Annotated in this window: 55 protein-coding genes (2 of these 55 running past the window's edge); 34 read left to right on the top strand and 21 right to left on the bottom strand. The window is 44.3% G+C overall.

Annotation, left to right across the window (positions count from 1 at the left end; translation table 11 throughout):
* From LIX84_RS15420 to LIX84_RS15395, 6 genes are all read left to right on the top strand, one after another.
* Positions 1 to 414, top strand: the 3' portion of a protein-coding gene (locus tag LIX84_RS15420; protein WP_054867071.1) for a substrate-binding domain-containing protein. It extends 405 nt beyond the left edge of the window; only the last 414 of its 819 coding nucleotides appear in the window; its start codon lies off the left edge, out of view; the stop codon is at positions 412 to 414.
* A gap of 6 nt (positions 415 to 420) precedes the next feature.
* Positions 421 to 1,119 carry an ABC transporter permease gene (locus tag LIX84_RS15415; RefSeq protein ID WP_005396188.1) on the top strand — a complete coding sequence of 233 codons (699 nt, stop codon included), beginning with the start codon at positions 421 to 423 and terminating at the stop codon, positions 1,117 to 1,119.
* A 50-nt stretch (positions 1,120 to 1,169) separates the two neighbouring features.
* Positions 1,170 to 1,889, top strand: a complete 720-nt coding sequence (locus LIX84_RS15410) for an energy-coupling factor ABC transporter ATP-binding protein (protein WP_005396189.1) — start codon at positions 1,170 to 1,172, stop codon at positions 1,887 to 1,889.
* Positions 1,867 to 2,454: a molybdenum cofactor guanylyltransferase MobA gene (mobA, locus tag LIX84_RS15405; RefSeq protein ID WP_226421678.1), complete on the top strand. Its 588-nt coding sequence runs from the start codon at positions 1,867 to 1,869 to the stop codon at positions 2,452 to 2,454. Before LIX84_RS15410 ends, mobA begins: the two co-directional genes overlap by 23 nt.
* Positions 2,451 to 4,229 (top strand): bifunctional molybdopterin-guanine dinucleotide biosynthesis adaptor protein MobB/molybdopterin molybdotransferase MoeA, encoded by a 1,779-nt coding sequence (locus LIX84_RS15400; RefSeq protein ID WP_226421677.1) that lies wholly within the window; start codon positions 2,451 to 2,453, stop codon positions 4,227 to 4,229. The genes mobA and LIX84_RS15400 overlap by 4 nt, the downstream gene beginning before the upstream one ends.
* 74 nt (positions 4,230 to 4,303) lie before the next feature.
* Entirely contained in the window at positions 4,304 to 4,570 is a 267-nt protein-coding gene (locus LIX84_RS15395) for a DUF2960 domain-containing protein (protein ID WP_138954071.1), read from the top strand.
* A gap of 204 nt (positions 4,571 to 4,774) precedes the next feature.
* Here LIX84_RS15395 and nagK read toward each other — a convergent pair whose 3' ends face one another.
* On the bottom strand, positions 4,775 to 5,683 hold the full coding sequence (gene nagK, locus LIX84_RS15390; RefSeq protein ID WP_226421676.1) for an N-acetylglucosamine kinase: 909 nt from the start codon (positions 5,681 to 5,683) through the stop codon (positions 4,775 to 4,777).
* Between the two features lie 174 nt (positions 5,684 to 5,857).
* Entirely contained in the window at positions 5,858 to 6,607 is a 750-nt protein-coding gene (locus tag LIX84_RS15385) for a tRNA-uridine aminocarboxypropyltransferase (protein WP_170902312.1), read from the bottom strand.
* A gap of 149 nt (positions 6,608 to 6,756) precedes the next feature.
* Here LIX84_RS15385 and LIX84_RS15380 point away from each other — a divergent pair, with 149 nt between their 5' ends.
* Positions 6,757 to 7,578, top strand: a complete 822-nt coding sequence (locus LIX84_RS15380; RefSeq protein WP_226421675.1) for a sterol desaturase family protein — start codon at positions 6,757 to 6,759, stop codon at positions 7,576 to 7,578.
* A 90-nt stretch (positions 7,579 to 7,668) separates the two neighbouring features.
* On the opposite strand, the gene LIX84_RS15375 is transcribed toward LIX84_RS15380, so the two are convergent.
* The 5 genes from LIX84_RS15375 to LIX84_RS15355 all read right to left on the bottom strand — a co-directional run bounded on the left by LIX84_RS15375 (position 7,669) and on the right by LIX84_RS15355 (position 11,561).
* Entirely contained in the window at positions 7,669 to 7,899 is a 231-nt protein-coding gene (locus LIX84_RS15375) for a hypothetical protein (RefSeq protein WP_170902029.1), read from the bottom strand.
* Between the two features lie 47 nt (positions 7,900 to 7,946).
* Positions 7,947 to 8,327: a hypothetical protein gene (locus LIX84_RS15370; RefSeq protein WP_226421674.1), complete on the bottom strand. Its 381-nt coding sequence runs from the start codon at positions 8,325 to 8,327 to the stop codon at positions 7,947 to 7,949.
* A 167-nt stretch (positions 8,328 to 8,494) separates the two neighbouring features.
* Positions 8,495 to 8,926 (bottom strand): NUDIX hydrolase, encoded by a 432-nt coding sequence (locus LIX84_RS15365; protein WP_226421673.1) that lies wholly within the window; start codon positions 8,924 to 8,926, stop codon positions 8,495 to 8,497.
* Complete coding sequence (locus LIX84_RS15360) at positions 8,916 to 9,335, bottom strand: NUDIX domain-containing protein (RefSeq protein ID WP_226421672.1); 420 nt, start codon at positions 9,333 to 9,335, stop codon at positions 8,916 to 8,918. The genes LIX84_RS15365 and LIX84_RS15360 overlap by 11 nt, the downstream gene beginning before the upstream one ends.
* Before the next feature lie 207 nt (positions 9,336 to 9,542).
* Complete coding sequence (locus LIX84_RS15355; RefSeq protein WP_226421671.1) at positions 9,543 to 11,561, bottom strand: methyl-accepting chemotaxis protein; 2,019 nt, start codon at positions 11,559 to 11,561, stop codon at positions 9,543 to 9,545.
* 134 nt (positions 11,562 to 11,695) lie between these two features.
* Here LIX84_RS15355 and LIX84_RS15350 point away from each other — a divergent pair, with 134 nt between their 5' ends.
* The gene (locus tag LIX84_RS15350; RefSeq protein ID WP_005396208.1) at positions 11,696 to 12,190 is read left to right on the top strand and encodes an NlpC/P60 family protein; all 495 of its coding nucleotides are present in this window, start codon (positions 11,696 to 11,698) and stop codon (positions 12,188 to 12,190) included.
* A gap of 50 nt (positions 12,191 to 12,240) precedes the next feature.
* On the opposite strand, the gene LIX84_RS15345 is transcribed toward LIX84_RS15350, so the two are convergent.
* The 3 genes from LIX84_RS15345 to LIX84_RS15335 form a co-directional block, all read right to left on the bottom strand.
* Positions 12,241 to 12,585 carry a DUF3802 family protein gene (locus LIX84_RS15345; protein ID WP_005396212.1) on the bottom strand — a complete coding sequence of 115 codons (345 nt, stop codon included), beginning with the start codon at positions 12,583 to 12,585 and terminating at the stop codon, positions 12,241 to 12,243.
* Positions 12,586 to 12,775: 190 nt separating this feature from the next.
* Positions 12,776 to 13,738 carry a GGDEF domain-containing protein gene (locus tag LIX84_RS15340; protein WP_226421670.1) on the bottom strand — a complete coding sequence of 321 codons (963 nt, stop codon included), beginning with the start codon at positions 13,736 to 13,738 and terminating at the stop codon, positions 12,776 to 12,778.
* A complete protein-coding gene (locus tag LIX84_RS15335; protein WP_046875314.1) occupies positions 13,738 to 14,712 on the bottom strand; it encodes a response regulator in 975 nt (324 codons plus the stop codon). Before LIX84_RS15335 ends, LIX84_RS15340 begins: the two co-directional genes overlap by 1 nt.
* Before the next feature lie 224 nt (positions 14,713 to 14,936).
* Here LIX84_RS15335 and LIX84_RS15330 point away from each other — a divergent pair, with 224 nt between their 5' ends.
* Together LIX84_RS15330 and LIX84_RS15325 are read left to right on the top strand one after the other, a co-directional pair.
* Positions 14,937 to 15,803 carry a fructosamine kinase family protein gene (locus LIX84_RS15330; RefSeq protein WP_005396217.1) on the top strand — a complete coding sequence of 289 codons (867 nt, stop codon included), beginning with the start codon at positions 14,937 to 14,939 and terminating at the stop codon, positions 15,801 to 15,803.
* Positions 15,804 to 16,056: 253 nt separating this feature from the next.
* Positions 16,057 to 16,251, top strand: a complete 195-nt coding sequence (locus tag LIX84_RS15325) for a CPXCG motif-containing cysteine-rich protein (RefSeq protein WP_005396219.1) — start codon at positions 16,057 to 16,059, stop codon at positions 16,249 to 16,251.
* 75 nt (positions 16,252 to 16,326) lie between these two features.
* Here the strand turns inward: LIX84_RS15325 and LIX84_RS15320 are convergent, their stop codons facing one another.
* Positions 16,327 to 16,938 (bottom strand): riboflavin synthase, encoded by a 612-nt coding sequence (locus tag LIX84_RS15320; protein WP_054867079.1) that lies wholly within the window; start codon positions 16,936 to 16,938, stop codon positions 16,327 to 16,329.
* 394 nt (positions 16,939 to 17,332) lie between these two features.
* On the opposite strand from LIX84_RS15320, the gene LIX84_RS15315 reads away from it, so the two are divergent.
* Together LIX84_RS15315 and LIX84_RS15310 are read left to right on the top strand one after the other, a co-directional pair.
* Complete coding sequence (locus tag LIX84_RS15315) at positions 17,333 to 18,703, top strand: MATE family efflux transporter (protein WP_226421669.1); 1,371 nt, start codon at positions 17,333 to 17,335, stop codon at positions 18,701 to 18,703.
* Positions 18,704 to 18,836: 133 nt separating this feature from the next.
* On the top strand, positions 18,837 to 19,835 hold the full coding sequence (locus LIX84_RS15310) for a DUF3080 domain-containing protein (protein WP_226421668.1): 999 nt from the start codon (positions 18,837 to 18,839) through the stop codon (positions 19,833 to 19,835).
* Positions 19,836 to 19,850: 15 nt separating this feature from the next.
* Here LIX84_RS15310 and LIX84_RS15305 read toward each other — a convergent pair whose 3' ends face one another.
* Complete coding sequence (locus LIX84_RS15305) at positions 19,851 to 20,696, bottom strand: DNA ligase (protein ID WP_104974120.1); 846 nt, start codon at positions 20,694 to 20,696, stop codon at positions 19,851 to 19,853.
* Positions 20,697 to 21,119: 423 nt separating this feature from the next.
* Between LIX84_RS15305 and LIX84_RS15300 the strand changes: the two genes are divergently transcribed.
* From LIX84_RS15300 to LIX84_RS15225, 16 genes are all read left to right on the top strand, one after another.
* Positions 21,120 to 21,440 (top strand): STAS domain-containing protein, encoded by a 321-nt coding sequence (locus tag LIX84_RS15300; protein WP_124008851.1) that lies wholly within the window; start codon positions 21,120 to 21,122, stop codon positions 21,438 to 21,440.
* Between the two features lie 26 nt (positions 21,441 to 21,466).
* A complete protein-coding gene (locus tag LIX84_RS15295; RefSeq protein ID WP_046875254.1) occupies positions 21,467 to 22,333 on the top strand; it encodes an OmpA family protein in 867 nt (288 codons plus the stop codon).
* Positions 22,330 to 24,432, top strand: coding sequence for an SLBB domain-containing protein (locus LIX84_RS15290; protein ID WP_114322354.1), 2,103 nt, complete (start codon positions 22,330 to 22,332; stop codon positions 24,430 to 24,432). Before LIX84_RS15295 ends, LIX84_RS15290 begins: the two co-directional genes overlap by 4 nt.
* A complete protein-coding gene (locus tag LIX84_RS15285) occupies positions 24,432 to 25,118 on the top strand; it encodes an AAA family ATPase (protein WP_226421667.1) in 687 nt (228 codons plus the stop codon). The genes LIX84_RS15290 and LIX84_RS15285 overlap by 1 nt, the downstream gene beginning before the upstream one ends.
* Before the next feature lie 11 nt (positions 25,119 to 25,129).
* Positions 25,130 to 25,510 carry an Hpt domain-containing protein gene (locus tag LIX84_RS15280; protein ID WP_012841848.1) on the top strand — a complete coding sequence of 127 codons (381 nt, stop codon included), beginning with the start codon at positions 25,130 to 25,132 and terminating at the stop codon, positions 25,508 to 25,510.
* A gap of 276 nt (positions 25,511 to 25,786) precedes the next feature.
* A complete protein-coding gene (locus LIX84_RS15275; protein WP_226421666.1) occupies positions 25,787 to 27,310 on the top strand; it encodes a sigma-54-dependent transcriptional regulator in 1,524 nt (507 codons plus the stop codon).
* Positions 27,285 to 28,355 (top strand): glycosyltransferase family 4 protein, encoded by a 1,071-nt coding sequence (locus LIX84_RS15270; RefSeq protein WP_226421665.1) that lies wholly within the window; start codon positions 27,285 to 27,287, stop codon positions 28,353 to 28,355. The genes LIX84_RS15275 and LIX84_RS15270 overlap by 26 nt, the downstream gene beginning before the upstream one ends.
* Before the next feature lie 155 nt (positions 28,356 to 28,510).
* Positions 28,511 to 29,695, top strand: coding sequence for a glycosyltransferase (locus LIX84_RS15265; protein WP_226421664.1), 1,185 nt, complete (start codon positions 28,511 to 28,513; stop codon positions 29,693 to 29,695).
* Between the two features lie 11 nt (positions 29,696 to 29,706).
* Positions 29,707 to 30,879: a glycosyltransferase family 4 protein gene (locus LIX84_RS15260; RefSeq protein WP_226421663.1), complete on the top strand. Its 1,173-nt coding sequence runs from the start codon at positions 29,707 to 29,709 to the stop codon at positions 30,877 to 30,879.
* Entirely contained in the window at positions 30,872 to 32,302 is a 1,431-nt protein-coding gene (locus LIX84_RS15255; protein ID WP_226421662.1) for a lipopolysaccharide biosynthesis protein, read from the top strand. The genes LIX84_RS15260 and LIX84_RS15255 overlap by 8 nt, the downstream gene beginning before the upstream one ends.
* Positions 32,299 to 33,663 (top strand): O-antigen ligase family protein, encoded by a 1,365-nt coding sequence (locus LIX84_RS15250; protein ID WP_006742945.1) that lies wholly within the window; start codon positions 32,299 to 32,301, stop codon positions 33,661 to 33,663. Before LIX84_RS15255 ends, LIX84_RS15250 begins: the two co-directional genes overlap by 4 nt.
* Positions 33,664 to 33,778: 115 nt before the next feature.
* Positions 33,779 to 34,903 (top strand): glycosyltransferase, encoded by a 1,125-nt coding sequence (locus LIX84_RS15245; protein ID WP_074191434.1) that lies wholly within the window; start codon positions 33,779 to 33,781, stop codon positions 34,901 to 34,903.
* Positions 34,900 to 36,333 (top strand): GumC family protein, encoded by a 1,434-nt coding sequence (locus tag LIX84_RS15240; RefSeq protein ID WP_006742947.1) that lies wholly within the window; start codon positions 34,900 to 34,902, stop codon positions 36,331 to 36,333. The genes LIX84_RS15245 and LIX84_RS15240 overlap by 4 nt, the downstream gene beginning before the upstream one ends.
* A gap of 220 nt (positions 36,334 to 36,553) precedes the next feature.
* Positions 36,554 to 37,672: a glycosyltransferase gene (locus LIX84_RS15235; RefSeq protein WP_226421661.1), complete on the top strand. Its 1,119-nt coding sequence runs from the start codon at positions 36,554 to 36,556 to the stop codon at positions 37,670 to 37,672.
* Positions 37,665 to 38,852 (top strand): glycosyltransferase family 2 protein, encoded by a 1,188-nt coding sequence (locus LIX84_RS15230; protein ID WP_226421660.1) that lies wholly within the window; start codon positions 37,665 to 37,667, stop codon positions 38,850 to 38,852. The genes LIX84_RS15235 and LIX84_RS15230 overlap by 8 nt, the downstream gene beginning before the upstream one ends.
* Before the next feature lie 10 nt (positions 38,853 to 38,862).
* Positions 38,863 to 39,501, top strand: a complete 639-nt coding sequence (locus LIX84_RS15225; RefSeq protein ID WP_226421659.1) for a sugar transferase — start codon at positions 38,863 to 38,865, stop codon at positions 39,499 to 39,501.
* 20 nt (positions 39,502 to 39,521) lie between these two features.
* Here LIX84_RS15225 and LIX84_RS15220 read toward each other — a convergent pair whose 3' ends face one another.
* The 5 genes from LIX84_RS15220 to hrpA form a co-directional block, all read right to left on the bottom strand.
* A complete protein-coding gene (locus tag LIX84_RS15220) occupies positions 39,522 to 39,911 on the bottom strand; it encodes an ATP-binding protein (protein ID WP_005394226.1) in 390 nt (129 codons plus the stop codon).
* A gap of 121 nt (positions 39,912 to 40,032) precedes the next feature.
* Positions 40,033 to 41,613 (bottom strand): BCCT family transporter, encoded by a 1,581-nt coding sequence (locus LIX84_RS15215; protein WP_005394224.1) that lies wholly within the window; start codon positions 41,611 to 41,613, stop codon positions 40,033 to 40,035.
* A 372-nt stretch (positions 41,614 to 41,985) separates the two neighbouring features.
* The gene (locus LIX84_RS15210) at positions 41,986 to 42,501 is read right to left on the bottom strand and encodes an outer membrane beta-barrel protein (RefSeq protein WP_005394222.1); all 516 of its coding nucleotides are present in this window, start codon (positions 42,499 to 42,501) and stop codon (positions 41,986 to 41,988) included.
* A 199-nt stretch (positions 42,502 to 42,700) separates the two neighbouring features.
* A complete protein-coding gene (locus LIX84_RS15205; protein ID WP_226421757.1) occupies positions 42,701 to 43,180 on the bottom strand; it encodes an outer membrane beta-barrel protein in 480 nt (159 codons plus the stop codon).
* Between the two features lie 182 nt (positions 43,181 to 43,362).
* On the bottom strand, positions 43,363 to 47,349 hold the full coding sequence (gene hrpA / locus LIX84_RS15200; protein WP_226421658.1) for an ATP-dependent RNA helicase HrpA: 3,987 nt from the start codon (positions 47,347 to 47,349) through the stop codon (positions 43,363 to 43,365).
* 185 nt (positions 47,350 to 47,534) lie between these two features.
* Between hrpA and LIX84_RS15195 the strand changes: the two genes are divergently transcribed.
* Positions 47,535 to 48,119 carry an FMN-dependent NADH-azoreductase gene (locus LIX84_RS15195; protein WP_046875241.1) on the top strand — a complete coding sequence of 195 codons (585 nt, stop codon included), beginning with the start codon at positions 47,535 to 47,537 and terminating at the stop codon, positions 48,117 to 48,119.
* A gap of 79 nt (positions 48,120 to 48,198) precedes the next feature.
* Here LIX84_RS15195 and LIX84_RS15190 read toward each other — a convergent pair whose 3' ends face one another.
* Together LIX84_RS15190 and LIX84_RS15185 are read right to left on the bottom strand one after the other, a co-directional pair.
* Positions 48,199 to 48,618 carry a hypothetical protein gene (locus LIX84_RS15190; RefSeq protein ID WP_225480717.1) on the bottom strand — a complete coding sequence of 140 codons (420 nt, stop codon included), beginning with the start codon at positions 48,616 to 48,618 and terminating at the stop codon, positions 48,199 to 48,201.
* A 62-nt stretch (positions 48,619 to 48,680) separates the two neighbouring features.
* Positions 48,681 to 49,985, bottom strand: coding sequence for a MipA/OmpV family protein (locus LIX84_RS15185; RefSeq protein WP_226421657.1), 1,305 nt, complete (start codon positions 49,983 to 49,985; stop codon positions 48,681 to 48,683).
* Positions 49,986 to 50,222: 237 nt separating this feature from the next.
* Here LIX84_RS15185 and LIX84_RS15180 point away from each other — a divergent pair, with 237 nt between their 5' ends.
* The 3 genes from LIX84_RS15180 to LIX84_RS15170 all read left to right on the top strand — a co-directional run bounded on the left by LIX84_RS15180 (position 50,223) and on the right by LIX84_RS15170 (position 53,153).
* Positions 50,223 to 50,573 carry a hypothetical protein gene (locus LIX84_RS15180; RefSeq protein WP_041852963.1) on the top strand — a complete coding sequence of 117 codons (351 nt, stop codon included), beginning with the start codon at positions 50,223 to 50,225 and terminating at the stop codon, positions 50,571 to 50,573.
* Between the two features lie 9 nt (positions 50,574 to 50,582).
* The gene (locus tag LIX84_RS15175; protein WP_226421656.1) at positions 50,583 to 52,523 is read left to right on the top strand and encodes an alkaline phosphatase D family protein; all 1,941 of its coding nucleotides are present in this window, start codon (positions 50,583 to 50,585) and stop codon (positions 52,521 to 52,523) included.
* A 189-nt stretch (positions 52,524 to 52,712) separates the two neighbouring features.
* On the top strand, positions 52,713 to 53,153 hold the full coding sequence (locus LIX84_RS15170) for a tellurite resistance TerB family protein (RefSeq protein ID WP_005394215.1): 441 nt from the start codon (positions 52,713 to 52,715) through the stop codon (positions 53,151 to 53,153).
* Between the two features lie 252 nt (positions 53,154 to 53,405).
* Here the strand turns inward: LIX84_RS15170 and LIX84_RS15165 are convergent, their stop codons facing one another.
* Entirely contained in the window at positions 53,406 to 53,936 is a 531-nt protein-coding gene (locus LIX84_RS15165; RefSeq protein WP_005394213.1) for a 3'-5' exonuclease, read from the bottom strand.
* Positions 53,937 to 54,019: 83 nt separating this feature from the next.
* The gene (locus tag LIX84_RS15160) at positions 54,020 to 55,561 is read right to left on the bottom strand and encodes a sensor domain-containing diguanylate cyclase (protein WP_226421655.1); all 1,542 of its coding nucleotides are present in this window, start codon (positions 55,559 to 55,561) and stop codon (positions 54,020 to 54,022) included.
* 289 nt (positions 55,562 to 55,850) lie between these two features.
* Here LIX84_RS15160 and LIX84_RS15155 point away from each other — a divergent pair, with 289 nt between their 5' ends.
* Together LIX84_RS15155 and LIX84_RS15150 are read left to right on the top strand one after the other, a co-directional pair.
* On the top strand, positions 55,851 to 56,483 hold the full coding sequence (locus LIX84_RS15155; RefSeq protein WP_005394205.1) for a DUF2760 domain-containing protein: 633 nt from the start codon (positions 55,851 to 55,853) through the stop codon (positions 56,481 to 56,483).
* Positions 56,483 to 57,671: the 5' portion of an Hsp70 family protein gene (locus LIX84_RS15150; RefSeq protein WP_226421654.1), read on the top strand. The gene runs 767 nt beyond the window's last position; only the first 1,189 of its 1,956 coding nucleotides appear in the window; the start codon lies at positions 56,483 to 56,485; its stop codon lies beyond the right edge, outside the window. The genes LIX84_RS15155 and LIX84_RS15150 overlap by 1 nt, the downstream gene beginning before the upstream one ends.

Below are 57,671 nucleotides of genomic sequence, written 5' to 3'. Positions count from 1 at the left end.
AAAAACGCAACGTTCATCTCTCGCGGCGATGATTCTGGTACGCACAAAAAAGAAATGGGCTTCTGGGCTCAAACTAAAATCGAACCAAACTTTGGCGGTTACCGCAGCGTAGGTCAAGGTATGGGCCCAACTCTGAACATGGCGTCTGAAATGCAAGGCTACACCATGACAGACCGCGGCACATGGTTGGCTTATCAAAACAAATTGGATCTAGAAATTCTGTTCCAAGGCGATGAAAAACTGTTTAACCCGTACCAAGTTATTCTTGTTAATCCTGAGCGTTACCCAACAATCAACTACCAAGGCGCGAAAGCATTCAGTGATTGGTTGGTGAACCCTCGCGGACAGGAACTTATCAATGGTTTCCGCCTAAACGGTAAACAACTGTTTGTTGCGAATGCTGAGAGCAAATAACGCAATATGAATCTTGCTGATACAACACTGGAAGCGCTTCGCTTACTGGTGAATTTTGATGCAGACCTATGGGAGATCGTTGCGGTCTCCTTTAGTGTTTCTATCACGGCAATATCTTTAGTGGTATTGCCGGCTATTTTGATGTCCTTTGTACTGGCGTATACCGACTTTCGCGGTAAATGGTTTTTGTTGTCGATCGTGAATACGCTGCAAGCGGTCCCTACCGTCGTGATTGGCCTGTTGCTGTACATGTTGCTGTCGCGCGCTGGCCCTTGGGGAGACTGGCAAATGCTGTTCACTCAGAAGGCGATGATTTTCGGCCAAATGGTGATCTGTTTCCCTGTTTTGGTATCGATGATGCATGGTGCATTGCAATCTAGCGACCGTCGCGCTGTGGAAACTGCCATCACGCTAGGCGTCTCCATTCCGCGCGTGGCCGCTACAATGATTTGGGAAACCCGCTTTCCTCTACTCGCAGCTATCATTGCAGGGTTCTCACGTATCGTAACCGAGGTGGGCTGCTCAATGATGGTAGGCGGAAACATTATGGGCGTAACGCGCAATATTCCGACCGCTATCGCAATGGAAAGCAGCAAAGGTGCTTTTGCGCAAGGAGTTGCATTAGGAATTGTATTACTATCTTTAGCGTTGGCACTAAACTTCTTCTTATCAAGCATGAGAGGCAAAGGCTACCTCAGAACATAGAACATGAAGCAAACAAACGACTCACCATTAACCCCATGTAGAGGCGCATTATGACTATAAAAATCACCGCCGAGCAGTTATCCATGCGCTTTAAAGAGCGTGTGCTTTTCCACATCCCTGAGTTAGCCATCGGCCCAAATGATGCCATTTATCTCAAGGGTGACAATGGTGTGGGCAAAACTACCCTACTCAAAATCCTTGCTGGCTTGCTCAAACCCTCTACTGGCGACGTTGTTGCGCCAAAAGATACGTGGCTGAAAAGACTGACGCGTCGCAATGGTCGTGTCGATGTGATTTATCTCCATCAATCTCCTTACCTTTTTGACGGCACTGTATATGAGAACGTAGTTTATGGAGTTAAATATCAACAAGACACACCAAAAGATAAGCGAGCTCAAGTTATTCACGCGCTGCGCATGGTAGGTTTAGAAACCTTAGCGGACGAACATATTTCCGTGTTGTCCGGCGGTGAAAAACAGCGCGTTGCCATGGCAAGGGCTTGGATCTTAAAACCGTCGATTTTATTGATGGATGAGCCAAGTGCGTCTTTAGACCAAGAATCCATTGAACGATTGGTGGTGATGGCGAAAGATCTTTTGGATCGTGGTTCCAGTATTGTGGTGACAAGCCATCAAACCAACGCACTGACCGACTTATGTAAAAAACAGTGGTGGATTAAAGACAAGACTTTGATAGAGTCTCCTCTGTTGTATGTCATACCAAAAGAAACATCCCAAGAGAATGCATATGCTTCAACCAACACAAACTAGTTGGGTTATTTTGGCTGGTGGCCAAGCCAGTCGTATGGGTGGAAAAGATAAAGGTCTGATTGAATTAAATCAGAAGCCACTCATCGAACACGTTATTGAACGTTTATCTCCACAAACACCACGCATTTTAATTAATGCCAACCGAAACCAAGATGCGTACAGCAAATTTGGTTTCGTATTTAGTGATCAATTCAAAGATTTCCCTGGACCTATGGGCGGTATTCACGCAGGTTTGATGCATGCTGATACTGACTGGGTTGGATTTGTACCTTGCGATAGCCCACAAATTAACACCGACCTTGTCGAGCGTTTCTGCCAAGCCGCCAAAGAAGACAGCGATATTTTGGTCGCGCATGATGGTGACCATCAGCAACCTGTTTTCACGCTCTACCACAAACGCGTACTGCCAAAACTCACCGCATTTTTAGAACGTGGCGACCGCAAAATCATTCTGCTCTACAAAGAGTGCAACACCAGTTACGTTGACTTTAGCGACTCACCAAACTGTTTCGTCAACTTGAACACTCCGGAAGAACTGGCGCAATTTGGACAATTAGAATCATGAAACACACGCTAAACATCCCTATTCTTGGTTTTGCTGCCTACTCTGGCACGGGCAAAACTACGCTACTTGAAGCATTGCTACCAAAGTTGACCGAAGCAGGTTTACGCATCGGTATGCTAAAGCACGCGCACCACAACTTCGATGTCGATAAGCCGGGTAAAGACAGCCACCGTTTACGCAAAGCTGGCGCCTCTCAAATGCTGATTGCTTCTCGCAACCGTTTTGCGTTGATGACAGAAACACGAGAAGCCGAAGCAGAGTTTGAATACCTATTAACACGTTTTGATGAAGACAATCTTGATGTAGTTTTGGTCGAAGGCTGTAAAAACATCGCGTTTCCTAAAATTGAATTGCACCGTGAAGAAGTGGGTAAACCTTGGCTTTACCCTCACGATGACAACATCATTGCTATCGCTTCCGACAGTGCGGAGTTAGATTCTGAGCTCCCTCAAATGAACATCAATGATTTGGATGCCATCGCTCAATTTGTTCTTCAATACGTTCAAGAAGCAAAAGCACCAAAATCTAAAGAGAAAGACGCCGCATGTTGCGACACTCTTTCTCCGGCTTTCCTTTCTGTGGTTCAAGGCCAAGAAAAAATCCTTTCTTTGGTGAACACGGTTTCGGAAATAGAAGCATGCAAGATTGAAAACGCCTATGGCCGCGTTCTCGCGGAAGATATCATTTCACCAGTAAACGTGCCGCAATACACCAACTCCGCGATGGACGGTTACGCCATCCGCAGTGATGATGTAGACCGCGATAGCTACCAAGTGGTTGCTGAAGTGATGGCGGGCCATGCTTACGATCAGCCTCTGGAAGTTGGTCAAGCGGTGAAGATCATGACTGGCGCACCAACACCACGTAACGGCGACACAGTGGTCATGCGTGAGCAAGCCTCTCAAGAAGGTGACAAGGTCACCTTTAACGGTTCGAATATCAAAGCAGGCCAAAACGTTCGTCAAGCAGGTGAAGATCTCGCTATCGGCAGTGACGTCTTTACCGCAGGCACTCGCCTAGCCTCTCCAGAAATGGGCATGATCGCTTCGCTTGGTTTTGGTGAAGCGAATGTGTTCCGCAAATTGAAAGTTGCCGTGTTCTCCACCGGTGACGAAGTACAAGCGCCGGGAACAGAGCAAAAAGCGAATTCTATCTACGATTCCAACCGTTTTACCATCATGGGCATGCTTGAAAAGCTCGGCTGCGAGATCTTGGATTTCGGTATTCTGGAAGACAACGAACAGTTAATGATTGAAGCGTTGGAAAACGCATCGGCGCAAGCGGACGTGGTTATGACTTCTGGTGGCGTATCTGTTGGTGATGCGGATTACATCAAACTTGCCTTGGATAAACTTGGTCAAATCGATTTTTGGCGAATCAACATGCGTCCGGGACGTCCACTAGCGTTTGGTCAAATCAACAACAAGCCGTTCTTTGGTCTGCCGGGCAACCCTGTTGCCGTGATGGTTTCTTTCATTAACTTTGTCGAGCCTGCACTGCGTAAGATGCAAGGCGAACAAGGCTGGAAGCCTCTGAAAGTGAATGCCATCGCGACTGAGAATCTTCGCTCTCGCCAAGGTCGTACCGAGTTTAGTCGAGGAATCTATGAACTGGATGACACTGGCCGTTTAACCGTTCGTACAACAGGCAAGCAAGGCTCTGGTATTTTGCGCTCAATGAGTGAGGCGAACTGTTTGATCGAAATCTCCCCAGCTATTGATACAGTAAAAGCGGGAGAAAGCGTGACAATTATCCCACTTCAAGGCAGAATCTAGCCCAAACTAGAAATTCAAAGGTCAGCGAGTCTGGCCTTTTTGTTTAATACAGAAACCTTTTCAGAGAGACAGCTATGGCTCGCACCATTCTTTACACTTACAAAGACCAAAACAAAGAACTGACGTTCTCATACCAGCAGCACCGCAACATTCAAGAAGCGGTTGCAGAAGCAGAAGGTATCGATATCACTGAGTTCCTAAAGATGGAGCAACAAATCGAAGCAGTGTCTGACACTAAAGCGGTGCGCAACTACCGCGATAACTACTTCAGAAAATTAGGCTTTAGCAAAATTACCCTAGCTCAAAAAGAAAACCTAGGCGTAGGCAAAAAGAACAAATAAGCTTAGCTGTAAACAGAAAACTCGCGATTCGTCGCGAGTTTTTTTATGCATGCTATTTTTGTTCGTGCTCTATACCCAAGCATATAGAAGTTACTTGGGTATATGAGTTACTTCTATATATAAGTAAAAAGCCCCGTTTTTACCTTGATGGTCTAAACGGGGCGTAGATTTCTTCTTACTTTATATCGAGTAACGTTTCAGTCACTACTTGATGTTTAGGAACGCAGCACCGCGTACACCGCCTGAATCACCGTGTTTTGCTTTGATGATCTTAGGACACTTAGCCACAGACAATAAGTGTTTAGGGATGCGTTTTGGCATCTCTTCATAAATCAATTCGAAGTTTGAAAGACCACCACCTAGCACAACAACATGTGGGTCAGTCGCTGTAAAGATGTTTGCAAAACAGATAGCCAGCAACTCCATAAAACGCTCAACGTGCTCGACGGCTTTCGCTTCACCTTCTGCGTGCGCTTTAATGATGTCGATCGCTTTCTTCTCTTCGCCGTAGTAATGCGCGTAAAGAAGCTCGAAACCACGACCAGATAGGTAACTATCTAAACAGCCTTTGTTGCCACAGCCACAGCCCAACAGAGGTGCGTTTTCGCCTAAGTGGAACCAAGCATCGATAGGTAAACGAGTATGGCCCACCTCACCTGCTACGTGGTTGCGGCCAGAGAAAACTTTACCATCGTAGATAAAACCGCCACCAAAACCAGTACCTAGGATCAAACCAAGTACGGAAGGCTCATCTTGAAGCTCTTCGTCCCATGCTTCTGATAGCGCAAAACAGTTCGCATCGTTTTCAATCTTTACGCTGCGACCGATTTTCGCTTCAAGGTCCGCGCGCAGTGGTTTGCCTTTCGCCGCAGGAACGTTAACCGTTAATACCGTTGCATCATCGGCGTCTTCCATACCTGGTAAGCCAAGACCAATGGTGCCTTCGCAACCAAACTCTGCATCGTATTTGTTAACCAATTCCGCAATGGTATCAACCAGCAGCTCGTAGTTGTCTGTTGGTGTAGGTACACGTTCCGTCGCTACACGCTCAAGCTTCTCGTTAAATGCACCAAATTCAATTTTAGTGCCACCGACATCAAAGCCGTAATACATGTATTTCTCTCCTAAAAAATGCTTAAACGACTCCAAAAATGGCTGGAGTCAAAAAGTATAAACTAGTGGCATTATCCATATCTGTACGCCTGCAAACCGTGACCGAATGCAGATTTATCCCCTCACCGCAGCCAGTTGAACAACATGCCATCAACAAAAGTTCATTCCTTAGAGTCAGCTCTCGGTTTTCACCCACTCTTTGAAACGTTTTAAATGCGGTCGGTTGGGATCGTTTTTGACTCGGGTCTTGGTCAACATGTAGGTTTCTCTAAAGGCTTCAAACCACAACTGCAGGCATTCCGATGCTTTATTCTCACCGGCTTGTTTCAAAACTAACGTCGCGACTTCGGCGGTTGAAAGATGCTGCTCATTCTCAGAACGGCGCATGATGTATTCAGACAGAGATTCTGGCTCAATAGAAAGCACAGGCAAAGATTTAAGAAAGTCAGAACGACGGAATATCTTTCGTGCCTCACGCCAGCTACCATCAATAAAGATCAGCAACCATTTTTTGTTCTGAGCCTCTTCGTTTATTAATCGCGCAGGCTCCAGATCTTCAATTAAACGAGATGGTTCATCCACATAGTCTGCAGGAAATACAATCACTGGTTGGTAGTTGTCATCCTGTAGTAGCTCCAGCATCTCCTCAGACGGTTCTGTTCGGTTCCATTGATATACGTAAGTCTCTTGAATCGTATCAGCAATTAGACGACCGGTATTACTTGGCTTAAATACTTCGTTTTCAGAAACAATCAACATACATGCAATATTAGCCTTGATGTTTGGCTGAAGATCGCACAAACAGTGTTGCTCAGAAACCTGGCAATATTGGCAACGAACCACTTTACATCCACGCGCGTTGAAAGGCTTGGTTGAGATAGATTGTCGGTACTGATATAAACGGTGGAAAGCGTGAATTCTCATGGTAAGTAATGCCAAGTAAAAAGTAGAGCGCGATTCTACTGACATTATGGTTTCGCCTCAAGATAAGCCCTTCAACACACCCTACTGTTTGTTGAAATAATTTCCCCCTTACCTCGGTCATAGATAAAGTAATAAATAAGGAAATGACAGTGACAGAAACGACGTTTCAAGATCCCTCGTGGATAAGATTAGGCTTTTTTCTCGGCGTATTATTACTTTGTGCCCTTTGGGAAAACAAACTGCCGAGAAAAACACTTACCGCTTCACGCGGGTTTCGCTGGATCAATAACTTATCACTGGTTGCTGTGAATAGCTTGATTGTTGTGTTAGTCATGCCTATCGCCGCCTTTCAAGCTGCAATTATCGCTCAGGAGCAACAATGGGGACTATTTAATTTGCTCTCCCTGCCCGCTTGGTTAAACGTGCTTCTAGCGGTTATTCTGCTTGATTTCGTCATTTACGTTCAGCATGTGGTCTTTCACTATGTAAAGCCACTGTGGAAGCTTCATCGAATGCACCATGCCGATCTCGACATTGATGTCACTACTGGCGCACGTTTTCATCCCATCGAAATCATCATCTCGATGGGTGTCAAAATTGCCACTGTATTTATCTTAGGCGTTTCTCCTATCGCTATCGTGGTATTCGAAATAGTGCTCAATGCCAGTGCGATGTTTAATCACAGTAATGCAAAACTGGCTTTATCAGCGGATCAGAAACTGCGAAACGTCATAGTGACGCCAGACATGCATCGCGTTCATCATTCCGTGATAGCAAAAGAAACCAACTCGAATTTCGGTTTCTTCCTTTCTGTTTGGGACCGACTTTTTGGGACATATCGAGCTCAGCCTGAACTTGGCCATGATGATGTCGTAATTGGTATACCGGAAATTAGGAATGAAACAGAACAACGATTAGACAAGCTGTTAACGCAACCTTTTCGCTATAACCGAAGAAGACGCAACAGTTGAAGAAAAGTTTTTGTGGATGAAGTGCGTAAACAAAGCGAATAGACTAAACCTAAACACCAACCAGTTAAACACCACTTCATCCTTGCGATGCTAGCTAGTGGATTCACTCTCCGTTAGTTGACGTTTTTTGTTTAACTGAGTAATACCAACAAATAAACCAACCACACCAAGCACCGTGCACACCAAAGCATTAGTATTCATTGCTTGTTGTGCTTCTATTGAGCTGTATAGAAAAGCCAGACTGAAGAAAGTGGTACCAAAGCTTAAACCTGTCAGTACGCTGAAACCAGCGAAACTGGCCAAGTCTTTAAAATCGTTCATAACGAATCCCTGTTTACTATCCTTAATTGAGTGATGAAAAGTGAAAGTTAACGAAATATCTGGCGTGATTGTCGATGTTTACGCGCGTTCCATAACCAGATAGATACGCCGAATGAAAAACCTAAAAAGAGTGTTTTCATTTGAAGTGCGGCATTGTTGTCCAATATTTCTAATGTATAGTGAGCGTGCGAGCTAAAAATAACATTGGTCGTCAGAATCAATAGCATAAGTACTAATCCGGAGCGACGGTGCTTCACCAACAGATACACCGTTAGTAAGTCTAACAGCCCCAATGAGCTCCAATAAATATTCAACCAGCGTGGCGCAAAATCATAAGGCAAAAAACCGTTAGCAATGTTGTCATAAAGATGAACCACACCGCCAACTGTCATAAAAAGGCATAAGAGAAACACGACGAATTTATCCATTATCGTTTCCTTATCTGAATGAATGCGCAAAGCATATAGAAGTCAGTTAAACATTTGTAATCTCATAGCCATTTTTGAGATCGACAGTGCCTTTAAACAGTACGTGAGGCGTGCGAAAGAAATTTATTCGCTCCTGATAGAAGCATAGTGTTAGCTTTGGCATTTCGCTAAAATACACCAATGTTAGAACAGAAGTCTTGGTCTATCAGTTTTCGAACTTTTTCCAGTGCGTTCTGAAAAACGGTATGCGCTTGTGAGGAAATATCGCTCCCTATATCGTGCCAAAAGAACGCAAAATCATGTCCGCCATCGTCTTGCGTATGAAACGTCCATGAATCCGCTAGGTCAGCACACTCGCACGAAACAAAGTGCCATACTTGATTTTGAAAGCCACTGTCCCATGAGCATAAATACCGAGCGGAGATAACGTGCGTAATTCCAGATTCTTCAGCAAGCTCCCGCTTTGCAGCCGTGATGTAACTTTCATCAAACGTCTCAATAGTGCCCTTGACGAGCTGAATACCCGCCAACGGATGTTTAAAAAGTAGGAGCTCTTGGTTTTGCTTACGCAGAACGACGGGACAAACTTTATCGATCACAAAACCACTCCTCGTTGTTTAAGCAGAAAGCTTTGGCTTGTTCTGGATATAAAGGAATCGCATGAAGTTGCTCTACTCGCTCCCACTTTAAATGGTACTGATTAGCATCTGATTTTCTGACTTGCTCTGGCCCAGCCCCCAGTTTCACTTTTGAGTTCCCGACATAAGAGAGAAAATAGGTTTCTAAGCGCCCTTGATTTTCGAGTTCAAAAACCTTCTCAACCCAATTGAGTTTCAATGAGGTTTCTGCCAGCGCTTCTCTTTTCGCGGCTTCAACAGGCTGCTCTCCTACCTCAACACTGCCACCGGGGAAAACCCAATAGTGTCTATCGTTTTGAAAACGCTGAATAAGCAAAAGTTCTTGCTGATGATTAACCAGTATAAGGCTAGCTCTTTGTAATAATTGCATGATTCATTCCTTTGAATTCGGACGACATTCTAGCCATCTTGTTTCACCGAGATAGCATTAACACCACGTAGTGATAACTCAGCCCTTAAGAAATGAGCAAGATGCGATATAACTCACTTTTGCGATTTGAATAGCAATGAGAGGGTGCGTAGAAGCAACAAAAAAGCAGAACCGAAGTTCTGCTTTTAGAAGATGAAAACATGTCACTTATGCGGACTGATGTAGCTCGTATTTATGCAACATCGCTTGTTGATGCCCCGCAATTTCCGCCACTTGCTCAGAACTCTCAACCATAGACTCAAGCTGCAGCTTTGTACGTTCGCCAAGGTCAGAAATATGGGTAATGGATTGAGATACATCTGCCGTCGCCCGTTCTTGTTCTTCTGTAGCAACTGAGATTTGCTCAACACGTTCTTGAATGTGCTTAACCGCGAGGTTGATATCAGAGAATGTCGATTTCACTTCATTGCTGGACTGCAGTGCGTGGGCCATTTCTTCTCTTGAATCATTGACTGCTTGGCGCGAACGCTCTGCGGCAGTAATAAGCTCGCTCATCATTGCTCGGATGTTCGTTGTTTGTTGAGAAGTATCACTTGCTAGTTTGCGGACTTCATCCGCGACAACTGCAAACCCACGCCCTTGTTCACCAGCTCGAGCGGCTTCTATTGCTGCGTTGAGAGCAAGCAAGTTTGTGTTGTCAGCAATACCACTGATCATATCGACCATTTCACGAATCTGCTTAACACGCTGGTTTAGCTCTAACATAGATTGCTCATTCATATCCAAAGAGCTTTCAAGTGATTCCAAACGTTCACGGTTTTGTTCCACAACTTGAACGCCTTTTTCAGTGTGCTTGGTAGCAAGCATCGAGTCCTGTGACGAGGCATTTGTCACTGTTGCTATTTCACGAATGGAGGCTTCAAGTTGCGTAATGGTCGTGATCATGCTCGCCAACGCTTCATTTTGTGTCGTCAACCCATCGCTCGTTTGTTCAGCTGCACTGTGGCTGACTTCGGCTGTCTGATAAAGCGTCTCACAGTTACGTGTAACTGTTTGGATAGAGTTGTTTGTTGAATCAATCACTTGGTTTAGTTTTCTTGCTACTTCTTTCAGCTCATAAGGACCAACCTCTTGTGCATTGTCACGGAAGTCATGCTCGGTAAGTGCGGAAAGACGCGTTAGTACATTTCTTAACCCTCGGTTTGTCCATGACTTTAGACTGAACCAAGTGATCAGAATAATGAAAGAAATCACACACGCTGCAAAAACGATCATAACACTCACTGACTCAATGGTCTCATTGACCACACTCTCTTTATCCGCAATCAACTCACCAGCAGCTTGTGATATTTGATCAAGCAACCGCATGGTTTCATCCGCAAGAATCGAAGCCTGTTTAAACTCTGAACGTTGCATTTCCCCTTGTTCTAGTTTGGCGAGGATCAAACGCAGCACGCCCTTTTCACTAAAGCCTTGCTTCACCATCTCGTACGGTGCCGTTAGGCTTGCATATTCGCTTACTTCTGGATGTAAAGACTGGAAATCTTCATAGGCGAGATTAATACCTGCAATACGGTTACGCATTTCTCGATATTCTTTTTCGGCTTTGCTCAGCTCAGAATGCATCATCATTACTAAGAAGGTGCTTTCCATTGAGCTCGCTGAAGCAATAAATCGGTTGGCGGCATCACTCGATTCAGGATTTTCGGCACTAAGAAACGAGCTGATTCGATTCATTTCCGGGCCGATAGAGCTGAGCCCATAGCGGAACCCACCAACTCCTGCATCAATATCCATTTGAATTTTTATCACTGAAGATTGCTTCAGTAAAATGGACTGCGTGACGTTATGTAAACGCGCTAAATTTGTATCTAACTCCTCAGAGAGTTGCTCAGCAACACCAGAAGCTTCTCCAACCAAACTTTTGCTTTGAGTCGCAAGTGAATCGATTTGCTCTTTTATTAGAGGCAACTCTTTTGGCTCAGTAATTTGCATACCATGGTTGAGTAGCTTAACCATCTCCAATACATTCCTAGTTAACTTTGCGTTCGCCATCGCGATTGGTAACGCTTTTTGCGACAAGTCTTCAAATTGCTCTCCTACCTGTTCCATTCCTTTGAAACTTGAGACAGAAAGGGCTATAACAAGAGCTATGATAGTTAAGAATGTTGCACTAACAGCCTGAATCAGTGAAAGTGATGTGCGTGAGCGTTTTCGCTTTGCCATAATCAATTTTTATTCTTTCTTAAGGTTGAATCGGCTTTGCAGTAATTCCGTCACATTTGTGAGACAAAACCGTGATTTGCAGCCCATACTATGGATTGGTTATGACACTAATATTTCAGTTGTGAGTCGTAGAGATGACAGGTGGTGATTTGCGTCGAGTATATTTTCCTTTGATAATCAGTGTGCTACTAAGCGCCTGCTCTTCTGGGCCTGAACCTAGCGAGCAAGTGCAAGTGACAACACCTACAAATCAGTTATTGGACAATAACCCTGACTTGTTCCAGTTTTATACAGAATGGCATGGCACACCTTATCGCTTAGGCGGCACACAAAAATCTGGTATTGATTGCTCGGCATTTGTGCAAAAAGCCTTTGTCGAGGCTTATCAGCTATCGTTACCCAGGACAACGAGACAACAATCGAAACAAGGTGTGGAATTAAATTGGACGGACGCCAAACAAGGAGATTTGGTGTTTTTTAAGACAAGACGGACGACCTATCATGTAGGGATTTACTTGGGTAACAAGCAGTTCATGCATGCGTCAACGTCTAAAGGTGTGATCATTTCAAGAATCGACAACCCATACTGGGCATCTAAGTTTTGGCAAGTAAGAAGAGTTACAATGTAACTCTTCTTACTTTTAGAATTGGAGATGACTGGGACTGGTATCAAACAATATCAATCGTAAGTAGCAACGGCAGTATCGAATAGGTTTTTAACCAAAGCGATGTATTCATCAAGGAACGTGATCTGTTCATTAGTCGCTTTTTTATGCCATACACCAGCCAATATCTCGCCAAGATCTTCAACAACCGCATCCGCCTCTTTTAGTAATTTGAAGCGTACGCTTGAGTGAAGCTCTGGGTTTTGCTCAAAGATCGCCATGATGTTTGAAGCCACCATATCGGTGACGACATCTTCGATGCTTTCGGATCCAGTGTCGCCAATTTCAGTCGTGAAAATATCTAGATTTAGCGACAAGTGCTCGATAAGAGCGAGATATCCATCGGTTTCTAAAACCACTGTTTTTCTCCGTTTATTGCAAGCCTTCGAAGCTGAAAGCGGAATAGTTTCAATAGTAAGACATGCCGAGAAAATTTCATTAACTTATTTCATATTAACAAACATTCACGAACCAACTGGATGTTTTTCAAACAATTGCGCTTTGCCTCACTGCGTTCGGATACAGGGTTTCTTCAAACCTTTTTGTATTTCAGTCATTTTCATGCAAACAAGTTTGGTTACGACCGTTTTCTTTTGCACGATACAACGCAGCATCGGCACTCTTTAACCATTGAGTGTGAGTTTCAAAATAAGGTTTATACTCGCAAACACCAATACTTATCGTGTAATTAATCAAAAAATCTTCCACTTTCACGATCTCTTGCTCAATTCTTTTACGTAAACGCTCCGCGAAATAGCAAGCTTGTTCTTGATTCGTATGAGGAAGCAATACCGTAAACTCTTCTCCACCAAAACGACCGCACACATCACTGCTTCTTGCTGTCTTTCTTAATAACGAAGAAGTACGACGAATGACTTCATCTCCCGTCGGGTGACCATAGGCATCATTCACTTTTTTAAAGTGGTCGATATCAAATATTACTAATGAGCATGGTCCGTCGATAACTTTTAGGTGAGCAAACTCTTCTTTCAGCGATTGCTCCCAATAAGCACGATTAAATAAACCTGTTAAACCATCTTTGCGACTGATTTCAGACAAATGTTGATTTGTTTCTTTCAAATGAATGCGATTTCTTGCCGTTTCAGAGACATCATTCACTTGAATAGCAATGTGGCTGACCTCTCCTGAGAGCCCGATTAACGGGGTGATTACGATGTCTTGATACATGAAATCACTGCTGTTTGAAACCGGAGAAAAATTGTTGAATTTAAAAAGGTACGGTCGGTTTTCCCAGCTAGAGAAGGAACGAGTTTCCAGATCGGCGGCGGTTTTTATCTTGGTTTCTAGCCAAGTTTTTGGCAATTCTTCAAAATGATCAAATAAACATTGGCCAAGGATTTCTTGTGACAGAACGCCACTGTATGACTGCATAAAACTGTTCCACACACAGACCTTATACTCTTGATCCAACACGATAAGCCCTGAATCCATCGTATCGAGAATTTGTGTGACCCAATGAAAGTCTGCTATGTCCAGCGTAATATCGGACATTAGATTAGCTCCATGATTTCATAAATAATTTCTACGGATGGTTTATCAATTAAAAACAGTACCTCACACTCAAAATCGAGCGCTTCTGCCATGTAGGTGTATTCGATAGTAAACAGCTCACCTAATTCACCCTGCTCTTCACAGTAAGGCGTTAACGTATCCACAATGCCTGGCTGACGAAGTGAGAATTGCTTGTCGAGCTGATCCCCTAACGATGTGAGAAATGAAGAAACCAGTAAGTTCGAGATATTCAAAATGATTTCATTATGAGGTGTAAACTCAAGCAGATAGCCTAACTTCTCACCAATTTGATTGATGTCTCTACCACGTAAACACACCAGAGCTTCACCATGAATACCGCCACCAACAAACCTCTGCGCAACCGCGACGGAGCCATCACGCCCAACAACGTCGACAAGCGTCATATGAAGTTCGCCATAGGATAACGGACCAACATGTGGAACAGGAAGTTGGATGAACTCGTGTAAGTGGTCTGCCATAATCGCAGCCCCTTTACCAAGGGCAATGTTTGCAATCTCGCGGAATTTGGCTAATGAGGAGAACTCCTCGCAAATCTGGATTTTAGGATCAATCGAATGGCTAGGCTTGAACGCATAGTGCAGCCCCAATTGTTCATAGAGCGGTATCACCTGCTCTTCTGTCAGAGGCTTAGCGATAAAAGCTTGAGCACCTAGCTCTATGCAGCGCTGTTTTGCCTCTTGTTGAACATCTCCAGAAATAATGACGATTTTAGTCTGGTAGTGACTAACAGGTAATGACTCGAGGACTTCAAAACCGTCCATGATCGGCATCGTTAAATCGAGAAACAAAATATCGATATTTTGCTCCGCAAGAATATTTAGCGCCTCATACCCATCTTGAGCTTCGATCAGGTGCAATGATGTATCTTGTACGATGGAGCGCGCAATGAGCTTTCTTGCAACCGCTGAGTCATCACATATCAGTATTTTCATGTCACCAATGGAACTAACGTCAAAAAAATAATAATACCTGTTGTATACGTTCATCTCCATATGCTATGCCGACAAATCAGAGGCTTATAAGCGATTTGATTCACATTTATACAAATTGACTACACTGAGAGGAAGGTTTCTTTACGAAGTATGCTCAACGTAGCGCCAACACCTTGCTTTTTATCCTAAACTGTTGGTGGTCAAATAGATTCGCGAGGTTTTGTATGTGGCAAGCAATATCGCAACAGCTTTCTGATACTTTATTATTCGAGTACCAGATCACGGAAAAAGTAAGACTGTCTGGTGGGGATATCAGTGAAAGCTACATGATCAATGACGGCGAACAGCGCTATTTCGTGAAAATTAACGATCGCGAGTTTTTGTCTAAGTTTGAAGTTGAGGCAGAAAGTCTGCATCTTTTGCGCGAGACATCTACCCTATTTGTTCCAGAGGTTGTATTGGTTGGTAAAACCAAAAACGCCTCATTCCTAATTCTTAACTACCTTCCAACAAAGCCATTAGAAGATGGCCCAAACAGCTTTAAATTAGGACAGCAATTAGCTCACCTTCATCAATGGGGCGAGCAAAAGGAATTTGGTTTTGATACGGATAACTACCTCGGATCCACTCTACAACCCAATAAGTGGCACAAGAAGTGGTGTGTCTTCTTTGCTGAACAACGCATAGGATGGCAATTACAACTTCTTAAAGAAAAAGGCGTCACTTTAGTTGATATCGACGACTTTATAGATGTCGTAAAACAACTGCTAGCAAACCATGCTCCAGAGCCTTCCTTGCTGCATGGCGATTTATGGAATGGGAATGCGGCTCTCACGGCATGTGGCCCTATCTGTTACGACCCCGCCTGCTACTGGGGTGACAGGGAGTGTGATATTGCGATGACTGAGCTTTTTGGTGGATTTCAACCGGAATTTTATCAAGGTTATGAATCTGTTATGCCACTTTCTGCTGGTTATCAAGAGCGTAAAGATATCTATAACCTTTACCATGTTCTCAACCATTGCAATTTATTTGGCGGCCATTACTTGGAGCAGGCTCAACAAGTTATTAATAAAATTATTTCTTATTAATTTGGAAGCCACTACATATTTCAAGATGTAAAACCTCGAGGCACATCACTACAGAAAATGCCCCTAAGCTCAAGGTTGAGTTTGGGGTCAAGTTTTATACTTATTTCGACTCAATTAGCAACAACTCCACCTAATATCAAAGGAGACTTAACTTTGGATTGTGCCTATTTTCCTTGTAGGCAAAGTAAGTGAAGGGCTGTACTTCCTTAAAGAATAGAGTGTTTAAAAGCCCTGCGATATTAGGAGTTGTTGTATGAAAAATTATACCGAAAGGCATGTCAAATGCCCCCATTGTGGACATTCAATCGGCATTACACTAGATGCAAGTAATGGTGACCAAGAGTTTTATGATGATTGCCCAGCTTGTTGCCATGCCATTCACTTAAATATGCGAGTAGATGAGCTGCAAGATAAAGTCGAACTGTTTATCGATGACAATTACGAATAACAACTCCAGCATGTAAGCGTTGAAAACACAAAGTCACTTGAATTAAAAAGGAGCACTTGGCTCCTTTTTATTATTCTAAAGCTGTTTTGCTGCGAGAACTCGCTCAACAGTATCAACGATGGCTTGAGTCTGAGGGTCAAACTCAATATTAACGCGGTCCCCTACTTGTCTTACTCCAAAGAGTGTTCGTTGCAAGGTTTCTGGAATTAGGTGTACTGAAAAACGACACGCTTCAACCTCACCAATCGTCAAAGAACAACCATCCAAGCCGATATAACCTTTCGCTAATACATATTTCATTGATTCTTGCGGCAGTTGGAACCAAATCGTGCGGTTATTAGGCGTATCGATGATCTCGACAATATCAGCCATCAAACTAATATGGCCAGACATGCTGTGTCCGCCAATTTCATCACCAAACTTAGCCGCTCGCTCAATGTTTACGCTGTCACCTTCAACTAGCTCGCCTAAGTTGGTGAGAGCCAATGTCGCTTGCATTAAATCAAAGCTGATAAGGTTGCCATTAATATTGGTCACGGTCAGGCAGCAGCCATTGTGAGCGACAGATGCCCCTATTTCTAATCCTTTACAAAGCTCATCGCTTAACTCGACAACATGCGTTTGAAAGCGTTCTTTTTTATCAATTTTAACGACCTTAGCCGTACCCTGAACTATTCCTGTAAACATTCTTTTTACCTATTGATTTCATACAAGCTGCAATCGATGACAGAGCCTTAAGCACAGCACTGTGTATCGAGATCAAACCTGTAGATTATAGAGCAACGACCTATTGAAAAATGGAGCCTTGTTCTCATACAGGCTTCTAACATTAACATGATTTATTACGGCTCTCAGTATTAGCGTATCCTGAGCTTAGCGAGCATTAAGTTAGTGTTATCCACTATTCGCAACCTAACTATGGAATATAAACATACAATTGTTTATCATTTGCGCGGAGTTTCTCCGAGGCATTTTTTCACCTTATCGTGACTAAAATCAACCATCAGATCAGTTCACCACATCTTTTGTCCTCGAGCGCTCTCATTCTTTCAACTTATTGTTCCGCTCTGGAGTATTTTTCGTGCATCGCTATAAAGAAGAAGCATCAAGTCTCATCAAATTGGCGACCCCGGTATTGATCGCATCTGTTGCTCAAACTGGTATGGGGTTTGTTGATACCGTTATGGCCGGAGGCGTTAGTGCCACCGACATGGCTGCGGTTTCTGTCGCTTCAAGTATTTGGCTTCCATCCATTTTATTTGGTGTGGGTTTGTTAATGGCGTTAGTCCCTGTTGTCGCACAGTTAAATGGCTCTGGTCGTCGAGTAAAAATCCCGTTTGAAATTCAACAAGGCGTCGTTTTGGCATTGTTGATCAGTGTGCCGATTATTGCAGTGCTGCTTCAAACCCAATTTATTCTCGGATTTATGGATGTTGGAACGTTGATGGCAGAAAAAACAGTGGGATACATTCATGCTGTTATCTTAGCAGTGCCTGCTTTCTTGCTTTTTCAAACGCTTAGAAGCTTTACGGATGGTATGTCATTGACGAAACCAGCAATGGTCATTGGCTTTATCGGTTTACTGCTCAACATTCCCCTAAACTGGATTTTCGTGTATGGCAAGTTTGGAGCACCTGAATTAGGCGGTATTGGCTGTGGTGTCGCAACCACGATTGTTTACTGGGTCATGTTTGCCCTACTATTGCTTTATGTAATGACATCAGATCGACTTAAAAGCATCAACTTATTTGGTGAATGGCATCGACCACAATGGAAAGCGCAAGTTCGTCTGTTCAGGCTCGGCTTTCCTGTTGCAGCAGCGCTGTTTTTTGAAGTGACACTATTTGCTGTCGTTGCACTATTGGTCTCACCACTAGGACCAATCATCGTTGCTGCGCATCAGGTTGCGATTAACTTCTCGTCGCTAGTATTTATGCTTCCAATGAGTATCGGTGCGGCAGTGAGTATTCGTGTCGGACACCGACTTGGCGAAGAAAACGTTGATGGCGCTCGCGTTGCTTCACGAGTGGGCATCATGGTTGGTCTAGGTCTATCTGTTCTTACAGCGATATTAACCGTATTGTCTCGTGAATGGATTGCCGAACTTTACACTAGCAACCCAGAAGTCATCACTCTAGCGATGCAACTGCTCGTATTTGCTGCTGTTTATCAATGTACGGACGCAGTTCAGGTAATCGCGGCAGGTGCACTGCGTGGCTATAAAGATATGCGAGCCATCTTCAACCGTACGTTTATCGCCTACTGGATTCTTGGTTTACCAATGGGTTACGTCCTTGGCCGCACAGACTGGATCGTCGAGCCAATGGGAGCGCAAGGTTTCTGGCTAGGCTTTATCATCGGCCTTTCTTCTGCCGCACTTATGTTAGGGGTAAGAATGCGCTGGATGCACCGCCAAGAACCAGAGGTGCAATTGAACTTTTCAGTTCAGTGATAATAAGAAAAAGCCAGCACACGCTGGCTTTTTTGATCGAATAATAACGCTGTTGAGTATACTTATAACAAACTTGTGAGCCACTTGAGTCTGCTCTCTGGGTGACGAATACGAAGTTATAAAAAGGATATTTGTGCGGTCTATTTTATTGTTTCTAGTCTTGTTTCTTAACGGTTGCGATAGCTGGTTCAACCCAGAAAACGCCATGTTTGACAAGTATCACCAACGTGTCGCCAATGTGTTGGACGCTCCTACTCTTCCAATCGAATCGCAACCTACTGTGACCATACCTGCAAAACGTGACTTATTCGAGCCACTTCCAAGGCTATCGATTGGTTTACTAGAAAGCTACCAATTACGCCAGTGTGGATTATTCAATCTACTTGCCGAGAAAAACTCGCAACTTGGTAAGGTGCAAGATGCCTTTCATGATTTTGATTACCAAACTTCACTGTTACGAGTCATGAATCGATGTCTATCCGAATTTCAGCTCAGCGATGAAGAACGTACTACATTAACAGAGCTTTACTCAACCAAGTGGCAACATTTAGGTACTCATCTTGACAACTTGCTACTCGCGAGTGATGCAATGCAAAAGCAGCTAACGGCGTCGGATTGGCTATCTCAAGAAACACCAAATGATGTTGCACGTATTAACGACGTCTATCGTCTTTTCAGTGAAATGTACGGCTTGCCTCATCGCGCCATTTCACGTCTGCCCGATATTGAGATTGTGCAATATCAAGAAGAGCTAGAGAAATCTCGTTTAATCGGACGGCTTTACTATTCGATGATAAACGCTTCTCACTGGCTAAAAGCTACGACTCAGTTACTTGAACAACATCAGAATAATGTGTTGTGCGGGCCAAACCGAAACGTGACCCAGTTCCGCTACCTAAGAAATGTCTTTCAATTCATTTATGTTGAAGAAGTGCAACCTTACTTAGCCTATTTAGACAGTACCTATCAGCAACTTCATGATGGCGCCACCTTGATAGAAAAGCGTATGCAACTTCATGGTCATCAATATGGTATAAAAGAGGCACACAAAACCTTTAGACAAGAAACCCTAAACCACGTTCAGTTTTGGCAGGGTCTCTTCAAGCGATGCGGCGTAACCGTTGGTAAATAGTAAGTACAGAGCGTTCTATTCCTTCAGCCTCTCACGCAAGAATCGGGCAAAACGTGGCTTACCGGTATGAGTAAAACCGTTGTACCTGAACGTGACGGTTGAACCTATTTTCGGAGGCTGACGACGCACTTCATCGGTAAACCCACTACCAATGTAAAACTCTGTACCATCTGGTAAGCGAACTAACATCGCCCCCATCATACCCAATAAACGCCCCGTGCCTGGCTTGTAGCCCACGACTAGCGCTTCATCATCCGCGTATCGTTTCAGTTTAAGTAAATCACTACCACGTCCAGCTTGATAACGGCTTGATACCTTACGTAGCATCACCCCTTCACCATCGGATATTGAAATCTTATCCAATTGCGCAAACAGGTGAGCTTCATTTTGGATCGCTCGGTGTTCGACATATTTGATATGAGGTTGGTCTACTTCGAGCACTAAGTCTTTGATGTTGTAATAACGCTTCCGGTAATCACCAGCAGAATACGGCATATCAAAGATCATAAAATCAATGTTTCGCCAAGCTGACTCCACAGGCGTTTTATCCAAAACCGTTTGTTGTACGAGATGAAAATTGCCTCGTCCCGCCCATAGCTCACCATCTAACGGATAGTCAGGTAGCGAATCAATAAACCAATCTGGAGAGTAGATTCGGTTACCATTTCTCGTCACGAGATGTTGTCCGGTCCAATAGGCGCGAATGCCGTCGAGTTTTTCGCTATACCAATATTCAGATACATCGATACCATCTTGATAGCTTTGCGCAAGAGAAACTGGAGGTGTGAGAGAAGTATCAGCTTGAAGCTGTGAAGACGCTGTCATAACAGCCAGCGCGATTAATGTCATTTTTAATGGCATAAGAAGACCTTGTACAAAAAAGCGCCTTTATTGAACCGTAACTCCTCTAGATGACCTATTTGTTACTAGTCATTCTTCGACTCAGAACAATCAACTTAAGTAATGATTTGCAAGGACAATCATAAACTTTAGACAGATTTTGCATTTAATATTTACACATTGTTCACAATAGGATGAGTGAGTCTCAAATCAAGTCGCAATCTAATCTCGATGAGACTCTTGCTTTAGCGCTCGATATTAATTCGACCTCTCTCCTGAACAAGCCGTTTGTCTATGCGTTTTTGATTCTCAAATTGAGAACCTATTCCTTCTCAATTTGAATGACATCACCAAATACTCATAACCATATGATTTTATTTGCATTTAAATTTGGCACGTTACCTGCTCTATATCCAAGTAGAGAAAACAAACGGAGATAGAGTCATGGAATTACGCAAACTAGAAATTAATCAAGACAAATTAGCCATTGAGTTTTTTGGTGACTTAGACGCAAGTGGCTGTCGACAAGCACAACATTACATTGATGAAGTAATTCACGACAATCATCACAAAGAAGTCGAAATTAACCTACAGCACGTCCAATTTCTTGATTCTTCAGGGATTGGTGCCATTGTTTACTTATATAAGCGTCTAGTTGAACGTGAAAGAAGCATGAGTATTGAAAACGTATCAGGCCAACCTTTAGAAATCATGAGCTTGCTTCGTATTAACCATGCTATTCCCGTTAACTCAAAAGGACACTAAAAATACCGGTTTAAACGGAGGTTGGCATGGTAAATCTTATACGACGATATGTAGTAAGCGGTCTTGTTGTCGGCATGTTTGGTTGTTCGTCGTTTGACTACCCAGACCACGGAAAAGGTGGCTTGGCGGAAAACTATCAAGATATATCAATTGAAAATTATCAGTTTTCCCCAGTCATGCCCGATGAGCCGTTAGGTCCAGAGCATGGGTTGAGGTTTGATTGGCAACTCACCAAGCTACACCTAGACGCGTTGATTCAAGAAGGCGCACGCTGGTGCTTTCCTGCAGCAGTAGTGCAAGCGCTTGAGAAGCAAAACAGAATCGCACGTGAGCTAGAAGGCGGACTTCTACTCGATGCAGCTAACGATCTGGTGATTCAACGTCGACGTTTAAACCAACTTGAACAGCAACTCGACTATGTATTAAGCCAAACCACTTGTACGCCACCCGATGATATTGAAGCATTGCGTAGCGATTTGAACGTCGTCGCTGAAATTTATGCACTCCTCAATATTGATAATCAATTTGCTGTCGATTCAGCAGAAATTAATCCAAAGTACATGGGACATTTGGCAGAAGCTGCCTACATTTTACGTGACCACCCTAACCTAACTCTTGTGGTGACTGGGCATGCCGATGTCACTGGCTCACCAGATTACAACCAGAAACTCGCTCAAGCGCGTGCAGAACAAGTGAAGCGTTACCTGACTGTATTTGGCATCACTTCAGAACGCGTAACCACCAAATCTGTGGGAGATAGCCTGCCGCTTTACGAGGGTGAAACACCTGCCGTGCGTTTAACCAATCGCCGCGTAAGCATCGAGGTTATTAGCCCTAATTCAGATAGCGATACCTCAGTAAATCGCAATCTATCTGTAGGAGGTGCGCTATGAACACGATGAAACCATTTATCACCTTAGTTCTTTTGTGCTTGGTCGCTTGGGTACCTACTTCGTCAGCTGATGAAAACAATACTGTTAAGGTCGGCGATTTAATTCAGATTAACCTACCTGGAGAAGCTTCTTTAAATAAAGGGTTTCAAGTCGATCGCCGTGGGCGTATTAACTTACCGGAAGTCGGCCCTGTATTTGTTGCTGGATATAATGAGCAACAGCTCCAAGACGTGATTATCGAAACGCTAAAAACCGTGTATCGTGACGTAAACAACGCTCGAGTCTTTATCAAACAACAACAGTTATTAGTGTCGGTCCAAGGCTACGTGGTCAAACCCGGGGAATATACCTTACCTTCAGGTTCCAACATTCAAATGTTTGTATACGAAGCTGGCGGCCTTCGCGCTGGTGCTCAGCTCGATAAAATGATCGTTAAACGCGGCGACAAAAACATCGAGTTTGACTACAAACGTTTCCTTGATACTGGTGATAATAGCCAGCTCCCGAAATTAGAATCGCTGGACGTACTGTTTGTTCCAGCATCTCCACTCGTTGGGAATATTGAGCAAGAATTTGATGCAGCAAAACTCGCGAACTCAGGCGATAGCGCAGACTCCGCTCGTGCCATCAAAGTCTTTGGTGAAGTGAATGCTCCCGGCTCATTCTCTTACAAACCGAACACCACGCTCGTTGATGTCGTGATGAGAGCTGGCGGCGTAACACGATATGCCAGTGTTGAGCAAATTCGCGTGATCACAAATAACAACCCAACCATGTTTAATCTGAAAAAGTATCTAGATACGGGTGATCAAAGCTTACTACCAGAAATCCTACCGGGTGCCACCATCTTTGTTCCAAAACAGGAAGAAGAAATCAAAGCGGGTGCAAATGTGGTTTATGTCATGGGTGAAGTTGCCCACCCTGGCGCGTATGAAGGAAAGCAAGACGCTAGCTTCATGGATATTCTCGCCAATGCAGGCGGGCCTACTCGCTATGCAGAATCTCGCCAAATTCGTGTCATAAAAGCCGATGGTAAGGTCATCAAATTCGACCTAACCGCGCATACCGAGGGGCTGTCTTCGGTTAGACCACCGAATGTCGGACCCGGAGACGCGATTTTCGTGCCTGAAAAAACCGATTTCAACGAGAAGTCATGGCTAAAAGTGGCGCCAAGTCGAGCGGTCGCTGTGATGGGAGAAGTCGTGCGCCCGGGACGTATTGAATGGTCAGACGAAATGGATTTAATTGATCTGCTTGCCCATGTCGGCGGCCCAACACGTAGAGCTGACACCACAAAAATTGAAGTCGCCAATAATGGTCAAATGACACAGTTCGATTTAGATCAATACATTTTAGATGGCTCACCAACATCGAATCTGCCCCGAGTTTCTGCTGGCACGGTAGTAAGAGTCCATGCATTACCTGACGATCCATCAGACAACAAATCGCAATGGGTAAGCCAGAGCTCTGATGCCTCGATATATGTTTTCGGTCAAATCAATGCACCAGGCCGCTATCGCTTTACCGAAGAGATGCACTTTCTGGATATTTTATCTGCCGCTGATGGACCAACAATGGATGCCGATATTCACAATATTCGTGTGACGCACCGAGGCCTAGGCTATGCCAAAGTGAGTAAATTGAATTTGTCGATGTACTTTGAAACAGGCGATGAGTCCATTCTTCCCCACGTTCGTCCCGGCGATACCATTTACATTCCGGAAAAAAACAAAAACTGGTTGGATCGCTCCAAAGAATCCACCGTGCGTGTATTAGGTGAAGTAAGAGACCCTGGGCGCTATGTATTTAATGACAACATGACGGTACTTGACTTGCTGGCCGAAGCAGGAGGCCCGACAAACAATGCGTATCTTGAAAAAATCAGTGTGGTCAACATGTCTTGCTGTCAGGGCCAAGCTCGAACATTTGATTTGGTGAACTTTAGCAAAACCGCCAACATTTATGATTTACCAGTCATCCGTGCAGGCGACACTATTTACATTCCACATAAAGACGAAAGCTTTGCTGAAAAAGCGAGAGCCGGATTAAGAGATATTTTACAAATCACCACAACCATCGTGTTAATAGGAGCGTTGTAATGACTATTCCTGCCACTCACGCTGAGATTGAGCAAATTTATCTTCAGAGTGAACAGAAAGGCCACAAAACGATTTGTGTTGTGGGTTGTAAGTCTGAAGACGGCGTCACTTCCGTTGCTTCATCTCTAGCAGAGCGTCTGGTTTTAGCTGGACACAATACTTTGTATGTGGATCTTAACCTGTTCAAGCCCGCGTATCGCACCATTCACGAGTTTGATGATACAGAAAAAGTTGGTAACCTGATCACAAGAGAAAATACGCATCAAACCTTAGTTGGTCTCCCTGCTCCATCTCTCGCCAGCACTCAATTGGCGTACCGAGATCCGACAATGCTGAAGCGCAATATTGCAGAGTGGTTAACGCAGTACGAGCGTGTCGTGATAGACACATCTCCACTTCTGAGTGTCAACCGAAGCAATATTGCCCCTCAAGTGATTGCGGGCGTATGTGATGCCACCTTATTAGTCGCACATTATGGCTCTACGACGGCAACCCAACTCGAACAAGCCAAAAAACTACTTGATGCTAGCGATGCGAATTTGATTGGTTCCGTGCTGAATATGAAGCATACACCTAGCCTGAAAGATGAGTTGATCCGACAAGTTTCCAAGCTACGCTTTTTACCCAAAAAGTGGAAAGAAAAGATATCTCAACAAATTAAGAAAAGTGAACTGTTTATGTTATAGGGAGCGCCAATATGACTGCAAATAACACACCGACTATCGAACAGGAATTGGTGGATGAACACATTCTCCAGCAAATGATCAAAGATACGTGCGCCGAAATCATCCCTACGCTGATTGAACACTATATTGAAGAGTCACGAGAGCGCATGGAGAAAATAGAGCAAGCATTAAGCGCGAAAGACCTCCAAACATTAGAGTTCGAAGTTCATACACTCGGCAGCTCTGCCCTTGCTTTAGGTAACCGAACGCTTTCCAGACAAGCAAGAATGATTGAGAAATATTGTGTGGAAGGGAAAACACTAGAAGCATTGGCTCTCTGTGAGTCTCTTTCCCAGCTGGCAATTGAATCGTTTGACGCGCTAGAAAAGCGAAAAGATCAGGGGTTCGAGTAACCGTTTCAATAATAAATTATCTTATGAATCATCGCACTTATTAAAGTGCGATGCCGATATCATCTAAGACATTTACAATTTAACTTAATCAATTAAAAAGTATGGATTTTTCGCAAATTTCCCACCTTGTGCTAATACTTAGATAACGCTTTTCTCAAATTGAGAATATTCAGCACTAGAGAGCACTAAGCCATATAACTCGCTCATCACGCCAAATACAAATAATAGTGCTGACAAAAATCATAAAAGTGAAACGAACTACGTTGGGATAGGACTATGAGACCAAGGGTGTTACTGGTAGAAGACTCTACTTCACTAGCCATACTTTATAAGCAGTATGTCAAAGACGAACCTTATGACATTTTTCATGTCGAAACAGGTCGCGAAGCAATTCAATTTATTGAAAGAAGCAAACCTCAGCTCATCATTCTCGATTTGAAACTGCCCGATATGTCTGGTGAAGACGTGTTGGATTGGATCAACCAGAATGACATTCCTACCTCCGTTATTATTGCTACAGCGCATGGCAGCGTAGACTTAGCCGTTAACCTAATTCAAAAAGGCGCGGAAGATTTCTTAGAAAAACCTATTAACGCTGATCGCCTAAAAACTTCTGTTGCATTGCACCTCAAACGCGCCAAACTGGAAGATTTAGTAGAAAACATTCAGTCCAAGTTTGATCGCCATAACTATCACGGATTTATCGGTTCAAGTCTCCCAATGCAGGCGGTATATAAAACCATTGATGCCGTTGCTCCAACATCTGCCAGTGTCTTTATTGTGGGTGAAAGCGGCACAGGTAAAGAAGTCTGTGCTGAAGCCGTGCACCGTCAGAGCGATCGTAAAGACAAGCCTTTTATTGCTATTAACTGCGGGGCCATCCCCCGAGATTTAATGGAAAGTGAGATTTTTGGCCACGTTAAAGGCGCATTTACCGGAGCCACAACAGACCGAAAAGGTGCTGCGACGCTGGCTCACGGTGGAACGCTTTTTCTCGATGAACTGTGTGAAATGGAACTTGAGATGCAAAAGAAGTTGCTCCGTTTTCTTCAAACAGGAACCTACACACCGCTTGGTGGAACTCGAGAGATGAAGGTGGATGTCCGAATCATTTGTGCCACCAACCGAGATCCATTAACAGAAGTGGAAGAAGGTCGTTTTCGTGAAGATTTGTATTACCGCGTACACGTAATACCTATCGATATGCCCCCCCTACGCGAGCGAGGAAGTGACATCGTCACGCTAGCCAAGCACTTTTTGACCACTTATGCTAAACAGGACAAAAAGAAATTCTCAACAATCGACAGCGAAGCTCAACATATCATCAAGCACTACGAATGGCCGGGTAATGTAAGGCAATTGCAAAACATCATACGTAACATTGTGGTGCTTAATAATGACGAAAAAGTCACGCTGAATCACCTACCCGCTCAACTGACTAGAAAGTCTAAAACAGCGAGAACATCCACTCCCGCACATGTAACTCAAGAGCCAGCAAACCCTACAACAATAACATCCCAACCTGTGTATGTTGAGGAACAGTCGGCCCCCGCTAGAGAACCGTCAATACCGACACCGGAACCTAACATACAATCCTCAGCGGCTGCCTCGCCGTACTTTAACTCTGATGGAACCATTCGCCCTATGTGGCAAGTGGAACGTGAGGCGATTCAAAACGCAATCGCATACTGTGATGGCAACGTTCTCAATGCCGCCGTAATGCTGGAGCTAAGCCCATCTACGGTTTACCGAAAAAAACAAGCGTGGGAAGCGGATGAAATTAATCTCGAACAATCTTGAGAAACCTGACGTTGGTGAAATTTGGATTTTTCTTGATAGCCGCCTGTTTGGCGGTATCGAAAGTCACGTCATAGAGCTTGCTCGTGGATTAATGACATTTGGGCACAAAGCACGTGTTGTCTTAACGACTGAGTACTCGCCACCAGCACAGATTGTAGAAAAAGCAGAAGAATCCACCATCCCTGTGAGTTACTTGCACCATTTGTCTGGTGAGCCACATAAGGCATTAAAGATCAAACACCTAACAAGCGCGGTCGCCAATCACCAACCATCGGTCATTCACTCTCACGGTTACAAAGCGTCAATCTTGGCGCGCTGTGCCAAGCTACTCACGCGCACATTTCCTCGCTTGATTTCAACTTATCATGCAGGAGAATCATCCTCGGGCAAACTGTGGCTCTATGATTGGCTTGATCGAAGTTCAGGCTACCTCTCTAACCACTGCTTTTCCGTCAGCCCAAGCATTCAGCGTAAAGTCATTTTCCCTTCGGAACTGCTGAATAACTTTGTGTCGATTCCCGATCGTAATCTCAACTATCAAGAAATCGCTTTCGTCGGCCGATTGAGCCAAGAAAAAGGTGCCGACCAATTTATCGAAGTAGCTAAGCTCTGCCCAACACTGCATTTTAGTGTTTTCGGTGATGGACCAGAAAGTGAATCACTCGCCCAAATTGCCCCTTCAAATGTGACATTTTTCGGTCATCAAACTGAAATGGAGACCGTATGGAAAAACATTGGCGTGCTGGTAATTTCTTCTCGCTATGAAGGCCTGCCTATGGCGGCGCTTGAAGCAATGGCTAGAGGAATAGTAGTGATGAGCCTACGCGTGGGTCGCTTGCCCGATATTATCCAAACTGGCGAAAATGGCTTTATTGTCAATGACATCCCATCTCTCGCTCAATGCCTTAAACATTGGATGTCTCTTGATGAGGCGCAACAATCTCTCATTCGTCAAAACGCTCGGCAGACCATTATTGATGATTTCTCGGCGCAAAGCGTTATTCCTGTATTGCTACGAAAATATCAAATTGAAACGGAGCAATAAGCCATATTGGTTCTCAATATGAGAATATAGCTTCTCCCCTTAAGTCCAAGCACAAATATCTAATAATATTCAAACACATAAACTAATGGCATATTTTGGCATCTCTGTTGCAACTCATCAGTTCACACAAGTTAATGATGAGACAGAGGTGACTTATGACTACTCCAAAACGCATTCTATATGTTCATTATGGTGATAACTGGATTCGCGGCAGTGAAGTGGTACTTCTGGATCTCATCTCAGGGATTGACCGTGATAAGTTTGAGCCATTCGTGTGGTCAAACTGCCAGCCACTAATCGATAAGTGTCAATCGCTCGGAATTGAAGCGGAACATTCTGTTTTCAATCTCGTTGGTGGCTGGAGTGCACCTCGCTGGGATATTAGCGGATGGAACAGCCTTATCAAACAAGGCTCAGCACTGATCGAAAAACACAATATCGACTTGGTACACGTTAATAGCGGTGGTCCTTGTCAATGGATGTGTTTGGCTGCACGCATGAATCACATCCCACTTGTCACCCAACTTCATTGTCACTATACATTGCGAGATCGCTTCTCTCTTGGGCTACACCTCTCCCCAAAATTGATTTGCGTTAGTAAAGATGTCGGTCGTGAAATTATTCAGGACGGTTACCCAGAAGACCAGCTTTATGTTGTGCACAACGGTGTATCGCTTCTGGACTCTGATACGCCCATTGATATCAAGGCTCACCTCGGAATACCTCCACAAGCGTTTACCTTTCTCTCGGTAGGTTCGTTGATTAAAAGAAAAGGATTCGACCGCCTTATTCGCGCTATGCGCATGCACAATTACCATCACGATAATCCTCATCTTGTTATCGTTGGCGATGGCGAGGAAAGAGAAACATTGCAACAACTTGCTTCGGATCTCGGTATCCAAGACAGAGTCCACTTTGTCGGGGAAAAAATCAATGCAGGTGCATGGATGTCTGGGAATGCAGACGCTTTTATTAGCGGCGCCTACGAGGAAGCCTTTGGTCTCGTATTAGGGGAAGCGGCTTTAGCTCAGCTGCCTATCGTGGCTCCTAAAACGGGAGGCATTCCTGAGTTGTTCGAGCATAATCACTCTGCACTACTGTACCAGAATCGCGGAATGGCAAGCTTATTAAACGCTATCCAACAAGTCATGCAAGATGCAGCGCTAAGAAACAAGCTAGCTGAAAACGCCTATCTTCATGCTAGCCAAAACCTCACGACTGCAGCATCCATAAGCGCCATTGAACGTATTTATGAAGGTGAGCTTGAGAACAACAGTATTACACCAATGCCAATGACTCATTGCATGAAGCCTCTTTCACGCTGGTTGAGCATCAATTGAGGAGGCCAGTCATGAAACGTGTATTAATGTTCGACGCAATCCCAATGCAAGGTGGTTCTAAAATTGCGAATGCAGAGCTCCTCAAACAGTGCGATAAACTGAACGTAATTGGTTATCTGCTGACCACGAATCCAGAACATTGGGAGTCACTGCTTAGTGATACGCCTCGTGTGCAGATTATCAAAATCAAACCATCACCACTGATCTCCACTCATGGCATCACTTACTGGTTAATGAACGCGTATTACTTTATCCAACTGATTTTTGCGTGCATGAAACTACCAAAGATAGATAGCTTTTTAGGTCTATCTTGCCCGAGTAATGATATGCCTTTGTACCTACTGAGATTAATCAGCAAAAAGCCTGTGGTACAAATGGTTCATGGTCCAATTGGTTGTTCAAGATCTTCCGGCTACTGCTTGGTAAAAGCATCCGCAATTTATTACTTGGCAAACACCCGAGAATCGATGCTAGAGGCCTTACAGGTCTACCTCAAAACAGAGAAGCCAGCCACTGAACGCTATTGGTGTGGTTTGAATGCGTCTACGTTTGTTAACGGACTATCTAGAGACCGTTGGCCAAAACAAGCAAATCCGATTTCAAACCGCGTCTTCTGGGCGGCTAGCTTACTAAAATGGAAGAACATCGATCTTTTTCTTGATGCTTTAACACTTGATAAGACAAAAGAGATCAAATCTACCGTGTGTTACATCAAACCAAATGTGGCAGATGTGGAATATTCAACACCAGACTTCACCACAAAAGGGGTTGAATGGCATGAATGCCCAGATAACCTCGATGACCTACGCTCTCAGTGTGGTGTGTTTGTTTCCACCAGTGTTAACGAACCTTTTGGATTATCCATTTTAGAAGCTCTCGCAGCAGGCATGTGCATCGTCATCCCACATGATGATAGCTACTGGGATCGCGTATTGACGCATGGCCGCAATTGCATCAAGTACACACCAAACAATGTGGCGTCGTTACATAACGCAATTCGCCTTTTGAATGAGTCTCCATGGATGAAAGTGACAATGGGTATCGAAGCACTCAACGTTTCTCAACTCTATACGGCCGAACGTTGTTATCTGCCAATCGCTCAGCACCTTGCAGCAGAATCCTCACCGAATGGCGATTGTAAACTCAAAACACCGCGATACATCAAAGGATATGACCATGTCTAAAGCAATGACCAATATGTCGCTGTTCGCTATCGCGTTAGTGATAAACAAAAGCATCAGCCTAATCATGCTGCCTGTATTGCCCCACTTTCTCTCACCAGAACAAATGGGCAAGCTTGAACTGCTTACCACCTTTGGCGTTGTCACAACCTTATTCGTCAGTTTCGCGTTGCATGAAGCGCTGTATCGATTCGTCGGGGTTGAAAAAGATCAAAATACGCGCACAAGCCTACTAAACCAGCTGTACTCACTTGCTTTATTCATCGCTGGCATCGTGGCTTTATGCCTACTCGCTATCATTATGCTCGCGCCTATTCCTGCTCCTTTTACGCGAGTCGAGTTTGCTATTGTTATGTTTGCTATCGTTCTAGAAGGCAGTATCGCAATCGGCACAGCTTGGCTGAGAACACAGGACGACAAAGCAAGAACCCTACTTAACATCATGGTGACTACCACTGTTTTTCAGGTCATTTTCATCATCACGGCTCTGTCTGTTCACCCACATGTTATTTCTGTTTTATGGGGTGGCTTGTTGGCTGCTATTACTCAGTTTTTCTGGCTGCACATCATTAACCGCTACAGCATGACTCTGCCAAATCTGACAGTGGCGAAACAATACCTAAACTACTGTCTGCCAATGATGATGGCTGGATTGGTTGCGTTTTGTCTCAATGGCGCTGAACGCTGGTTCATCGGCGCGAACGCCTCACTTGCGACATTAGGGATTTACGCGATAGCCGTAAAATTTGCGGTTGGCATGTGTATTTTAGTTCAGCCATTTGGCATGTGGTGGATGCCACGTCGATTTAATTACCTAGAAGCGCGTAAGAGTACAGAAGCTGTGCGCATCACTCATCTAGGCATGATTTACATTACAGGTTTAAGTGTTGCAGTCGGCACATTAGCAATGGTGATGATCACTTACCTGTTACCAGAAACCTATCATGAGGCGGTACTGTTCAGCTTGTTCTTACTGCCTATCGCTATACTAAAAGAGTGGAGCGAGCTCATTAATATTTCCATTTTGTACAAGCGTCGTACTCGCTGGTTACTGGGTATTAATGTCGTCTCAGCATGCGTTGCAATTGCTTTGCTGTTTGGCCTATCGTCCCTGGGTATCTATGGAGTTTTCATTGCGCTTTATTACGCTCAACTGTGTAAGCTTGGCCTTACTTATGTGATAGGCCAACAATGCATGCCGTTGCCTTTTCACCTAAGTCTGATGGTTTTATTGCAGATTATCTCCGGTGTGGCACTGTTCCTGCTTCACTCTTCACAATCAATAGGCATCGCCATCGCAATTTGCATTTTGACATGCACTTTGCTGGCAGGGATAGCCACTCGCTATATGAGTAAAGAGACGCTAAATGCGCTCACTCGATACATGGTGAAGTGGCGTGGACAGGTGAAGAGATACTCGTTATGACTGAAACCAAGGTGAGAAGAAAGCAGTCCATCGCAGCGCTGACGATTACCGTCTGTATCGGCCTGCTTTGGATTGTTATGCCTCACCCTATTTTGATTGTCGCACTATGTTTCGCCCCACTTGCTTTACTATTCGTTCTCAACCAAACGTTTTGGCTTGTCACGCTGTTCGTTATTTTTTCATTCTTTCGTATTCATGAAGCGTTTCCCGTTATCTATAACTTTAAGATCCCATTGCTACTATCATTAGGGGCACTGGCCGCACTTGCTTTCCACCTTTTGATAAGTCGCCAGCTTACTGCTTTTTGGCACCCTTCATTAAAATGGCTGTGCATATTTTGGGGGTTGGTGATCATCGGCATCGTCTTTGCCTCCAGTCGTGACATTGCCATTACGGTTTTCAAAAATACCTATTGGAAAATCATCATTATGACATTGGCGATCACCTGGCTTATTACCAAACCGGCTCAGTTGGCACAAATGTCGAAAGCGATAATTTTCGCCGGATTGTTGATTGGTTTAGTCGCATTACAAAACGCAGCGAATGGCATTGATTTAGTGGAAGGGACGCGCGTATCGATTGGACGCTCCATAGGTTCAGTACTCGGCGATCCGAACGACTTGGCGCTGGTATTAATGTTTCCCCTCGCCTTTACCGTTAGTCAGTTGATGGAGAAACGTTCACCTAAACATCTCCGACTCTTCGCACTTGTTACCTGTTTGGTATTGTTTTTTGCGATTATTGAGACACAAAGCCGCGGGGGCTTGTTAGGCTCTCTATCGGTATTTGCGTACTTTGCCTTTAAGCACATCAAAAGCAAAACGTTAGTCTTAGTACTAGGCGCCGTCGCAGCCATCGTACTCTACGCATTTGCTGGTATCTCAGGGCGAGAATCGGGTGGCGCAGCCGAGGATGGTATAGATGCCTCTGCGATGGGACGACTTTACGCGTGGGAAGCCGCATTTAAAATGGCTCTCCACCATCCGTTAACTGGGGTTGGGCTTGATAATTTCTACTTCAATTACTATTTCTATAGCCCTCACTGGGATGGCATAAATCACGCCGTACACAGTACTTGGTTTGGCGTATTAGCAGAAACAGGGTTTGTTGGACTCGCCGTGTTCATTACATTGATAGTGTCATTGATTCGAACCTCTTTGCATTCTATTTCACTACTGACGCCAACATCGGATTACACGCTTTCCGTTGGGGCAAACGCAGTTTTAAGTGGGCTGATCGGGACCATCGTATCAGGCACTTTCCTCACTCAAGGTTTCACTTGGCCAATTTACATTCTGGCAGCATTAACAGTAGTCGTTAGCCGAATCGTTCAAAGTGATTGTCAAAATGAGAAACCCTAATTTCAAATACCAACAGAAAGTCCAATTACCTGTTTTATAAGAAATAAATCCTTGGCACGTATTGTGATTACTCTCTTGATTAGTAATCAAATAACGAAGACTCAAGGAGAGTCACATGACAGACATCGTAGTATTTGGAGAAGATTTTGGTGGGTTACCCTCCTCCACTCAACACATTGTCAAACGACTAGCAACTAGCCACCGCATCCTTTGGGTTAACTCAATCGGTCTGCGTCAACCTAGGCTGACCGCTAAAGACATGCAACGTGCGTTAAACAAGCTCGCTCGTGTGTTTAATAACGCTGGATCGCATAAGCCAACGTTAGAGTCTGAAATAAACCCAAATATTCACACCATTAACCTACTCACTATTCCTGCTCCAAGCTCTGCGCTGGCAAGAAAAGTAGCGGCTAAGATGATGAAATACCAGCTCAATAAACAGTTACACGCTCTTGGTTTTGATAAGCCTATATTTTGGACATCTCTCCCGACGGCCGCAGATGTTTGTGCGGAAATGAATTCACGTGGGCTAATTTACTATTGTGGCGATGACTTTAGCGCTTTAGCTGGTGTTGACCACGACACGGTTGCCAAGCATGAACGTACACTGGTTAACGCGGCTGATGTGATTTTTACAGCAAGTGACAAACTCGCCGCTCAATTTTCATCTGGTAAAACCGTCACTTTACCTCACGGTGTCGACTTTAGTTTGTTTTCTGAGCCAGCACCTAAGGCTGAAGATTTTCCTAATAATGGTCGCAAAGTGCTGGGCTTTTATGGCAGTTTGTCTGAATGGTTAGACTACGACTTAATTGCCCAAGTCGCAGACCAAGCACCTGACTGGGATCTCGTGTTCATCGGCCCTAACGAGTTCAGTGATAATCCGCTTCCACAAAGATGCAACGTATACTACCTGGGCCCGAGAGCGCATCACACTCTGCCACGTTACTCCCAACACTGGGATGCCAGTTGGTTGCCCTTTGTTGATAACGCTCAAATCAAGGCATGTAATCCGCTAAAACTTCTTGAGTACTTGGCAACAGGAACCCCTGTTATCAGCACGCCCTTTCCTGCATTAATGCCCTACAAACATATGCTCCATGTGGTTCAAGATGTCGAAGACGTGTGTGCCAGTCTCGATCACCTCCTACCACCACCGACAGATTCAAAGTCATTTGTTCAACAGCAAAGCTGGGAAGCAAGAGCCAACCAAGTTGATAAATTAGTGAGGGCGCTATGAACGATTTAAGAGAAAACCTCAGCGTACTGTTACATGGTGCTTGGAGACGTCGCTACATGATCGTTATTCCTATGCTTGTATTGCCTGTGCTGGGTTTCATCGTAAGTAAACTGGTTCCGACGACTTATGTCGCTCATACAAGTATGCTTATCCAAGAGACAGCGAAAATGAACCCATTCCTTCAAGATCTTGCCGTCTCAACCATGCTGAAAGATCGATTGAGCGCACTCAGTACCTTGCTAAAAAGCCGACATGTTTTGTACTCAGTTGCCAAAGAACAAGCGCTGATTAGTGACGAAATGAGTGCCAAAGAGCAAGAGTTCATCATTAAAGATCTCGCGTCGCGTTTGTCTGTTCAGCAGCTCGGTAAGGACTTCATTCAAATCCAACTACGAAGTGGCAAACCGAATGGCATGGAGTCGATGTTACTCTCCGTCAGCGAACATTTTGTCGAACAGCTTTTAGCTCCTGAACGATCTTCAATTAAAGATTCAAGTCACTTTTTAACCATCCATATTAATAAACGCAGAGAAGAGCTGGATAAAGCAGAGCAAGCGTTCGCGGAATACAAGAATACTTACTCTCACGCGACGCCTGAAATGCAAGCACAAAGCCTGACTCGTCTGGCAAGCCTTAAACAAACCTTGGCAGAAAAAGAAGCGGAACTTGCTGGTGTTACCCGAAGCCTAGGTAGTTTGGACCAACAGCTTTCTAAAACCAACCCGGTTATCGGTAAGCTTGAAGAACAAATCATCGACATTCGTAGTGAGCTTACTTTGCTTCGCGCCAAGTACACTGAGGCGCATAGCATGGTTCAAGGCAAGCTACGAGAGTTAAACCGCTTGGAGCAAGAGCGCTCAGTACTATTGAACTCTAAACAACCGGAATTAAACAGCGCCCAACTTTGGGATATCGCAAGCAATACCACCGTAAACAGTCTTGGAGAAGCTCAGCCTCTTCTGGTCTCTCAGCTTCACCAACTGCAAATTATGCGCGGACGCTTTGAAGCCCTCACAGAAGAAACAAATAGCTTACGAACAATGATTCAAGAGTTAGAAAGTAATGCGCATCGATTTGGTAGCACAGCAACAGAAATTAACCGCCTAGCTCGTGATGTCGCGGTAAAAAGAGAAATGTATGATGACCTTGTAGAGCGTTATGAAATGGCTCAATTAACTGGTTCACTTGGCGTATTTGAAGAGAATAAACGCGTGAAAATCATTGATGAACCTTTCACACCAACCATTCCGTCTAACTTACCTAGTTTTGTGTTTGTCATTTTAGGGTTTATCGGTGGCGCGGGTTTGGGCATTGGATTAGCGACGATACTTGAGTTAGCAGATAACTCTATCCGCTCTAAAAGAGCATTAGAAAAGCACCTTGGCGTTCCTGTGATCACCACTCTACCTAAAGTGGTATACGGAAGCTAACAGCCGTTAACACTCCATTACAAGCACTCGTTCAGCGAGTGCTTTTCTTTTTGTGCTTATTCTAACTCCGTGTAAGGTTTCCACTAATATGAATCTCAAATTGAGAATAAACATCGCCCTTCATATGTATTGTCATTAACCTCATGTTTTTAAACACTTAATTTATTGGCACGCAGTCTGCAATTCCTAAATAAACAAAGAACTCAACGAGGGTTTGAGAATGGAATTCAGACAAAAACAAAATAGCACTCAACGCAATAAAAAAGTGATATTACACGTCGTGCAGCACTTAGCTCCTGGCGGTTTGGAAACGCTCGTATTAGAGATGCTTCGTTTTGCGCAACCGAATCATTCCGTGTTTGTCGTAAGTTTAGAGGGAAGCAAAGCGCAAGCACTGCAATGCTGGTCAAAACTCTCGGCCTACCAAGGCCAACTGCACTTTCTCAATAAGAAACCTAGATTCAGCGGGACAACCATCAGTACGCTGACTTCCATGCTCAAAGGACTTAAGCCTGATGTGGTCCACACTCACCATATCGGACCACTCTTATATGGTGGGATTGCGGCACGCTTAGCGCAGGTGCCAGTAATTATCCATACTGAGCACGACGCCTGGCATCTGAATAACAGAAAGTCAGCTCGACTGCAGTCCCTACTGCTAAAAATGATTCGTCCACATGTGGTTGCCGATGCGAACTTTGTCGCCGAACAAATCCAGACAAAACTGAATTACCGCAAAGTCTGCACCATACATAATGGGATCGATTGCCAGAAATTTCAAAGCGGTAACCAAGCAACCAAGAGAAACTTGTTTGGGCTTCCAGCCAACAAAACCGTAATTGGCGTTGCCGGGCGTTTAGAAGCTGTTAAAGGCCATAAAGTGCTTATCGAAGCCTTCTCTCATCTTACGCCAAACACACACCTAGCCATTGCTGGAGATGGTTCTCAGCGAGCTCAATTAGAAGCACAAGTTAGAACGTTAAAACTTGAGGATCGCGTTACCTTTTTAGGCTTGGTTGACGATATGCCCAGCTTTTACCAAAGCCTCGATTTATTTTGTTTACCGTCGCTTCAAGAGGGTTTTCCCCTCTCAACACTAGAAGCTCAAGCATGTGACATTCCTTGTGTCGCAACCGATGTTGGTGGCGTGAAAGAGACGCTCTGCCCGATTAACAGCACATTGGTTGAAGCCAACCGAGTGTTCTCTTTGGCGGAAGCTTTGTCGCAGCAATTGAAATCAACCCATGGTTCTCCTCGAACTTTTATTCTCAAACATTTTGATATCAGAGACATGGTGAGTCGCTACTCACGTTTGGCCAAGGAGGCTAGCTATGAATGATTTACTTTGGATTACAGGTTTTGGTTTATCCGCATTTTTGATTGTCTATCATCATGTTGGTTATCCATTGCTACTTAAATGGCTTCCTTTAAAACAGCAAAAAACCACAGCACCATTTGTAGAGCGAGCTTACAAAGCCTCTCAAACAGACAGTCAGTTACCATCTGTTACTGTCATCGTGCCCGCCTACAATGAAGAACAATGGATAGCAGAAAAGATCCGCAACCTTGCGAGCTTAGATTACCCAAGAGATAAATTGAAAGTGGTGATCGCATGTGATGGCTGCACAGATAACACAGCCGAGATTGCTCAAGCGACGATTCAAGAAGCAATCTGCTCCGATACACTGTTCATCATTAATGACCACCAAGTCAATCGCGGTAAAGTTGCCCTACTCAACGAAGAAATGCGTCATGTTAGCTCGGACATTACCGCACTGAGTGATACATCGGCATTGATTTCTTGCGATTCTCTGTTGCTAGCTAGTCAGCATTATCAAAATGAGAAGGTTGGAGTGGTTAACGCGACATATCAAATAATGAGTACCGATAACCAAGGTGAAGCAGCGTACTGGCAATACCAGTCTCGAGTGAAGCACCAAGAATCCTTGCTAGGTTCAACGATTGGCTCTCACGGTGCGTTTTATACATTCAGAACCCACCTATTTGAACCACTTGAAGTCAGCACCATCAATGACGATTTTATTCTCCCTATGAGAATCGTTTTGCGAGGCTATAACGCTATCTACGAACCTAACATGCTGGCTCTTGAACTCGAACAAAGCTCAGACGACGCAGACTTCAAGCGACGCCTAAGAATTTCAGCGGGTAACATGCAGCAGCTCATGCAATTAAAGAAATTACTGCTACCTCGCTATCGTGGCACTGCCTTTGCATTTCTATCGGGAAAGGTTCTGCGCTTAGCAACACCCTATTTGATGATTGTTTGCTTGGTTTGTTCACTACTACTGGCACACAACCCGCTGTTTAAAATAATGCTGCTCGCTCAAGCCTGTGTTTATGGTATCGCACTTGTCACTTACTTGGTGCCTGCACTTAACACAGTCAAGCCTTTTAAACTGATTAGCTACATCGTCATTGGTCATCTCGCCAATTTCATCGGCGGTATGAAGTATTTGCTAGGAATGGAAAATGGACGTTGGAAACGCGTCAACCAATAAGGAAAGCATCATGAAAAACTCACGCTACGATTCAAATGTATGCCACGCGAAAAGAACGTTTGATGTACTGGTTGCAATTTTTATTTTGCTCGTCACTGCACCGCTATTCCCATTTATCGCGCTAGCTATAAAAATCACATCGAAAGGCCCAGTGATCTATCGTCAACTGCGTGTTGGGCGCTGTACACCAGAAAAAATGGATCTTTTTCAAATCATGAAGTTTCGCACCATGTATATTGATGCGGAGCAACGCTCCGGTGCAGTTTGGGCAACCGAGAATGATCCTAGAATCACACCAGTAGGACGTTTTTTACGTAAGACGCGTTTAGATGAGTTACCACAGCTGTTTAATGTGTTGAGAGGTGAAATGTCGATGATCGGGCCACGTCCAGAGCGCCCAGCTTTCTACCAAAAGTTGGAAGATGAAATCCCTTATTTTGTAGAACGCACATATGGCGTATTACCAGGAATTACAGGCCTAGCGCAAGTTAACCAAGGCTATGATGCTTGCATTGAAGATGTACGACGTAAAGTTGGTTTTGACCACAGTTACGCACTAAGCTTAGGTTCGTTCTACTCTTGGATTTCAATGGACCTTTCAATCATGAGTAAAACATTCGTTGTGATGATTGATGGACGAGGCCAGTAGTTTCTCGATTCTCGTAACGGTCACTCTTGCCACTGGCGTCGCATCTTTTCGATGGTCGCTGGTGGCACATCATGAATGCTTTGATACGCTCCGCGACACACTTTAACTTCCACCTCAATGCGCTTCTTCACGCAGTAGTCCAAGTAACGCTTCATCTCCCAGTGACGAACAAACGTATTACTCACAATCACGACTTTCCCTTTGTTCAACCACTTTCGAGTTTGCTGAAAACACCATTCATGCGCTTGGGGTAACTCAGTTGGATTAAAGTGATAATCACCTTCATCATTTTCAAAATACATGTCAGCTTCAAAATGCTTAGCACCAAGCTCTATCGCCAATTGCTTTGCTAAGGTTGTTTTACCTGAACCTGGAAGTCCACGAATAAGAATGAGTTTAGCCAGTGACATAATGCTGTTAAATGAGGTGGGAATAAGCCCAAACTGTAACGGAATTATTGAAAAAGAAAAGTAGAAATAAAAAATGCCGAGCGCATTAGGCTCGGCATTTAAATTCAATAGTGGATAGTGTTTATTTGTAAGCTGACAGTTCGGTTCTTAACCCTTTAACCAAGCTTACACACATCAACAACAGAACAAAGGTAAACGGTAATCCCGTTGCAACCACGCCTGACTGCAATGCTTGCAAGGCTTCTTTGCCACCAACCCAAAGCATAACGGCTGCAATTGCACCTTCAATACAAGCCCAGAAAATACGCTGTGGAATTGGTGCATCAATCTTACCGCCCGCAGTGATACTATCGATAACCAGTGAGCCAGAGTCTGATGATGTAATAAAGAACACCAGAATCAGCACGATAGAAAGCATTGAAATCACTGAGCTATACGGTAGCGCATCGTAAACATGGAACAGAGTCAGTGAAATATCAGTTAGACCATTTGCACCTAGCTCCCCCACTTTATTCACCACTTGGTCAAGCGCGATACCACCGAATACAGACATCCAAATCAAGGTAACGACAGTAGGAATAACGATCACTGCGAACAGGAATTCTCGAACCGTACGACCTTTAGACACACGCGCGATAAACATACCAACAAACGGTGACCAAGATACCCACCAAGCCCAGTAGAATACCGTCCAGCCGTGCATCCAAGTTTCATCTTCACGACCGTGGGGGTTGCTCAACGGAATAATATTTTCAATGTAAGCCATTGTTGTGTCGCGTAGCGAACCCCACGCCGTATCAAACGTGATAAAGGTAATGAAAATAAGCAGGGCAAACGCAACCACCATATTGACGTTACTCAGTAGCTTAACACCACCATCAATACCACGAATTACTGATAGCACCGCGATAAAGGTAACAAAGGTGATCACAATCATTTGTGTACCAATGCCGCCTTCTAGACCAAAGACATGGTTAATACCACTGGTCGCCTGCTGAGCACCGAGACCCAGCGACGTTGCAAGACCAAACAGCGTGGATAAAACGGCAAGAATGTCGATAACATGCCCTAACCAACCCCATGCTCGGTCACCAAAAATTGGATAAAACGCCGCGCGCAATGAAAGCGGTAAACCTTTGTTAAAAGCAAAAAACGCAAGTGCTAGTGCAACGAGTGCGTAAATACTCCAACCATGCACACCCCAGTGGAACATGGTGGCACCCATCGCGAGAGATTTCGCTTCTTCTGTGTATGGCACTGCGTTCAGTGGCATTCCCCACCAATCAGTGAAGTACGCGGTCGGCTCCGCCACACTCCAGAACAGAAGGCCAATACCCATACCAGCAGCAAAGAGCATCGACAACCAAGAAACGGTTGAGTGATCCGGCGTTGCTTCTTTGCCACCTAAGCGGATTTTACCCAGCGGAGAAAAAAGAAGAGCAACAGCGAATAATAAGAAGAAGTTTGTCGACCACATAAAGAACGCATCAAACTGTTCGATAATTCCGTTTTTCAGACCGTTTAATACATCACGAGCAGTGGTTGGCTCAACAAGAAGAAGTGAAATTAGACAGAAAACAACGAGACCCGCACTGATGCCAAAAACGGGGTTATGTATGTCGAATCCCCACTTTTGAACGTTGTCCTGTCCAACCTGATAGTCTGTTGTGTCGATACTATATTTTTTAAATGCATTATCCATAAATACAAATTTAACGTGAATTTGAAACGCCCCTCAGGTGAGAAGAACTCCAATACCGCCCTCCATTAATTTGAACTCTAAAGTTTTAAAGCGGGGCGAAGTTTAGCAGTAATCACATATTTTTGCAAAAAATCGCCATTTATTGCATTTTTGGCTCAGTTAAAGGCAGATGAGAACAAAGTAATATCAACACAAAAATTATGAGGTCTAACGATTGATTTTATCGTAATTTGATCGTTCGAAAAGCACTGGAAATACTTGCGCTCTGTGGCTTTATCATTGATGGGCGCGTAAATTGAGATAAGTAACACTGACTTGGTTTCAAAGATAGCGATGAAACCAAGTCAGTAAAGTTTTCATAGAGACTGATTATTATAGGAAATGGAAGGTAATATTCCCCGTCACACTGCTCACGGTGTCACTATCGCTGTCAATATCCACGCCAAACGCTTGATAGCTTGCCCCAATAGAAACATTATCGAGCAAGAAGTATTCGGCACCGACACCATACATGTAGGAGACACCATCATCTTTATCTAAATTTCTCAGTCCGCCGTCATAATCAACATTGAATGCATTGATGCCACCTTTGGCATAGACATGAAGCGGCCCAAAGTCGATGCTTGGTTTCGCTGCTAAATAGAATGAATCAAAATCAGCACTACCCCTGCTGCCACTCAGTGATAAATCCACCTTGCCGTGATTAAAGTAACCTGCTTCAATGCCAATGAATGGCAAAATACCAGTACCTACATGAATACCGTAGGTTGTATCGTTTTCGCTATCGATATCAGATTGACCAATTTGACCGCCAGCGTAAATCCATGAGTCAGCCATTGCTGATGTTGAGCACAACGTTAGAGCTAATAACGAGAGTGTTTTTTTCATACTATCCCTTCCTGAGCGATTCCTAAGCGAAACATTACGCAAATATGCGTATTTAATCGCCACTATATATTGGAAAGCATGAGCATTTTAAGATCCAAAAGTGAATAATTTATGTTCAACTTTTGTTTTGTGACTTCCAGACAAAAAAACACCGACATAAAGTCGGTGTTTTTCATATGGGTGTTAGAAAGCTAGACGCTTATAGGAAATGCAGTGTTGCGTTAACAGAGAACGTGCCGATATCGTCTTTACCCGCCGTGTAGTTCATGTAGCTAGCACCAACAGACATCGGACCAAAAATGAAGTACTCAGCACCTACACCGTACATTAGATCCAAATCGTCATCGTCTTTGCCGCCTTTCACTTCTTTGTCCCACTGGTGGAAGCCACCTTTTGCATATACATGCAGTGGACCAAAGTCGATGCTTGGCTTAAGTGCTGCGTAGTAAGACGTTAGCTTAGTGTCTTGACCATTTACGTTAAATTCACCGTGTTGCGTCACACCGGCTTCAATACCAATGATAGGTAGGATGCCTGTACCAATGTGAACAGAGTATGATGTATCCGTCTCACCTTTGTAGTCAGACTGACCTACTGTTGCACCACCGTAAATCCAAGAATCTGCCATTGCCGCAGAAGATGCGCCAAGTAGCGCCACTGCTAATAGAGTTTTTTTCATCATCTACCTTTACTCTTTATTATTCCCACGTCTGCATAACTCAGTCGTTGGTACTACAAATAAAGGGAGGCGAACCATTGCCTCCCAGAACTAAAAAATAACGCTTATTGAGTTACTAGCAATTAGTGTACCAGTAACCTCATACGCGAGAATTACAAATCTGACGCTATTTTACTGGTTGATTAGCAAGCATCAATCGCGTTTTTGACTCGTTTATCAGAAACAGGATAAGGAGTGCCTAATTGTTGAGCAAAGTAACTCACGCGAAGCTCTTCAATCATCCAACGCACTTCCTTTACGTTTTCAGGAATGGCCACACCTTTCGGGATCTTGTTCAGCAACTCTTTATAGTCTTGAGTCACAGATTCAATCTTCAGCATGTGTAAACGATCTTTGTTTGGATCGATTGGCAACTTCTCCATACGACGCTCTATCGCACGCATGTAGCGAAGAATATCCGGCAAGCGTTTCCAGCCACATTCCGTCGCAAAGCCTTTGAAGATCAAGCCTTCAATTTGTGCTTTGATATCCGACAGAGCAAACGCCATAGTGAAGTCGATTTTGCCTTTGAGCTTCTTATTGATGCTGAACGCCGTTGTCAGAATAGTCTCAACCTGTTTCGCGATCTCTACGACGGTATCACCCAGTTCAGCACGAACGTGTTCTTTCAACGCTTCGAACTTCTCTGGCTCCCAAACTAAGCCACCCTGCTCTTCAATAAGCTTATCGACACCACAGGCGATACAGTCATCGATCAGATCAAGCACTTTGCCGTAAGGGTTAAAATACAAACCCAACTTCGATTTGTTCGGTAAGTTAGCGTGCAAATATTTAATTGGAGACGGCACATTCAACAAAATCAAACGACGCTGACCAGCACGCATTGCCGTTATCTGCTCGTACTCCGTTTCGTAGAGTTTGATTTCAACGCTGTCTTTGCTATCAACAAGTGCTGGATATGCTTTTACATCGTAGCCACCACGTTTTTGTTGATACACTTTCGGCAATTCACCGAAGCTCCACGTATGCAGACCTTGCTGTTCAATATCGTCATCCGCCACTTTGGAAAGCGTTTCTTGAACTTTGTCTTTCAAGCTCTCTTTCAATTCGTGAAGATCTTTATGTTCCTTCAGTTTGCGATTTCGATGATCAACCGCGCGGAACGTGACTTTCAAGTGTTCAGGCACCTGTTCCAAGTTCCAGTCTTCACGCAACACTTCTACACCCGTCATGCGGCGCAACTCTTTCTCCAATGAATCTAGCAGCGGCGCTTCCATTGGTGTTACGCGAGCTAAGAATGCATCGGCATAGTTTGGCGCAGGCACAAAGTTCTTACGAATCGTCTTCGGCAGCGATTTAATCAAGCTAACCACAAGCTCATGACGTAAACCTGGGATCTGCCAATCAAAGCCCGCTGGTTCAACTTGGTTTAAAATCGGCAACGGCAAATGCACTGTGACACCGTCACTATCATCGCCTGGTTCAAATTGGTAACTCAACTTGAGCTTCAAACTATTTTGATGCCAGAAGTTCGGGTAATCCAAGTCGGTGACATGACTAGCATCGCCCTTGAACAGCATCTCTTTTTCAAAGTTCAGCAGTTCAGGATCTTCTTTCGATGCTTTTTTCCACCACGTATCGAAATGTTTACCAGACACCACTTCGGTACCAACACGTTGATCATAGAAATCAAACAGCTCATCATCATCCACCAAGATGTCACGACGACGAGATTTGTGTTCAAGCTCTTCCACTTCTTGCAGAAGCTTACGGTTTTGCTTAAAGAACGCGTGTTTGGTTTCCCACTCACCTTCAACCAGTGCACTGCGAATAAAGATTTCTCGGCTAACGGTCGAATCGATACTGCCGTAGTTCACCAAACGTTTCGGTACGATTGGCACGCCGTAAAGCATGACTTTTTCGTGCGCCATGACTGCTGCACGTTTCTTCGACCAATGTGGCTCGCTGTAACTGCGCTTGATAAGATGTTTGGCTAATGGTTCAATCCACTCCGGCTGAATCTTGGCAATGATGCGACCCCAAAGTTTTGAGGTTTCCACCAGCTCGGCCGACATTATCCACTTAGGTTGTTTCTTAAATAGACCCGATGCAGGGAAGATATGGAAACGAGCGTTGCGCGCGCCTTGATATTCATTCTTTTCTTGGTCTTTCATACCGATGTGCGACAACAAACCAACCAAGATCGCACTGTGTACACCATGGTAAGAAGCAGGCTCATCGTTAAGTTTGAATTCCATCTCACGCATCGACTGATGAATTTGGAAGTACACGTCTTGCCACTCGCGAACGCGCAAGTAGTTCAAATAATCTTGCTTGCACTGTTTGCGGAACTGGTTGCTAGACAACGCTTTTTGCTGCTTTTGGATGTATTCCCACAAATTCACAAACGTCAGGAAGTCCGACTCTTCATGGAAGAAACGACGGTGCTTATCATCTGATGATTGTTGTTTGTCTGAAGGACGCTCGCGTGGATCTTGAATCGACAAGGCCGCTGCAATGATCATCACTTCTTTAAGCGCACCATATTTTGGCGCTTCCAATACCATACGCGCCAAGCGTGGGTCGATTGGCAAACGAGCTAATTGGCGACCGATGGAAGTCAGGCGTTTTTTCGGGTCTTTTACCTCAGAATTAATCGCGCCAAGCTCTTCCAGCAAACGAACACCATCTTGGATGTTACGTTTGTCCGGCGCTTCCACAAATGGGAAGGCTTGAATGTCGCCCAAGCCAAGTGCGGTCATCTGTAAGATAACCGATGCTAGGTTGGTACGCAGGATCTCGGGATCGGTAAACTCTGGGCGCGACTCAAAATCTTCCTCTGAGTACAGACGGATACAGATACCCTCTTCCACACGACCACAACGACCTTTACGTTGGTTCGCACTCGCCTGAGAAACCGGCTCAATTGGAAGACGCTGAACCTTAGTTCGGTAACTGTAGCGGCTAATGCGCGCCGTGCCCGGGTCGATAACATACTTGATGCCCGGAACGGTTAGCGAGGTTTCTGCCACGTTGGTTGCCAGTACAATTCGGCGACCAGTATGAGGTTGGAAAATCTTGTTCTGCTCGCCCGCCGACAAACGCGCGTAAAGCGGCACAATTTCGGTGCTCTTCAGATTGCGTTTAGACAGTGCATCTGCGGTATCACGAATTTCACGCTCACCGTTCATGAAGATCAGGATGTCACCTAAACCTTCATCGCACAATTCGTCGACCGCTTCGAAGATGCCTTCAAGTTGGTCACGATCATTGTCGTCATCACCGCTTAGTGGGCGGTAACGGGTTTCTACTGGGTAAGTACGACCTGACACTTCAATAATTGGTGCATTGTTGAAGTGTTTTGAGAAGCGCTCTGGGTCAATGGTTGCCGACGTGATGATCACTTTCAAATCAGGACGACGTGGTAGCAACTCTTTCAAGTAACCCAAGATGAAATCGATGTTAAGGCTGCGCTCGTGCGCTTCATCGATAATAATGGTGTCGTATTGATTCAAGAAACGGTCATGCTGAATTTCAGCCAGCAAGATACCGTCCGTCATCAATTTGATTTGGGTATTTTCAGAGATCTGATCGTTGAATCGAACCTTGTAACCAACAAACTCACCCAGTTTGGTTTCCATCTCTTCGGCAATACGGTTCGCAACCGAACGCGCCGCAAGACGACGAGGCTGAGTATGACCAATCAGGCCGAACTTACCGCGACCAAGCTCAGCGCAGATTTTTGGCAGCTGAGTGGTTTTACCAGAACCGGTTTCACCCGCGACGATAACCACTTGGTTTTCTTCAATCGCTTTAGCGATGTCGTCACGCTTTTGGCTGACGGGCAGAATTTCTGGGTATTCAATCGTTGGTTTGTAGTTGCTGCGTTGTTCCGCAACCATCATCGATTTAGCAATGTCGAGTGCAATTTCATCAAACACAGCATTACGTGCTGCATCTTTCTTAATTTTGCTCGCACCAGAAATGCGTTTACTTAAACGGAAGCGGTCACGCATCATGCACTGGCTTAACGCTTTGCGTAGAGACGCCGCGCTATTCACTTGAGCCTGAGGTGCTTTATCTTGTTTCGCTGTCGCCTTTTGCACACCATTTGACGGTGTCGCTTGCTCTTCAGCGGGATTCTTTTTTGGGGGCTGTGACGAAGTCAAAGCGTTTCCTATTCTTTTCATTACAAAAACTGCGCGGATTGTATCACACAAGATCTGTAACAAGATAACCGAAACCGCATTCAAATTTTTCGAACATGTTCAGCGAATCCCTATACTTTTTAACCAACATGCCTCGCTTATAATGGCTCCCATAGTCAAAAGCACTTATTTAAGGAATAACCATTATGTCTCGTGTACTAGCTCTAAAATCAAGCATCCTTGGCGACTACTCTCAATCAAACAAACTGGTTGAAGACTTCATCAAAAATGTGGACCAAGACAAGCTAACTGTTCGTGATTTGGCTGCCAACCCATTACCAGTTTTGGACTTCGCCGTTGCCACTGCACTTCGCGCAACGGAAGATCTTTCACAAGAACAACAAGCGGTTGTCGAACTGTCGGATACCCTTATTGAAGAAGTAAAAGCCGCAGACACTTTGGTTATTGCCGCACCAATGTATAACTTTACAATTCCAACTCAGCTTAAAAACTGGATTGATTTGATTGCTCGTGCTGGCGTGACATTCAAATACACTGAAAACGGCGTTCAAGGCCTGATCGAAGGTAAGAAAGCGATTGTCATCACGACTCGCGGTGGTATCCATAAAGATTCACCAACTGACAACGTCACACCATACCTGCGTACCGTGCTAGGTTTCGTTGGTATAACTGATGTGGAATTTGTTTATGCGGAAGCGCTAAACATGGGTGAAGATTTCGCTGCGAAAGGCATTTCTGAAGCGCAGAGCCAACTTGCAGCGATAGCGTAAATTGGCCTAAGTTCAAGAACAAGTAGAATACAAATAACAAGGGATTGGTTCGCGCCAATCCCTTGTCGATCAAAATACCCTAATCGTGTTTAGAAGTTATCTTATTTCTCCCAGAGCGATTCACTTTCTCTAAGTTGTGTAGCGCTTCGTGATAGAGCTTTTCCAAAGACTGCTCAGCTTCGTTTATCATATTCTCAATCATCGCATCAAACGCGACATCACTCGGAATTTCGAGATCGTCTCCAACGTCAACCTCAAGAGAATTGACGTACAACACTAACCATTCATCACTCTCTAAATGTCCTTCCCCGTGGACGACAAAAAAGCGCTTGGCAAATTCATCGTTGGTACAGTTTATCGCCTCAATTTGAATATTGAATGAGGAGTCGATACTCATGGTGCTCATGCCATCCGATTCATCAGATGCATCACAAACAGCCTTAACTTTGGCACGATACACGAAGGTTCGCGTTGAAAGCAGCATTGTATTATTCATCATTACTCATAATGGGCGATAAAGAAGTCAGTTGCAAATCCGACCTATATGCATCTTACGATGCTCTAAAACTCGAACTGGAAGTAAATGGTATTGTAGTTGCTTCCGCCTTTAATGCGCCCAAACTGGGACGCATTTTCGAAAATCGCTGAACGGTGATGCAATGAATAACCCACCCACATATTTCCCCAGTTTTTTTGGTTGAATAAGTCACCTATATTTACATCAAACGAGAAGTCTAAGTAGTTCAGTAGCTTACTTGGTGTATAACCCTTGTCTTCCATTTCGGTTCCTTCGATGTAGGTAATGTTGTCGACGTATGACATACCTTCCGCAACACCAAATCGCCAAGTCGTTGGCCAATTAACGGTATAATAAGCCTTAATCGCCATCACGTATTCTGTGCTCGCGGACTGAACACTGGACGACCAGTGATGAACCAAACCTGGCGTTAAATAAATATCAAGAGGAAAGCCAAACAACTCGTCCGTTAGCGGGTGCCCATAAAACAATGAAGTAAGTTGATTGTCGTATGGGTCTTTTTCTCTCTCAAAGCTAAATATTTCACCAATATTTGAAGGTGTCGCCCAACCATGCGCGATACGTAGATATGGTTTATTACTCAGTGTTGATTTCGGAGCTTTGCCTTTATCGTTGAAAAAGCCAAAACCGACAAACACTTCACCTTGATATCGGTCTTCTACAAGCTGGCTGTTGTAGGCATTATCATCTAAGCGAGTGACACTCGTCTCCCCCAATAAATACAAGTTGGAAGTCACATGATAACGCGCTTTGATGCCGAGGTTGGCGTCAAGTCCTGCTCCAATTCTTTCCCCAGTAACATCTTTAAACGCATAATATTCACTGTTGAAGTCAGCGTCTTTGTATCGAATCGTGATAGATGGCTCTAACTCCCAATCACCAAACGCATAATTAGCGGCAAGGCGATAATTAGAGTGAAACTGGAGTTCATCGTCCGTCATTAATTCTACTTCTGCGCGCCAGTTGTCGTTAATGCTATAACGAACTTGACCACCGAAGTCGACTCTGTCCCCTTCATTGGCATTTTGTAGCGACATGGGAATATCAACAAATCTCAATCGCATAATCGCACTCGCGCGCCAGTCAGAATCACTCTCGTCATACAGAAAAACGCCGCCTTCAATGCCATTGATATACAAATGCTCGTTTTCAAAGAACATCATTGGTACAAATGTACTCACCGTCGAGTCATTATCGGCGGTATAAAACGGGATCGATGCAGTGCGATACATCGCTGCAATTCCCCACGTTTGCTCTTCTACACCATACGCAGAAGAAGCCATCGCAGCTAAAGGCAAAGTGAGTGTTGTTAGAATTAATCTCTTCATGAGTTCGAAAAATGTTGGTTGAGAAGCAGGCAAACATCAATGATTTGCCATTTAAAGCTTATGTTCTTCTGATGATAGCCGTTACAATGACAAATGTTGTCATCCTCGTGACAGTTTGAGTCCCAAGATTATATTAATATTGCACGACTAGATGAGCTTATTTGTGAATATTTTTACTATCGTAACAAGCTCTTAAAACTCTAGCTTAGCTCTAAATCAAACATAATGAAGTAAAAAGTGAAAGCATCAGAACTTATCTCTACCTTGAATCATATACCCTCAGACACGGACCCAGACATTGTGATGGGAGAAGCATGGCTGCCTGAAAGGTTGATAGGGACTCAACTTGATGGGGACATGTTATTTTTGCACTTTGATAATGCTCCAGAAGATGGTCAGGGAGACGAGGAGGGACGCGGCTTCGTCGAGCACGAAATAGATCTAATCAGAACGCGGCTTCAGCAAATTTTGGATGAAGACAGTGATAACGCGTCAAAAGCCGATGCGATGCTTGGTTTGTTCCTTATGGGACATGAACTTAGTAGCTCGCAAGTTATCGAAATATTAGAAGAAGAAGCTGACACATAAGGAGCCGTTTTGCCAGCATTGATGAACACGACTGAAATTTCTTCACTTCCTCTTGTCGTTGCAGGTCCGATCCTACGTAAAGTGACCGCAACTGAAATCAATATTTGGCTAGTCACCACCCAACGCTTGGAGGGTATGGTGCAAATTACGGATGAAAATGCCTCCATCCTTTATCAAGCCCCTTTAAGTGAACAAAAAGAACAGCTTCAAATCGGCCTCAATGCGTGGTGTTGCTTACTTAAATTAGAAGGCGAGTTTCCAACCCATCAAGCGTTACGCTATCAAATAAAAACGCAATATGGCTTAGTGACGGAACTGCTCCCTCACCTGACTTATGAGCGAGATAATACGCCAAACTTGGGTATTGAGTTCCTAATCAGCGAAAAAGCAGATTATGTTCTGCATGGCTCGTGCCGGAATCCCCACCACTTCAGTAAAGATACATTGGTCGCTGCGGATCATAAAATCGCATCTCAAACCATCGAAGAAAGACCAGATATGCTCATCATGAGTGGTGACCAAATCTACGCAGACCATGTTGCAGGCCCTACTCTGGACGCCATCGAACAAGTCATTGTCCTACTCGGTTTACCGGGCGAAGAATTCGAGCAAGCGCCGATAAAAAATACCAATGCCCTCTACCAGCACTCAGCTTGTTATTATGGTCGGGACAAATTGTTGCCTCATTATGTGAATGATGGCAGTTTACTGAGTACGTTTTTCCCGCACAGAGGGACGCCAATATTCAGCGCCAAAGAGTGTGAAAACCATCTAATAAGCTTTGCCGAATGCTTTGCAATGTACTTATTGGTTTGGTCTCCGACCTTATGGAAGCTCATTCGGACAGATCGCTTATTAGAAAATGAGTTTACTGTCGGCGGAGCAACTCTCGAACCTAAATGGCAGCAGCAATGGCGCGAAGAAAAAGCTCAAATAGATAAATTCGTCTCAGGTCTAGATAAGGTTCAACGCTTACTTGCTCACATTCCAACCTACATGATCTTTGATGATCACGATGTCACCGACGATTGGAACCTTACCATAGGCTGGGAACAAGCCGCGTACAGCAACGCCTTTGCGAAACGTATTATCGGGAACAGCCTGATTGCCTACTGGCTCTGCCAAGGGTGGGGAAACGCGCCAGAAAAATTCAATGATGAGTTTATGAGTATCGCTCAACGCTTTTTCAACGAGCGTTCCTCACAAACTCAAGATGCATTTATTCAATATTTGTATCGCTTTGAGAATTGGCATTACACCATTCCGACGACGCCAAAAGTTGTCGTGCTAGATACGCGAACCAGACGCTGGCGTTCTGAGTCTAAAATGAACAAGCCCTCTGGGTTAATGGACTGGGAAGCAATGATTGAGTTCCACCAAGAACTTGTTCATCAAGACAAAGTTATCATTGTTTCTGCCGCGCCAATGTTCGGAGTGAAATTTATCGAAGCACTGCAAAGAGTAGTGACGATGCTTGGTAAACCATTGATGGTCGATGCTGAAAACTGGATGGCGCACCCCGGAAGTGCGAATACGCTTATTAGTATTTTTACACATACTAAGACGCCGACCAATTTCGTTATTCTCTCTGGCGACGTGCACTACTCTTTTGCATACGACATTAAGCTTCGCTACCGAAAAAATAGTCCGAATATCTATCAAATCACCTGTAGCGGGATTAAAAATCAGTTCCCAACCCAATTGCTCAATATTTGTGATGGTCTAGATAGACTGCTATATAGCCCTCGTTCGCCTTTAAACTGGTTCACAAAACGTAAGCGGCTAAAGATCTACAAACGCGCACCAAGTTCGCACAATTTTTATCGCTTAGTTAACCACAGCGCCATTGGTGAGCTGCGTCTTGATGACGAAGGAAAGCCGAGCCAAATTAGCATTCTAACGAGCGATGGTGAAGAGGTACATTTTCCACCAACTCGTGCAGAAGGCTAAATCTCGCTCCCAAAATGACTTGCCCTTTCTTGAAGGCAAGTCATTTTGACTGAACTTAAAAGTACGAGGGATTTGGGTAGATGAGCAAAGCTCTTGACTGTCAACGGCGTGCTAAATTTGATACCACACCTTGAGATCTACCGTATTTATGACCATGTTAACCAAATAAACAATAGCTCGGTGTTCAATATGTTTAACTCTCTTACCTCATTATTTAAACAGCTCATTGAAGGCTCTGATTTAAGCCAAACCAACACACTCTCTCCGAATATGGCTATCGCGTGCTTGCTGTGTGAAGTATCTGGTGCAGACCATAACGTCGATGATAAAGAGCAAGAAACAAAGCGTTCATTATTGATGAAGCTTCTGTCATTAAATGAAGAAGAATCAAATGCTTTGTTAGAGCAAGCGCAACAGAAAATAAAAGACTCCGCGTCTCTGTACGATTTTACTTCTCAACTGAGGGAATTGACTCAAGAAACGCGCTACAACTTAATCAAAAGCATGTGGGAAGTGGCGTATGCCGATGGCGAAATTGATCCACTAGAAGATGCAGTGATCCGCAAAACAGCAGAACTACTCTACGTTGATCACAGTGAGTTCATTCGAGCAAAGCTGCAATCTCAGTAAGGAAACAAGGTAAACATGTAAGTCGCGCAAGCTATTTCAAGTCTACCGTGAAATGATGGCGAAGATTGAGTTCTATAGCCATAAAAAAACGCGCATTACGCGCGTTTTTTCGATAAGCCAACGACATTGTTATTAAAATACTGGTCAAGATATGAATGTGTTTGACGAGCTCTACACTAAACAGATTCCATGACAAAACGACAATGGTTGAATGACGATTTGATTATAAGTTTGCCTATCTATAGCGGACTATTAAAGCATAGTCAGAGCAAGCTTCGCTAAATTGTACGCATCCACATAACCAGAATGTTGGCGCCCTTCCCAATCAATGCCTTTTGCTTCTTGAGCTGCTCGGTGACCAATACGCTTATCCTTAAGACGATTTTGAATGCGATAAAGCGTCGCTAAGTTGATGAACTCCGTAAATGGCGCTTCAATACCTTTTTGCTTACACTCTTCAAGCAAGATGAGGTCATCTCGGCCCCATGATGCATAAATCTTGTTACGACCACCGAAGTTCTTAACCATGGATTTAAGCACTTCTTCTAATGGGCGTCCTTGTTTTTCAATTTTACGTGGCGTAATACCTGTTAGCTCGGCACAAAACAGCGAAACTTCATCATGTTCAGGTTTTACGTAGTATTGAGCTCGCTTGACTATCTCGCCTCTAGACAAATCTATTTCAGCTAACCCAACTTCGATAATTTCACCCGTGCTGCCGACGCCATTTTCGTTCCAGCAACACATTTCTAAATCGAAGCATACAATACGGTTATGGTTCATAGTTTGTCTTGATTCCTAACATAAAATTTTAAAGCGTGGGATTCTACCGTAACACGGTGTAAAACTCGAATTTGCGCGCCCATTTAATCGCCAATCGACACATTGTTACGACCGTTTTTTTTACTCAAATAAAGTTGATTATCCATTTTGTGATACAAGCTTTCAGGATCTTCATCTTTATGGATAACCGCGCCGATACTTAACGTGCAAATGATTGAAGCATCGCCATAGTCAAAAGCCGTACTTGCCACGATGCTCCGCAACTTTTCCAGATAAGCTTCCAGTGCTTCTTTATCAATGACTTTAGAAATAATACAGAACTCATCACCACCAGCACGATAAAATCGGTCTCCAGGCTTTAGATTCGCACTGACTAGCTTAGTCACATGCTGCAATGCTTCATCTCCCCCTAAATGACCGTGCTTGTCATTGATAACTTTGAAGTGGTCGATATCAAAACCAACCAATGCGAAGCTAACACCTTTGTTTATCTGGCTAAGCAAATGATCGTTAAACGCTCGGCGATTAAGTAACTGAGTTAGAGGGTCACGCTCAGCCATCCTTTTTAATTCGACAGTTTTAAGCTCTAACATGACCGCCAAGCGCTCTTTTTCTCGTGACTGCAAATTCACAATCCAACTAATCAAAAAGGCGATTACCAACCCGGCTAATGTCGTGCCCGCTAAAATAGAACGCTCCCAAGCAGAGACGGCATCAGAAAGTTTAAAATCAATCCGCCACTCACGATTAGGCAGTTGAATGGTACGGCTTATAACCGTTCCTCGAATGTTATCCCAGTTTGAACTTTGGAAGAGAACGGGGTCATCTGCTGCGTCAAAGCCTAAATCTTCTACGCGCACCGACATATCTAGCTCAGTCGCGGTTTTAGTGATCAAATCCTCAAAGTAAACTGTACTTCGAATCACCCCTGTCACTACACCTAATAAATGTTGGTTCTCGAAGTCAAACACTGGATGGAACACTAGCAGCCCAGTTTTAGGAATGGACTTGTCATACCCATCTTGCAGTAAGCGAACTTTATCCGAGACATTCGCTCGCCCATTTGTGGATATATCATCCAAGATGAGATCGAAGCGTTTACGTGAAAAATAGAAACCTAGTAGAGAAAGGTTTTCTGGTGTTCTTGGATAAATATCCGATGCGATAAAAATTGGCTCTTTGTGTTCAAAAATGTACCCGTAGGTTTTGGGGCCATCTTTAGGAACGGTAAACGGTTGGAAATCAGGAAATGTTTGACGGGTCTTTAAAATATGCTCATCAAGGTCTTCGAATTCGACCTTTTGCATCCATTGAAGTCCAATTAGACTTCGCGAGCTATTGATTACTTGTTCCGCATACATTGGGAACGAAGACCAATAGGTGCGTTCAATCGAATGAAAAAAGTTTGCACCTGCACCAATAAACTTTAAATCATTTTCGACGTTCGCTTTCAGTGATTCTGCTTGTCGGTCAGCTAAAGTATCAAACGTCGTCTGCGTATACCGTTGCTGCATCGTATAAGCAGCACCGACCACACCAGCAGTGACACACAACGTCGCTGCAAAAGCTAGAATAGAGTCTGAATGTCGTTTGATAACGCTCTTGTGAGCGGTGCTTTGTGTCATATCTTAATTTTGATACTTCCGTAAGTTAAACTTCGGGATCTATTGAAATACTGCGTTAGCAACGCACAAACATCAAGCAACAGCCTATGCTGGGTAGTCCGATCGTCGATTTTTCACTCTGTTCGTACGGTATAGTCACGAATTATTACAGCCTTAAGCCTTGAATATGCTACCATCCGTCATCATTTTAATGTCTAAACTTGGTGCAAGATCGCAAAGACGATCGTTTTAGTGAACACATATGAGCCAATACTGAGCACCAATAATCAATAGAAAGAGAAAAAACGTCATGAACATTGATTTGAACCTAATTCCTCAAACGTTCGATATGCTTCACGCTGGCCTAACCGCATCGAGCGTTTTGCTTCTTTTAGTCGCGGTCTCTCGCAAATCAAAAGTGGTTGAGAAAGTCGTAGAAAAACCGGTCGAGAAAATCGTCGAAGTTGAGAAGCCAGTTGAGAAGATCGTCGAAGTAGAAAAAGTCGTTGAAGTTGAGAAAGTCGTTGAAAAAGTGGTTGAAGTTGAATCGAAACTTGCAACAGCATCAACGGACTCTGCAATGCAGCTGCTTTCTATCATGCAGCAAGAAGCTCGTCTGATCGACTTCCTACAAGAAGACCTAACGTCATTCTCTGATGAAGAAGTAGGCGCAGCAGCTCGCGTAATTCATACTGGTGGCCAGAAAGTATTGAACGATTACGTAACACTTGCGCACGTTCGCAACGAAGACGAAGAAACTCGTATTACGGTTGAAGAAGGCTTCAACCCACAAGAAATCCGCCTTACTGGCAACGTGACAGGTAGCGCGCCATTCCAAGGCACGTTAGTGCACAAAGGCTGGAAGGCAACATCGATGAACCTTCCTAAGCTGGCTGAAAACTACGATGCATCTGTGATTGCTCCAGCCGAGGTTGAGCTGTAATGGAACACATGAACCAAGAAAACCATTCTCAAGAAGCGTCTGTTGAAACTCAACAGACGCCTAAATTCAGTGTTGGTATCGACTTAGGTACAACACACTGTGTGATGTCTTTTGTTGATACACACGACGAAGACGCTCACGTAGAAGTGATGCCTATCCCGCAGCTGACTGCGCCGGGTACGGTAGAGACTCGTAGCCAATTAGGCTCTTTCCTATACCAACCACACGAACACGAAATGAACCCGCAATCACGCGTTCTTCCGTGGTCGAGCGAGCCAAAAGCTCTAGTTGGTGCAATTGCACGTAACCTAGGTTCAAAAACACCAATTCGTCTTGTTGCAAGTGCGAAATCTTGGCTTTGCCACGGTGGTGTAAACCGTCGTGACGCATTCCTACCAGCGGGTAGCCCAGAAGAAGTGGAAAAAGTATCCCCTCTTCGCGCAACCGAGCTATACCTTGAGCACTTAAAAGATGCTTGGAATCACGCAAACCCAAATCACAACCTTGCCGATCAAGACGTTACCATTACGGTTCCTGCTTCTTTTGATCCTGCTGCCCGTGATCTAACTGCAGAAGCAGCACGCAACGTTGGTTTTGTGCACCTAACGCTTCTAGAAGAGCCACAAGCTGCACTTTACAACTGGATTGATAACAGCAACGACAAATGGCGCGACGAAGTTGAAGTTGGCGACATTGTGCTTGTGGTCGATATCGGTGGTGGTACAACCGACCTTTCTTTGGTTGAAGTAACTGAAGACGACGGCAACCTAACTCTGAACCGTATCGCGGTAGGTGAACACATCCTACTTGGCGGTGACAACATGGACCTTGCGCTTGCGTACCGCTTGAAGATGAAGCTAGCGCAAGAAGGCAAAGAGCTACAACCATGGCAAGTTCAGGCAATGACGCACGCATGTCGTGACGCGAAAGAAGCGCTATTGAACGACAGCGAACTTCAGTCAGTGCCAATCGTAGTACCAAGCCGCGGTTCTAAACTGCTTGGCGCAACACTGAAAACAGAACTAACTCAAGAAGAAGTACAACAAACATTGGTTGACGGTTTCTTCCCTCAAGTTGCGATTACGGACCACCCTGTTCAACGTAACCGTGGCGCACTAACGCAAATGGGTCTGCCTTACGCACAAGATGCGGGTATTACTCGTCACATTGCAGCGTTCTTGTCTAAGC

Origin of the sequence: Vibrio sp. E14 (genome assembly GCF_020515785.1) — a bacterium.
Classification (GTDB): Bacteria; Pseudomonadota; Gammaproteobacteria; order Enterobacterales; family Vibrionaceae; genus Vibrio; species Vibrio diabolicus.
This window is presented reverse-complemented; position numbering and strand designations above follow the sequence as displayed.

Bases quoted from the DNA above. Each gene is read 5' to 3' on its own strand.
- LIX84_RS15415 (WP_005396188.1), top strand. From the start codon at position 421: ATGAATCTTGCTGATACAACACTGGAAGCGCTTCGCTTACTGGTGAAT.
- LIX84_RS15410 (WP_005396189.1), top strand. From the start codon at position 1,170: ATGACTATAAAAATCACCGCCGAGCAGTTATCCATGCGCTTTAAAGAG.
- mobA (WP_226421678.1), top strand. From the start codon at position 1,867: ATGCTTCAACCAACACAAACTAGTTGGGTTATTTTGGCTGGTGGCCAA.
- LIX84_RS15400 (WP_226421677.1), top strand. From the start codon at position 2,451: ATGAAACACACGCTAAACATCCCTATTCTTGGTTTTGCTGCCTACTCT.
- LIX84_RS15395 (WP_138954071.1), top strand. From the start codon at position 4,304: ATGGCTCGCACCATTCTTTACACTTACAAAGACCAAAACAAAGAACTG.
- nagK (WP_226421676.1), bottom strand. From the start codon at position 5,683: ATGTATTACGGCTTTGATGTCGGTGGCACTAAAATTGAATTTGGTGCA.
- LIX84_RS15385 (WP_170902312.1), bottom strand. From the start codon at position 6,607: ATGAGAATTCACGCTTTCCACCGTTTATATCAGTACCGACAATCTATC.
- LIX84_RS15375 (WP_170902029.1), bottom strand. From the start codon at position 7,899: ATGAACGATTTTAAAGACTTGGCCAGTTTCGCTGGTTTCAGCGTACTG.
- LIX84_RS15370 (WP_226421674.1), bottom strand. From the start codon at position 8,327: ATGGATAAATTCGTCGTGTTTCTCTTATGCCTTTTTATGACAGTTGGC.
- LIX84_RS15360 (WP_226421672.1), bottom strand. From the start codon at position 9,335: ATGCAATTATTACAAAGAGCTAGCCTTATACTGGTTAATCATCAGCAA.
- LIX84_RS15355 (WP_226421671.1), bottom strand. From the start codon at position 11,561: ATGGCAAAGCGAAAACGCTCACGCACATCACTTTCACTGATTCAGGCT.
- LIX84_RS15350 (WP_005396208.1), top strand. From the start codon at position 11,696: ATGACAGGTGGTGATTTGCGTCGAGTATATTTTCCTTTGATAATCAGT.
- LIX84_RS15340 (WP_226421670.1), bottom strand. From the start codon at position 13,738: ATGTCCGATATTACGCTGGACATAGCAGACTTTCATTGGGTCACACAA.
- LIX84_RS15335 (WP_046875314.1), bottom strand. From the start codon at position 14,712: ATGAAAATACTGATATGTGATGACTCAGCGGTTGCAAGAAAGCTCATT.
- LIX84_RS15330 (WP_005396217.1), top strand. From the start codon at position 14,937: ATGTGGCAAGCAATATCGCAACAGCTTTCTGATACTTTATTATTCGAG.
- LIX84_RS15325 (WP_005396219.1), top strand. From the start codon at position 16,057: ATGAAAAATTATACCGAAAGGCATGTCAAATGCCCCCATTGTGGACAT.
- LIX84_RS15320 (WP_054867079.1), bottom strand. From the start codon at position 16,938: ATGTTTACAGGAATAGTTCAGGGTACGGCTAAGGTCGTTAAAATTGAT.
- LIX84_RS15305 (WP_104974120.1), bottom strand. From the start codon at position 20,696: ATGCCATTAAAAATGACATTAATCGCGCTGGCTGTTATGACAGCGTCT.
- LIX84_RS15300 (WP_124008851.1), top strand. From the start codon at position 21,120: ATGGAATTACGCAAACTAGAAATTAATCAAGACAAATTAGCCATTGAG.
- LIX84_RS15295 (WP_046875254.1), top strand. From the start codon at position 21,467: ATGGTAAATCTTATACGACGATATGTAGTAAGCGGTCTTGTTGTCGGC.
- LIX84_RS15290 (WP_114322354.1), top strand. From the start codon at position 22,330: ATGAACACGATGAAACCATTTATCACCTTAGTTCTTTTGTGCTTGGTC.
- LIX84_RS15285 (WP_226421667.1), top strand. From the start codon at position 24,432: ATGACTATTCCTGCCACTCACGCTGAGATTGAGCAAATTTATCTTCAG.
- LIX84_RS15280 (WP_012841848.1), top strand. From the start codon at position 25,130: ATGACTGCAAATAACACACCGACTATCGAACAGGAATTGGTGGATGAA.
- LIX84_RS15275 (WP_226421666.1), top strand. From the start codon at position 25,787: ATGAGACCAAGGGTGTTACTGGTAGAAGACTCTACTTCACTAGCCATA.
- LIX84_RS15270 (WP_226421665.1), top strand. From the start codon at position 27,285: ATGAAATTAATCTCGAACAATCTTGAGAAACCTGACGTTGGTGAAATT.
- LIX84_RS15265 (WP_226421664.1), top strand. From the start codon at position 28,511: ATGACTACTCCAAAACGCATTCTATATGTTCATTATGGTGATAACTGG.
- LIX84_RS15260 (WP_226421663.1), top strand. From the start codon at position 29,707: ATGAAACGTGTATTAATGTTCGACGCAATCCCAATGCAAGGTGGTTCT.
- LIX84_RS15255 (WP_226421662.1), top strand. From the start codon at position 30,872: ATGTCTAAAGCAATGACCAATATGTCGCTGTTCGCTATCGCGTTAGTG.
- LIX84_RS15250 (WP_006742945.1), top strand. From the start codon at position 32,299: ATGACTGAAACCAAGGTGAGAAGAAAGCAGTCCATCGCAGCGCTGACG.
- LIX84_RS15245 (WP_074191434.1), top strand. From the start codon at position 33,779: ATGACAGACATCGTAGTATTTGGAGAAGATTTTGGTGGGTTACCCTCC.
- LIX84_RS15240 (WP_006742947.1), top strand. From the start codon at position 34,900: ATGAACGATTTAAGAGAAAACCTCAGCGTACTGTTACATGGTGCTTGG.
- LIX84_RS15235 (WP_226421661.1), top strand. From the start codon at position 36,554: ATGGAATTCAGACAAAAACAAAATAGCACTCAACGCAATAAAAAAGTG.
- LIX84_RS15230 (WP_226421660.1), top strand. From the start codon at position 37,665: ATGAATGATTTACTTTGGATTACAGGTTTTGGTTTATCCGCATTTTTG.
- LIX84_RS15225 (WP_226421659.1), top strand. From the start codon at position 38,863: ATGAAAAACTCACGCTACGATTCAAATGTATGCCACGCGAAAAGAACG.
- LIX84_RS15220 (WP_005394226.1), bottom strand. From the start codon at position 39,911: ATGTCACTGGCTAAACTCATTCTTATTCGTGGACTTCCAGGTTCAGGT.
- LIX84_RS15215 (WP_005394224.1), bottom strand. From the start codon at position 41,613: ATGGATAATGCATTTAAAAAATATAGTATCGACACAACAGACTATCAG.
- LIX84_RS15210 (WP_005394222.1), bottom strand. From the start codon at position 42,501: ATGAAAAAAACACTCTCGTTATTAGCTCTAACGTTGTGCTCAACATCA.
- LIX84_RS15205 (WP_226421757.1), bottom strand. From the start codon at position 43,180: ATGAAAAAAACTCTATTAGCAGTGGCGCTACTTGGCGCATCTTCTGCG.
- LIX84_RS15195 (WP_046875241.1), top strand. From the start codon at position 47,535: ATGTCTCGTGTACTAGCTCTAAAATCAAGCATCCTTGGCGACTACTCT.
- LIX84_RS15190 (WP_225480717.1), bottom strand. From the start codon at position 48,618: ATGATGAATAATACAATGCTGCTTTCAACGCGAACCTTCGTGTATCGT.
- LIX84_RS15185 (WP_226421657.1), bottom strand. From the start codon at position 49,985: ATGAAGAGATTAATTCTAACAACACTCACTTTGCCTTTAGCTGCGATG.
- LIX84_RS15170 (WP_005394215.1), top strand. From the start codon at position 52,713: ATGTTTAACTCTCTTACCTCATTATTTAAACAGCTCATTGAAGGCTCT.
- LIX84_RS15165 (WP_005394213.1), bottom strand. From the start codon at position 53,936: ATGAACCATAACCGTATTGTATGCTTCGATTTAGAAATGTGTTGCTGG.
- LIX84_RS15160 (WP_226421655.1), bottom strand. From the start codon at position 55,561: ATGACACAAAGCACCGCTCACAAGAGCGTTATCAAACGACATTCAGAC.
- LIX84_RS15155 (WP_005394205.1), top strand. From the start codon at position 55,851: ATGAACATTGATTTGAACCTAATTCCTCAAACGTTCGATATGCTTCAC.